The 57671-nt window shown below is 67.7% G+C and carries 42 protein-coding genes and 1 pseudogene (1 of these 43 running past the window's edge); 17 read left to right on the top strand and 26 right to left on the bottom strand.

Annotation, left to right across the window (positions count from 1 at the left end; translation table 11 throughout):
• From AB4Z32_RS22920 to AB4Z32_RS22905, 4 genes are all read left to right on the top strand, one after another.
• Window positions 1-984, top strand: partial view of an ABC transporter permease gene (locus AB4Z32_RS22920; RefSeq protein ID WP_442124178.1) — the 3' portion only. 249 nt of this gene lie to the left of the window's left edge; only the last 984 of its 1233 coding nucleotides appear in the window; the start codon falls outside the window, past its left edge; the stop codon is at window positions 982-984.
• Window positions 985-1012: 28 nt separating this feature from the next.
• Window positions 1013-2356, top strand: a complete 1344-nt coding sequence (locus AB4Z32_RS22915) for a sigma-54-dependent transcriptional regulator (protein ID WP_442124177.1) — start codon at window positions 1013-1015, stop codon at window positions 2354-2356.
• A 7-nt stretch (window positions 2357-2363) separates the two neighbouring features.
• Window positions 2364-3725 carry a sensor histidine kinase gene (locus tag AB4Z32_RS22910; RefSeq protein ID WP_442124176.1) on the top strand — a complete coding sequence of 454 codons (1362 nt, stop codon included), beginning with the start codon at window positions 2364-2366 and terminating at the stop codon, window positions 3723-3725.
• Window positions 3726-3863: 138 nt separating this feature from the next.
• Window positions 3864-4631 (top strand): spermidine synthase, encoded by a 768-nt coding sequence (locus AB4Z32_RS22905; protein ID WP_442124175.1) that lies wholly within the window; start codon window positions 3864-3866, stop codon window positions 4629-4631.
• Here the strand turns inward: AB4Z32_RS22905 and AB4Z32_RS22900 are convergent.
• Window positions 4591-5583, bottom strand: coding sequence for a M48 family metalloprotease (locus tag AB4Z32_RS22900; protein WP_442124174.1), 993 nt, complete (start codon window positions 5581-5583; stop codon window positions 4591-4593). The two genes, AB4Z32_RS22905 and AB4Z32_RS22900, sit on opposite strands and share 41 nt — an antisense overlap.
• Before the next feature lie 187 nt (window positions 5584-5770).
• On the opposite strand from AB4Z32_RS22900, the gene AB4Z32_RS22895 reads away from it, so the two are divergent.
• Window positions 5771-8224 carry a TonB-dependent receptor plug domain-containing protein gene (locus AB4Z32_RS22895; RefSeq protein WP_442124173.1) on the top strand — a complete coding sequence of 818 codons (2454 nt, stop codon included), beginning with the start codon at window positions 5771-5773 and terminating at the stop codon, window positions 8222-8224.
• Here AB4Z32_RS22895 and AB4Z32_RS22890 read toward each other — a convergent pair whose 3' ends face one another.
• The 10 genes from AB4Z32_RS22890 to AB4Z32_RS22845 all read right to left on the bottom strand — a co-directional run bounded on the left by AB4Z32_RS22890 (window position 8225) and on the right by AB4Z32_RS22845 (window position 21339).
• Window positions 8225-9790 carry a hypothetical protein gene (locus AB4Z32_RS22890; protein ID WP_442124172.1) on the bottom strand — a complete coding sequence of 522 codons (1566 nt, stop codon included), beginning with the start codon at window positions 9788-9790 and terminating at the stop codon, window positions 8225-8227.
• On the bottom strand, window positions 9787-11796 hold the full coding sequence (locus AB4Z32_RS22885; protein ID WP_442124171.1) for a DUF4175 family protein: 2010 nt from the start codon (window positions 11794-11796) through the stop codon (window positions 9787-9789). Before AB4Z32_RS22885 ends, AB4Z32_RS22890 begins: the two co-directional genes overlap by 4 nt.
• Window positions 11780-12763, bottom strand: coding sequence for a BatA domain-containing protein (locus AB4Z32_RS22880; RefSeq protein ID WP_442124170.1), 984 nt, complete (start codon window positions 12761-12763; stop codon window positions 11780-11782). The genes AB4Z32_RS22885 and AB4Z32_RS22880 overlap by 17 nt, the downstream gene beginning before the upstream one ends.
• A complete protein-coding gene (locus AB4Z32_RS22875) occupies window positions 12760-13665 on the bottom strand; it encodes a DUF58 domain-containing protein (RefSeq protein ID WP_442124169.1) in 906 nt (301 codons plus the stop codon). Before AB4Z32_RS22875 ends, AB4Z32_RS22880 begins: the two co-directional genes overlap by 4 nt.
• Window positions 13666-14661 carry an AAA family ATPase gene (locus AB4Z32_RS22870; RefSeq protein WP_442124168.1) on the bottom strand — a complete coding sequence of 332 codons (996 nt, stop codon included), beginning with the start codon at window positions 14659-14661 and terminating at the stop codon, window positions 13666-13668.
• A gap of 3 nt (window positions 14662-14664) precedes the next feature.
• The gene (locus tag AB4Z32_RS22865; RefSeq protein ID WP_442124167.1) at window positions 14665-15285 is read right to left on the bottom strand and encodes a DUF4159 domain-containing protein; all 621 of its coding nucleotides are present in this window, start codon (window positions 15283-15285) and stop codon (window positions 14665-14667) included.
• 5 nt (window positions 15286-15290) lie between these two features.
• Entirely contained in the window at window positions 15291-16628 is a 1338-nt protein-coding gene (locus tag AB4Z32_RS22860) for a TldD/PmbA family protein (protein WP_442124166.1), read from the bottom strand.
• A 12-nt stretch (window positions 16629-16640) separates the two neighbouring features.
• Entirely contained in the window at window positions 16641-18278 is a 1638-nt protein-coding gene (locus tag AB4Z32_RS22855) for a TldD/PmbA family protein (protein WP_442124165.1), read from the bottom strand.
• A 68-nt stretch (window positions 18279-18346) separates the two neighbouring features.
• Complete coding sequence (locus AB4Z32_RS22850; RefSeq protein WP_442124164.1) at window positions 18347-19684, bottom strand: TldD/PmbA family protein; 1338 nt, start codon at window positions 19682-19684, stop codon at window positions 18347-18349.
• Between the two features lie 17 nt (window positions 19685-19701).
• The gene (locus AB4Z32_RS22845) at window positions 19702-21339 is read right to left on the bottom strand and encodes a TldD/PmbA family protein (RefSeq protein WP_442124163.1); all 1638 of its coding nucleotides are present in this window, start codon (window positions 21337-21339) and stop codon (window positions 19702-19704) included.
• Window positions 21340-21666: 327 nt separating this feature from the next.
• Between AB4Z32_RS22845 and AB4Z32_RS22840 the strand changes: the two genes are divergently transcribed.
• From AB4Z32_RS22840 to AB4Z32_RS22830, 3 genes are all read left to right on the top strand, one after another.
• Window positions 21667-22443 carry a class I SAM-dependent methyltransferase gene (locus AB4Z32_RS22840; protein WP_442124162.1) on the top strand — a complete coding sequence of 259 codons (777 nt, stop codon included), beginning with the start codon at window positions 21667-21669 and terminating at the stop codon, window positions 22441-22443.
• An 87-nt stretch (window positions 22444-22530) separates the two neighbouring features.
• A complete protein-coding gene (locus tag AB4Z32_RS22835) occupies window positions 22531-24078 on the top strand; it encodes a trypsin-like peptidase domain-containing protein (RefSeq protein WP_442124161.1) in 1548 nt (515 codons plus the stop codon).
• 2 nt (window positions 24079-24080) lie between these two features.
• Window positions 24081-25010 (top strand): hypothetical protein, encoded by a 930-nt coding sequence (locus AB4Z32_RS22830; RefSeq protein ID WP_442124160.1) that lies wholly within the window; start codon window positions 24081-24083, stop codon window positions 25008-25010.
• Window positions 25011-25013: 3 nt separating this feature from the next.
• Here AB4Z32_RS22830 and AB4Z32_RS22825 read toward each other — a convergent pair whose 3' ends face one another.
• Complete coding sequence (locus AB4Z32_RS22825; protein WP_442124159.1) at window positions 25014-26630, bottom strand: serine hydrolase; 1617 nt, start codon at window positions 26628-26630, stop codon at window positions 25014-25016.
• A gap of 148 nt (window positions 26631-26778) precedes the next feature.
• Here AB4Z32_RS22825 and AB4Z32_RS22820 point away from each other — a divergent pair, with 148 nt between their 5' ends.
• Window positions 26779-27354 carry a TMEM165/GDT1 family protein gene (locus AB4Z32_RS22820; protein ID WP_442124158.1) on the top strand — a complete coding sequence of 192 codons (576 nt, stop codon included), beginning with the start codon at window positions 26779-26781 and terminating at the stop codon, window positions 27352-27354.
• On the opposite strand, the gene AB4Z32_RS22815 is transcribed toward AB4Z32_RS22820, so the two are convergent.
• The 3 genes and pseudogenes from AB4Z32_RS22815 to ilvB all read right to left on the bottom strand — a co-directional run bounded on the left by AB4Z32_RS22815 (window position 27351) and on the right by ilvB (window position 32004).
• On the bottom strand, window positions 27351-29015 hold the full coding sequence (locus AB4Z32_RS22815) for a CehA/McbA family metallohydrolase (RefSeq protein WP_442124157.1): 1665 nt from the start codon (window positions 29013-29015) through the stop codon (window positions 27351-27353). The genes AB4Z32_RS22820 and AB4Z32_RS22815 overlap by 4 nt on opposite strands.
• Before the next feature lie 245 nt (window positions 29016-29260).
• A pseudogene (gene ilvA / locus AB4Z32_RS22810) lies at window positions 29261-30256 on the bottom strand (threonine ammonia-lyase, biosynthetic); the annotation flags it as partial.
• The gene (gene ilvB, locus AB4Z32_RS22805) at window positions 30253-32004 is read right to left on the bottom strand and encodes a biosynthetic-type acetolactate synthase large subunit (protein ID WP_442124156.1); all 1752 of its coding nucleotides are present in this window, start codon (window positions 32002-32004) and stop codon (window positions 30253-30255) included. The gene ilvB and the pseudogene ilvA, both read right to left, overlap by 4 nt.
• A 75-nt stretch (window positions 32005-32079) precedes the next feature.
• Between ilvB and AB4Z32_RS22800 the strand changes: the two genes are divergently transcribed.
• Window positions 32080-32565: an Lrp/AsnC family transcriptional regulator gene (locus tag AB4Z32_RS22800; RefSeq protein ID WP_442124155.1), complete on the top strand. Its 486-nt coding sequence runs from the start codon at window positions 32080-32082 to the stop codon at window positions 32563-32565.
• Between the two features lie 3 nt (window positions 32566-32568).
• On the opposite strand, the gene AB4Z32_RS22795 is transcribed toward AB4Z32_RS22800, so the two are convergent.
• Together AB4Z32_RS22795 and AB4Z32_RS22790 are read right to left on the bottom strand one after the other, a co-directional pair.
• Complete coding sequence (locus AB4Z32_RS22795; RefSeq protein ID WP_442124154.1) at window positions 32569-33462, bottom strand: outer envelope protein; 894 nt, start codon at window positions 33460-33462, stop codon at window positions 32569-32571.
• Between the two features lie 110 nt (window positions 33463-33572).
• Entirely contained in the window at window positions 33573-35663 is a 2091-nt protein-coding gene (locus AB4Z32_RS22790) for an aminotransferase class V-fold PLP-dependent enzyme (RefSeq protein ID WP_442124153.1), read from the bottom strand.
• A 162-nt stretch (window positions 35664-35825) separates the two neighbouring features.
• On the opposite strand from AB4Z32_RS22790, the gene AB4Z32_RS22785 reads away from it, so the two are divergent.
• The 3 genes from AB4Z32_RS22785 to AB4Z32_RS22775 all read left to right on the top strand — a co-directional run bounded on the left by AB4Z32_RS22785 (window position 35826) and on the right by AB4Z32_RS22775 (window position 39398).
• On the top strand, window positions 35826-36311 hold the full coding sequence (locus tag AB4Z32_RS22785; protein WP_442124152.1) for an Lrp/AsnC family transcriptional regulator: 486 nt from the start codon (window positions 35826-35828) through the stop codon (window positions 36309-36311).
• 50 nt (window positions 36312-36361) lie between these two features.
• On the top strand, window positions 36362-37501 hold the full coding sequence (locus tag AB4Z32_RS22780; protein ID WP_442124151.1) for a branched-chain amino acid ABC transporter substrate-binding protein: 1140 nt from the start codon (window positions 36362-36364) through the stop codon (window positions 37499-37501).
• A gap of 85 nt (window positions 37502-37586) precedes the next feature.
• Complete coding sequence (locus AB4Z32_RS22775; protein ID WP_442124150.1) at window positions 37587-39398, top strand: DUF885 domain-containing protein; 1812 nt, start codon at window positions 37587-37589, stop codon at window positions 39396-39398.
• A gap of 147 nt (window positions 39399-39545) precedes the next feature.
• Here the strand turns inward: AB4Z32_RS22775 and AB4Z32_RS22770 are convergent, their stop codons facing one another.
• Entirely contained in the window at window positions 39546-41246 is a 1701-nt protein-coding gene (locus AB4Z32_RS22770) for a PQQ-dependent sugar dehydrogenase (protein ID WP_442124149.1), read from the bottom strand.
• A 72-nt stretch (window positions 41247-41318) separates the two neighbouring features.
• Between AB4Z32_RS22770 and AB4Z32_RS22765 the strand changes: the two genes are divergently transcribed.
• On the top strand, window positions 41319-41852 hold the full coding sequence (locus AB4Z32_RS22765; protein ID WP_442124148.1) for a hypothetical protein: 534 nt from the start codon (window positions 41319-41321) through the stop codon (window positions 41850-41852).
• Window positions 41853-41858: 6 nt separating this feature from the next.
• Here AB4Z32_RS22765 and AB4Z32_RS22760 read toward each other — a convergent pair whose 3' ends face one another.
• The 4 genes from AB4Z32_RS22760 to AB4Z32_RS22745 form a co-directional block, all read right to left on the bottom strand.
• Window positions 41859-43547 (bottom strand): M14 family zinc carboxypeptidase, encoded by a 1689-nt coding sequence (locus tag AB4Z32_RS22760; protein WP_442124147.1) that lies wholly within the window; start codon window positions 43545-43547, stop codon window positions 41859-41861.
• Window positions 43548-43609: 62 nt separating this feature from the next.
• The gene (locus AB4Z32_RS22755; protein ID WP_442124146.1) at window positions 43610-45127 is read right to left on the bottom strand and encodes a HAMP domain-containing sensor histidine kinase; all 1518 of its coding nucleotides are present in this window, start codon (window positions 45125-45127) and stop codon (window positions 43610-43612) included.
• Window positions 45124-46014: a hypothetical protein gene (locus AB4Z32_RS22750; protein ID WP_442124145.1), complete on the bottom strand. Its 891-nt coding sequence runs from the start codon at window positions 46012-46014 to the stop codon at window positions 45124-45126. The genes AB4Z32_RS22755 and AB4Z32_RS22750 overlap by 4 nt, the downstream gene beginning before the upstream one ends.
• 128 nt (window positions 46015-46142) lie before the next feature.
• Complete coding sequence (locus AB4Z32_RS22745; RefSeq protein ID WP_442124144.1) at window positions 46143-46793, bottom strand: response regulator; 651 nt, start codon at window positions 46791-46793, stop codon at window positions 46143-46145.
• A 195-nt stretch (window positions 46794-46988) separates the two neighbouring features.
• Between AB4Z32_RS22745 and AB4Z32_RS22740 the strand changes: the two genes are divergently transcribed.
• The 3 genes from AB4Z32_RS22740 (at window position 46989) to AB4Z32_RS22730 (ending at window position 51787) form a co-directional block, all read left to right on the top strand.
• A complete protein-coding gene (locus AB4Z32_RS22740) occupies window positions 46989-47669 on the top strand; it encodes an energy transducer TonB (RefSeq protein ID WP_442124143.1) in 681 nt (226 codons plus the stop codon).
• Between the two features lie 76 nt (window positions 47670-47745).
• On the top strand, window positions 47746-50097 hold the full coding sequence (locus tag AB4Z32_RS22735) for a M28 family peptidase (protein ID WP_442124142.1): 2352 nt from the start codon (window positions 47746-47748) through the stop codon (window positions 50095-50097).
• Window positions 50098-50149: 52 nt separating this feature from the next.
• Window positions 50150-51787 carry a M28 family peptidase gene (locus AB4Z32_RS22730; RefSeq protein WP_442124141.1) on the top strand — a complete coding sequence of 546 codons (1638 nt, stop codon included), beginning with the start codon at window positions 50150-50152 and terminating at the stop codon, window positions 51785-51787.
• An 88-nt stretch (window positions 51788-51875) separates the two neighbouring features.
• On the opposite strand, the gene AB4Z32_RS22725 is transcribed toward AB4Z32_RS22730, so the two are convergent.
• From AB4Z32_RS22725 to AB4Z32_RS22710, 4 genes are all read right to left on the bottom strand, one after another.
• Window positions 51876-52892 carry a hypothetical protein gene (locus tag AB4Z32_RS22725; RefSeq protein WP_442124140.1) on the bottom strand — a complete coding sequence of 339 codons (1017 nt, stop codon included), beginning with the start codon at window positions 52890-52892 and terminating at the stop codon, window positions 51876-51878.
• 69 nt (window positions 52893-52961) lie between these two features.
• On the bottom strand, window positions 52962-55604 hold the full coding sequence (locus AB4Z32_RS22720) for an ATP-binding protein (protein WP_442124139.1): 2643 nt from the start codon (window positions 55602-55604) through the stop codon (window positions 52962-52964).
• A 187-nt stretch (window positions 55605-55791) separates the two neighbouring features.
• A complete protein-coding gene (gene sodC, locus AB4Z32_RS22715) occupies window positions 55792-56382 on the bottom strand; it encodes a superoxide dismutase [Cu-Zn] SodC (RefSeq protein ID WP_442124138.1) in 591 nt (196 codons plus the stop codon).
• A gap of 138 nt (window positions 56383-56520) precedes the next feature.
• A protein-coding gene (locus tag AB4Z32_RS22710; protein WP_442124137.1) for an IS3 family transposase occupies window positions 56521-57602 on the bottom strand; the annotation gives its coding sequence in 2 pieces (ribosomal slippage) (window positions 56521-57353 and window positions 57353-57602; 1083 coding nt in all).
• Between the last annotated feature and the right edge of the window lie 69 nt (window positions 57603-57671).

Here is a 57671-nt window from a genome sequence, read left to right as displayed (position 1 = left end):
CTGCGCGCGGTGCCGGGCGTGGCGTCGGTGGCGAACGTGTCGCAGATGCCGCTGTCGCGCAGCGGCAGCAACAACAGCGTCGCGGTCGACCGCAAGCAGACCCGCCAGACCACCTCCACCTCGGTGTTCGTCTCGGGCGACTCGGTGATCGACACCTTCGGCCTGAAGCTGGTCGAAGGCCGCGACTTCCTGCCGCAGGAACTGGTCGACGTCAACCAGAACGAGAGCAACCAGTACCCGCATCAGGTGATCATCACCAAGCCGCTGGCCGAGAAGCTGTGGCCGGGCGCGCCGGCGGTCGGCAAGACCATGTACTTCGGCACCGGCGAAGACGCCCAGGGCGTGCAGGTGGTCGGCGTGGTCGAACGCCTGCAGGCCGCCCACGTCAACCTGGAAGAGCGCTCCGAGTATTCGACCTTGGTGCCGGCGCGCGTGTACGGCAGTCCGGGCAACCTGTACGCGATCCGCGCCGAGGCCGGCCAGCGCGACCGCGTGATGAAGGAAGCCGAGGCGGCGCTGCGCAAGTCCTCGGCCAGCCCGATGATCCTGCGCCTGAAGACCGTCGACCAGGACCGCACCGACCTGTACCGCGCCGACGCCGCCCTGTCCTGGATGCTGGTCACCGTCAGCGTGCTGCTGCTCCTGATCACCTGCTCCGGCATCGTCGGCATGGCCAGCCTGTGGGTCACCCAGCGCCGCAAGCAGATCGGCGTGCGCCGCGCGCTGGGCGCGAGGAAAATGGACATCCTGCGCTACTTCATCACCGAGAATTTCATGATCACCAGCGCCGGCGTGTTCGGCGGCGTGGCCCTGGGCCTGGGCCTGAACCATCTGCTGGTGAGCAAACTGGAGATGGCGCGCCTGCCGGGCGGCTACCTGATCGGCGGTGCGCTGGTGTTCTGGGCGCTGGGCGTGCTGGCGGCCTACGGACCGGCGTGGCGCGCGGCCAGCATTTCCCCGGCCACCGCCACCCGCAGCGTCTGAACACGATGGTATGCTAGCGCTCATGCCTATGCCTACCGTTCTGATCATTGACGACAACGCCGCCGTCGGCGTCGCCCTCGACGTGCTGTTCTCGCTGCACGACATCGCGGCGCTGCACGCGGCGTCCCCGGAGGAAGGGCTGGCGGTGCTGGCGCGCCAGCCGGTCGACCTGGTGATCCAGGACATGAACTTCACGGCCGACACCACCTCGGGCGAGGAAGGCGTGGCGCTGTTCCGCGAGATCCGCAAGCGCCATCCGGACCTGCCGGTGATCCTGCTGACGGCATGGACCCACCTGGACGCCGCGGTCGACCTGGTCAAGGCCGGCGCGGCCGATTACCTGTCCAAGCCCTGGAACGACGACCGCCTGCTGGCGACGGTAAGCAACCTGATCGAGCTGGGCCAGGCCAACCGGGCCCTCAACCAGCGCCTGCTGCGCGAACGCCGCGCGCGCCGCGAGCTGGAACAGAACTACGATTTGCGCGGACTGGTGTGGGGCGATCCGGCCCTTGAGCGCGTGCTGAGCCTGGCCTGCCAGGTGGCGCGCGCCGACGTGCCGATCCTGATCACGGGGCCGAACGGCACCGGCAAGGAACGCATCGCCGAGATCATCCAGGCCAACTCCCTGGTCCGCAACGGCCCCTTCGTGGTGCTCAACTGCGGCGCCCTGCCCTCCGAACTGATCGAGGCCGAACTGTTCGGCGCCGACGCCGGCGCCTACACCGGCGCCTCGAAAGCGCGGGAAGGAAAATTCGAGGCGGCCGACGGCGGCACCCTGTTCCTCGACGAGATCGGCAACCTGCCGCTGGCCGGGCAGATGAAACTGCTGCGCGTGCTGGAGACCGGGCGCTTCGAACGTCTCGGCTCGAACCGCGAACGCCAGGTCAGGGTGCGCGTGGTCAGCGCCACCAATGCGGACCTGCAGAGCATGATCCGTCTAGGGACCTTCCGCGAAGACCTGTTCTACCGCCTGAACGTGATCGAGCTGAAGCTGCCGCCGCTGGCCAGCCGCCCCGGCGACATCCTGCCGCTGGCGCAGTCCTTCCTCCCGCTCGGCAAGACCCTGCATCCGAGCGCCGAAGCCGCGCTGATGGCGCATGCCTGGCCGGGCAATGTGCGCGAGCTGAAGAACGTGATGGCACGTGCCAGCCTGCTGGCCAATGGCGACGTCATCAAGCCCGCCGAACTCGGCCTGCCGGGCCCCTCTGGTGCCGCCGGCAACAGTGCGGATGCGGAGCCGGACCGCGACGCCATCGTGCAGGCGCTGGCGCGCGCGGGCGGCGTGATCGCCCAGGCCGCCGCCGACCTCGGACTGTCGCGCCAGGCCCTGTACCGGCGCATGGAGCGGCTGGGCATCGCGCGCGCCGCATGAACGTCACATGAGTTCAGGCAAGCGCTTCAGGCTCTCGCTCGCCACGCGCTGGTCGGCCCTGGTCGGCACGCTGCTGGCGGTCGGGATCCTGATCGCGCTGGCCCTCGACCACCTGCTGCCCGGCCAGCCGCTGGCCGTGCTCGGGATCTGCCTGGTGTGCGTGGTGCCGATCGCCCTGATCACCATCCGCTCGCAGATCCAGCCCATCCTGTCGCTGTTCCGCGCCCTCGAAGGCACGGTGGCGAGCTACCGCGACGGCGACTTTTCCTTCAGCCTGCACTGGGGCCAGAACGACGAACTGGCCGACCTGATCAGCGCCCACAATGCCCTCGGCGAGGTGCTGCGCGAACAGCGCCTCGACCTCGTGCAGCGCGAGCTGCTGCTCGATACCATGGTGCAGAACACCCCGGTGGCCATGCTGCTGGTGACCGAGCTGGCCAACCGCGGCGAGCAGGCCGGGCTCACCGTCGTCTACGCCAACCTGGCCGCGCGCCAGCTGCTGTCCGGCGGACGCAAGCTCGAAGGACATGCGCTGAACGAGGTGCTGCAGCAGGCGGCACCGGCCCTGATCGAAGCCCTGGGGCGCGGCGGCGACGGCCTGTTCACCGCCGGCGAAGGCGAGGACGAGGAGGTCTATCACCTTGCGCGCCGCAATTTCAGCCTGAACGGCCGCAAGCACGAACTGCTGCTGCTGCGCCAGCTGACCACCGAGCTGCGCCGGCAGGAAGTGCAGACCTGGAAGAAGGTCATCCGCGTCATCAGCCATGAACTGAACAATTCCCTGGCCCCGCTGGCCTCGCTCGCGAACTCGGGCGCGGAGCTGGTGCGGCGCGGCCAGACCGAGCGCCTGCCGCAGATCCTCGAGACGATCGGCGAGCGCACGCGCCACCTGGAAAGCTTCATCCTCGGCTACGCCCGCTTCGCCAAGCTGCCGACGCCGCGCATCGAGGCCGTGCCCTGGGACGCGCTGGTGGCGCGCCTGGCCGGCCAGGTCAAGTTCCGCGTGATCGGCGAACTGCCGCCCGAACCGGCCCGGATCGACACCGCGCAAATGGAGCAGGCCCTGCTCAACCTGCTCAAGAACGCCCACGAATCGGGCTCCTGGCCGGACCACGTGGAACTGCAAATCCGCCGCGTCCAGGACGTGATCCGCATCGACGTACTCGACCGCGGTAGCGGCATGAACGACGCCGTGCTGACCAACGCCCTGGTGCCCTTCTACTCCACCAAGCGCAGCGGCACCGGCCTGGGCCTGGCGCTGGCCCGCGAAATCGCCGAAGCCCACGGCGGCCGCATCACGCTCGCCAACCGCGAAGGCGGCGGGCTGGCCGTCACCATGATCCTTCCGGTCGGTCCGGGCCCTGCCTGAAATTCGGGGTCAGAGCACATTTCCCCAGCGCCCCGGCGCGATTTGCGAACAGTTCGGCAAAACATGCGCGACGATCCTGCCATGTTCGCCTCAACTGCTAAAATAAATGTGTTCTGACCCCGAATTTTGAAAGTCTTCATGCCTGCTCAGGATCCCCGTTTTTCCCAGCCCGGCCATCCGCCCGCCACCATCACCGAATTCGAAGGCGTCCGTTCCCTTCACCTGGGTACCTCCTGGGTGCAGGGCGCGATGCGGCTCAATCGGCCGGATGCGATCGAACTCGAATACGTGCAGATGATGATGATGTGGATGCTGTTCGTGCAGCAGCCGCGCCGCATCGCGCAGCTGGGCCTGGGCAGCGCCGCGCTCACCAAGTTCTGCTACCAGAAATTCCCGGCGGCGCGGGTGGCTGCCGCCGAACTGAATCCGAACGTGATCGCGATCTGCCGCGACTATTTCGGCCTGCCGCCGAACGACGCCCGCCTGGACGTGCGCGAGATGGACGCCCTCGATTTCGTGATGGACCCGGCCAGCCACGGCACCCTCGACGTGCTGCAGGTCGACCTGTACGACGAAGAGGCGCGCGGCCCGGTGCTCGATACCCCCGAGTTCTACCAGGCCTGCGCCGACTGCCTGGTTGACGGCGGCGTGATGACCGCCAACGTGTTCGGCGACTTCATCAACTATGACAAGAACCTGCAGGCAATGGAGCTGGCCTTCGACGCCGTGGTCTGGCTGCCCGAGGTTCACGACGCCAACATCGTCGTCATCGCCTTCAAGGACGCGCCGCAGATCGATTTCGCGGTCCTGTACGAACGCGCGGCCGACATCAAGCGGCGCTACAACCTGCCGGCCAGGGACTGGGTCAACGGTCTGAAGGAGTGGATGCGGGATCGCCAGGACTGACGCTGCTCTGCTCGACACTGCTCAGCATGGCCCGTATCGCGGCGGCCTCCTGCGCTTTCCGCTGGTAGTCCTTGTAGGCCGGGATCGCCACCGCCGCCATCACGGCGATCATGACGATGGGGACGATCGCCGCGGCGCCGCCGCCGATGCCGGTACGCGGCACGAACAGGGCCAGCAGGCCCGCCAGCTTGCTGCGCGGCGGCTGGCGCAACTCGTGCCCGGCCGCCAGCGCACGCACCGCCGCCATGCGCTTGACCAGCCAGGGATAGTCGCCGACCAGCTCGTGGAAGGACATCCAGAAACCTTCGGTCTGGCCGGCCTGGTCGACGTAGGCGCGGCGGTTCATCATCCGCGCGCGCTTGCCGCCGGCGGCCAGCACGGCCAGGCCATGCTCGGCATTCTGCGGATTGTCGCAGGCGGCCAGGCCATGGCGGTCGCAGGTGTATTCGCGGGCGCGTGAATAGGCCGGGCCGATCAGCGGCAGCGCCGAGGCCGGCATCAGGATCGTCGCCCAGTGCAGGTGCTTGCGCTTGATGTGGCCGATCTCGTGGCCGATATAGAAATTCAGCGCGTCCGGATTGTCCGCCAGGCCGTCGACCACGTCCGAGTACAGCACAAGAAAATGGCGGCCGAGGAAGCGGGTGGCGAAGGCGTTGAGCATGCCGCCCATCTGCATCAGGTAGGCCTGCGGCTCCTCGTCCAGGCCCAGCTTGCGGCAGCAGGCCGAGATCTGCTGCTTCAGGTCTGGAAATTGTTCTTCGGTGATGCGTACCCCATTGCCCTTGATGTAGGAAATCAGGGCGGACTGCGCGACGCAATAGAAAAGGAAGCCGAACAGCAGATAGACCAGCGCCAGTCCGAAGGTAATGAGCAGAAGCACGCCCCAGACCAGCAGGGACCAGACCAGCATCAGGCGAAACAGCCGCTCTTCGTTACGATATACCAGGTTCATGATTGCCCACCCTTCTTGTCGTTAAGAAAGAGGCACATTCAAGGCCAGTTTTCGCCCCGGCGATATGAGCTTGTTGTACCTTTCTCACGGTTCTGCCACAGGACAGACATGGAGTTGCGCACGATCAACGGCGCTCCGCATTCCCCCAAGCAAGATGAGCTGTCAACCAGACTCATCAGAGGGGAATATGACCAAGCAACGCCATCGCAGTTTGCTCGCCTCCGCCATCCTGGCCGCCATCCCTCCCGCCGGGGCCCAGCAAGCCTCCGCAAGCGGGGACGCCACCGCCACCGTGGTCGTGATCGGCTCGCGCACCAATGCCAAGAGCGCGCTCGACACCGCGGTCCCGGTCGGCCTGATCGACCAGAAGGACCTGCAGTCGGCCGGCACGCCGGAGCTTGGCAAGGTGCTGCAGGAGCTGGACCCCTCGTTCAACTTCACCACCACCTTCATCAGCGACGGCACCGACATCATCCGGCCCGCCACCCTGCGCGGCCTGGGCCCGGACCAGTTGCTGGTGCTGGTCAACGGCAAGCGGCGACACCAGCAGGCCCTGGTCAACGTCCAGCAGACCATCGGCCGCGGCTCGGCCGGCACCGACATCAATGCGATCCCGCTGTCGGCGATCCAGCGCATCGAGGTGCTGCGCGACGGTGCCGCCGCCCAGTACGGCTCGGACGCGATCGCCGGCGTGATCAATATCGTGCTCAAGCAGGGCCCGGGCGGCCAGCTGAGCGTTGCCGGCGGCACCACCTCGAAAGGCGACGGCGACACCATCGGCGTCGGCGAAAGCCACGGCTGGGCGCTGGGGTCCTCGGGCGGCTACCTGAACCTTGCCGTCGAGAGCCGGCGCCGCGGCGAGACCAATCGCGCCGGTCTGGACACCCTGCGCGTGAATCCGCCGCGCGTGACCCAGCGCATCGGCGATTCGCTGGCCAGGGATGCCTATCTGTGGACCAATGCCATGCTGCCGGTCGGTAGCAGCGACGGCGAACTGTATGCCTTCGGCGGCGTCTCGCGCCGCACTGGCGACGCCGCCGGCTTCTTCCGGCCGAAGGAAGATGGACGCAACGTCCCCGCGGTCTACCCGAACGGCTTCCTGCCGAACATCCTGACCAGGGTCAGCGACGCCTCGCTGGCGGTCGGCTTCCGCCGCGGCCTCGGCGCCGGCTGGAACCTCGACGCCAGCGTCAACCACGGCCGCAGCGAGCTCGCCTTCCACGAACGGAACTCGATCAACGTCAGCTACTGGTACGAACCGAAATGCAGCTGCGCCGACTTCAACGAGTCGCCGCTCGAAGCCGATACCGGCAAGCTGCGCTTCACCCAGACTACCGTCAACCTCGACCTGCGCGGCCCGCTGACCTTGGCGGGCATGGCGCTGCAGCTGGCCGCCGGCCTCGAATACCGGCGCGACGGCTACCAGATCGTGGCCGGCGATCCGGTGTCCTACCAGTACGGCCGCACCAACAACCCGGCGATCCGCATCCTCGACCAGACCGGCCATCTGGCGGCGGCCGGCATCCAGGGCTTCCCCGGCTATACCCCGGCGACCGAAGTGAACGAGGCGCGCCACAACAGCGCGATCTACCTCGATGCCGAACACAGGTTCGCGCTGCCGCTCACGCTGGCGGCCGCGCTGCGCCATGAGCGGTATTCCGACTTCGGCGGCACCACCACCGGCAAGCTGGCGCTGCGCTACGATCCGAGCCGCCAGCTCGGCCTGCGCGCCAGCGTCTCGACCGGCTTCCGTGCGCCCGGCGTGCAGCAGAAGTTCTACAGCTCGGTCTCGACCAACCTGAACGGCGCCGGCGTGCTGACCGAGACCCTCACCGCGCGCGAGGGCAGTCCGGTGACTCGCGCGCTGGGCATCGCGCCGCTGAAGGAAGAAACCTCGCGCAGCGCCAGCGCCGGCCTGGTGCTGCGCCCCGCTCCCGGCTTCTCGTTCACCGCCGACGCCTGGCGCACCCGCATCGCCGACCGCATTGTCTTCTCCAGCACCATCTCGCCCGAGAGCGGCCCCTGCCGGACTGCCTCCGCCTGCCCGATCAAGGCGGTGCTGGATCCGCTGCGCGTCGGCCAGGCCCAGTTCTTCACGAATGCGATCGGCACGACCACGCGCGGCCTCGACCTGATCGCCGAGCGCACCCTGCGCGGATTCGCCGACGGCACCCTGGTGCTGTCCGGCCAGCTCGGCTTCAATCGTACCTCCGTCGACTCGCGCAAGTCCTCGTCGAAGGTATTGACCGGCACCCAGTTGTTCGACGACGCCCAGGTCACGCTGATCGAACGCGGCCAGCCGCGCCGGCACCACGTGGTGGTGGCCGACTTCACGAGCGGACCGTGGAACCTGAACGCGCGCGCCAACTACTACGGCGAAGTGGCCGGCCAGGGCTTCACCGCACCCTATGTGCAGACCTGGGACGCGAAATGGCTGCTGGACCTGAGCGGGCGCTACGCCTTCAGCAAGGCCCTGGCCCTGAGCGTCGGTGTGAACAATGTGTTCGACACCTACCCGAGCCGCTGGGACCCGGTCAAGGCCGCCCCCTTCCCTCAGATGGGTTTCACCTATTGCTGGGAGACCTGCCCGTTCGGGATCAACGGGCGCTCGCTGTACGCCAGGGCCGACTACAACTTCTGATCAGCGCCGTTCGCGCCACCACAGGCCCAGCATGGCCAGCGCGAACACCAGGCCGAAAGGCCAGGCCGGCAGCGTGCGCAATGGCTTGCCTGTCGACTGCGCGCCCGTTGCCGGCGCCGGCGTACGGGCCGCATAGCGCGCGGTGGCCTCGCGGCGCTGGGCGCGCTGCCACAGCGTCCAGTCGCGCTCCGCGTACACATACACCGCGTTCTCCAGCGCGCGGCCGCCCTGCGCCTGCGCCGTCATGCCCAGCCAGCCGGGCTGCTTCGGCCACACCGCCACGCAGGCGGCGTCGACGCGCTCCAGGCGGCGCTGCCAGGGCAGCGTGAGCGCCAGCGCCGGAAAGTCCAGCGACGCCGACTTCGCCAGGGCCTCGCCCCGTGCGCACACTTCCAGGCGCCGCTCCGGCAGCGGCAGCTCGCCCGGGTCCAGCCAGGCCAGGTCATCGTCACGCCGCACGCGCAGGCGGTCGAGCACGTCCTGCCACCACAGCGCCAGCGCGCGCGGCTCCTCGATCGCGTGACGGTGCCAGCCGCCCACGCCCAGCCAGGCGATACGGCCCTTGTGCCAGTCGCGGGTCCAGAGGCCGTCCTCGCCCTGCCACTCGGCGGCGCGCCCAATGGCCGGATTCAGGCCGCCCGAGGTCATCGGCAAACGGGCGCCGATGCTGCGGTCGGCCGGCTGCGGCGCCAGGCGCAGGCCGATGCCGCGCGACCAGACGCCGGCGTCGTTCGCATTCGCACCCAGCACCAGCAGCGGCGCGCCCTCGGCAACCCGCGCCAGCAAGGCCGCGCGGCCGGCTTCTCCGGCGCGTTCGAACCAGGCGGCGTCGACGATCTCGAGATCGGGCGCCTTCATCCCGGTGCGCGCGCTTTCGCTGCGGCGCAGGTTCTTGCCCAGCTCGACCTGCCAGTCGATCACGGCATTGCTGGCGGCCAGCAGGTCGTCCAGGGTGCGCAGGTCGAAGGATGGCGCGCCGAAACGTCCGCGCACCTGCAGCGGCGCCGGCTCCGTCACGGTGACCGGCACCGGTCCCTGGTCGACCGTCTTGCCGTTCGCATCCAGCAGACGCGCGCTCAGGACCAGGCGCTCGGCCAGCGGCGGCAGCCACTGCACGGACAGCACGCCCTCGCCCTTGCTCTCGGCCAGCACCTCGCCGTTCTCGGCCAGCAGCTGCAGCCGGCCCGGTCCCTGCCAGGAGCGCTCCAGGCGCAGCGTGAAGATGCGGCCCAGCGCGATCGTGCGCGGGAAGTCGAGGCGGACGGTGGGCGTGGCCGGCACGCTCCAGGCGAGCGGCCGCGCCGGCAGGTCTTCCCATTCGGCGGCGCGCAGGCCGTCGCCTTCCAGCTTCAGGCTGCGCACGCCCTCCAGCGAGGCCGGCGGCTCGGACGCGGACAAGGCCAGCGTGCTGCCCGCCTCGCCGGGCAGCGCGAAGCTGCCGACCGTGGCGGCCAGCGCGACACCTGCCACGGCGGCCAGTACGGCATCGATCCAGCGTCGCCGTGCGGCGTAAATGAAGGCGCCGGCCAGCCCGAGCACGAGAGCGGCAATGCTCATCCAGTTCATCGCACACCTCCCCGCGCGGCGCGCTCGAACGGCGTCTCGACCTTCGGCGTGGCCTGCAGCCTTACCTTCGCCTCATGCACGGCGCCGCGCAGCCAGGCGCGCAGCACCGGGCGGCAGGCCAGGCAGCCGTCGGCCACGTCCTGGATCGCGCGCTGGGCGGCCAGGCGCTGCTCGTCGGCGGCGATGCGCTCGCGCACCCAGTCGTGGGCGGTGCGGGTCCACAGGCTTGGGAGCGGACCGTCGCCGGCCAGCGCCCGCACCAGCTCGCGCAGCTCGGCCGGCACGCCATCGGGCGCCCCCGACTGTTCGCGTTTGCTGCTGGCGGCGCCCGCCATGTCGCCCGTCATGCGCTTGTCCTCCTTGATCGGCGGCGGCGCGAACGCCGTCTTGTGCAGGTAGATGCGTTCGGACTGCTGCAATTCCTTGATCGCGTCGAGCGCCTTGTGTTCCGGCGGCAGCGCCGTCTTCGGGGTGATGGCGCGCAGCGCGTTCTCGGCATCCCACATCGCGGACAGCGCGCGCCGCAGGATCTTCTTGGTCGCCTCGTCGAACAGAGTCGCGTTCTCGGCCTGGTCGTGGGCGTGGCCGAACTCGTGCAGCACGTCCTGCGGCTTGCCATGGCCGCTGCCGTGCTCACTGCCGTGATCATCGTCGTGATCGTCCTTGCCGAACAGGGTCGACTCCTCGCCCAGGAACTGGCCGTAGCGGCGCCGCAGCGCGCCCTGGTCGGCGGCGATGGTCTCGCTGCGCTCGCGCACGGTGGCGGCGTCGATTTTCTTGACGCGCATGTCGGCAATCAGCTGTTCGGTGTCGATGATGATCTGGCGCTGGCTGCGCAGGCTCTCCGGCTTGACCATCACCGGCAGCGCCGAGACGTCCTGGTCCTCGTCCTGCGGCGGCGCCGGCAGGCGCAGCGTGTAGGTCGGCGACTGCACGGTATGCGGCCTGGCCGCGTTGTCGGTGGCGCGGACGAAAAAGTAGAGCTCGTCGCCGGGTTCCATGCCAAGTTCGCTCAGGGCCCAGTGCTTGCTCCAGTCGCGCCGGCGGGGATCGGGCCCTGGCGGAATCGGCAGCTCGCGGTCGCTGAAGCGGATGTTTTCGCCGCTGCCGCGCGCCAGGGTCAGGTGCAGGGTGGCCTGCTTCACCTGGTAGTCGTCGCGCACCGATACCGCCATCGCCGCCTGGCTGGCGTCGCGCGCCAGTTCCTTGATGATCTCGTTCGGCTGGGTCACCACGATTTCCGGCGCCTGGTCCGGCAGCACCTTCAGCGTGTAGCGGGCGCCGCGCCAGCGCCAGAAGATGGATTCGGTGGCGGTCCAGCGCGCGCATTCCGCCCCCAGCTGCAGGGCCTGGCCATCGCTCAGCTCGATGGTCTCGAGCACGCCGGCCGCGGGCTGCTTCAGGCACCACTCGACCACGGTCTGTTCCGGCGCCTGCAGGTCGCGCGGGGCCGAGCTCGATGTCTCCACGCCCGTGTAGCGCGGCGGCGTGAGTTTCACGATCAAGGCGGCGGCGGCCGGCGCGGCGGCGCCGGCTTGCGCACCCGGCAGACCGGCGGCGGCAGGTTGGACGCCTTGCGGCAGGAAGCTTGCACCCCAGGCCAGTGCCGCCAGCGCCAGGCTGCCAGCCAGCCAGGGCAAGCCGAACGATACGTGCTCGCGCACGATGGCGCGGATGCGCGCAGCCGTCAGGCTGGCCTCGATGCGGCCCAGCAGGCGCTGGCGCTGCAGTTGCGCCACCGGCGAATCGGCATGCAGCAGCAGCGCGGCGCTGTCTTCCATTTCCGGCAGCGCGCCGTCCAGCCAGGCGACCCAGCCGTGGGCAACGCGGCGCTGCAGCCGCAGGCCATCCCAGGCGCAGAACGCCGACCAGGCCAGCAGGCCGGGGCCGGAGCGCAGCAGCAGCCAGGGCAGCGCACCCGCGATCCACAGGCCGGCGCGGCGCAGCAGGGCGGCGCGCCAGATCGGACCGATCAGGCGCGCGAAGATGTCAGCGCCGGCGGACATGGGTCACCATCCTCTCCAGGGCGAACAGGACCAGCAGCGCCGCGGCCAGCATGTCGCGCAGGGCGCCGCCGGCCGGGCCGGCCGGCGCGCGCGCATCGACGGCGGGCGCCTGGGCCGGGGCGGTGTACGACCGGACGCCGACATGCAGGCGCTGCCAGGTCTCGAACATGGTGCGCGCGGCGGCGGCGTCCCGCGGCGGCAGCCAGGCCGCGCTCCACAGGCGCCCGCGCCGGCTGTCCAGGTAATGCAGGCCGTCGGCCTGCGGCGCCTTGTCCAGTTCGGGGAAGGCTGCGGTGTCCGCCACCCACCACAGCGGCGCGCGCAAGCCGGCCGGCGGCGGCTCCGGCAAGTCCCAGATCACCAGTCCGGTTCCGGGGCCTGCCTGCTCGTCGATCACGTAGCGCTGCGCGCTGCCGAGCGCACCGAACAGCGTGCGCCATTCGTCCGCGCGGCGGCTGTACACGGCCACGTGCCGTTCGAGCGGCGCCACCGGCGTGGCCTGGGAACGCACCGTGAGCGGGTGGCGCAGGCGCGGCAGCGCGGCCGGCATCGCCACGTCGCCGACCAGCAGCAGGCGCGCCTGCGGCTTGAATTCGCGCTCGTGCTCGTGCAGCCAGCGGTAACCCTCGCGTCCGGGCAAGTCGATGCGGCGCGCATCCGCCAGGCCTGCCGCGCGCGCCTGCCGGTCGACGAAGGCCGGATCGGCGCCGGGCACCACCAGCACGCTGTCGCCGCGCCAGGGCAGCACGGGGTCGGCCAGCAGCGCAATCAAGGCCAGCAGCAACAGGCAGCGCAGGATCAGGAGCAGCACCTCTTCCCAGCGCCACACGCGCAGTTGCACCGGCTTCGAGACCGGCAGGAAGCGCGCCGTCGCCAGCGGCAGCGCACGCGTCTGTTCGCGCTTCTGCCGGTGCCACAGGATCGGCAGCAGCAGTACCGGCAGCGCCCACCACCAGAGGCTGTTCATGCGCGTCCTCCCCGCGCATTCAGCTTAGCCTGCAGCCATGCGCGCAAGACCTCGCCCGGCGCGCGCTCGATCGGCGCCGCCACATAGGGGATGTCGTGCGAGCGGCACTGCTGGGCGACCATGGCGAAGTGGTCGTCGCGCCGGCGCGCATAGCCGTCCCGTACCTCGGATCCGAAGCGGAACAGCTTGCCGTCCCCTTCCGGGTCGCGCCAGGCCTGGCGGGTATCGAAGCTTGCCGCGATCTCGGCCTCGGTCTGCAGGCACAGCGCCCGCACATCGTGGCGCATGCTGCGCAGGCGGACCATCGCCTCCGACAGCGGCGAAGGCCATTCCAGGAAATCGCCGGCCACGCAGACCACGCTGGGCGAGCGCGCGAAATGCAGGCTGGCGCGCAGCACTTCGCTGCCGGGCAGCCTGCCGGCGGCATCCGTGCGCTCCAGCTGGGACAGCACGCGCTGCAGCTGGCGCGGCCCGCGCGCGGCCGGGGTGAAGTGGGCGCGCTCGCCCTGGCAGACGACCAGGCCGAACGCATCGCCCTGGCGCTGCGCGATCGCGCCCACGCAGCCCAGCAGCAGGCGTGCATAGCCCAGCTTATCCAGTCCCTCGATGCTGCGGCTCGGCTCCAGCATCGAGGCGGTGGCGTCCAGCACCAGCCAGACGGCGACGTGGCTGTCGCGCTCGGCCTCGCGCACATAATACCGGTCGACGCGCGCCATCAGCTTCCAGTCGACGCGGCGCCACTCGTCCCCCGGCGCATAGGCCCGGTACTCGGAGAACTCGACGCCGGCGCCGCGCTCGCGCCCGGCGTGGATGCCGTGCCCGAGCCCCGCCAGCACGTGACGGATCGCGAGATCGAGCTTGCCCGTGTGCGCCGCCAGCGCGGCGCTCGCCAATCCAGCCACTTAGTCGATCCGTACTTCGTTGGGCAGCGCCGCCAGCACGTCGGCGATCAGGATGCCGTCCGCTTCCGCCTCGAAATTGCGCAGCACGCGGTGGGCCAGCACCGGCAGCAGCATGGCCCCGATGTCTTCGCGGGTGACCGCCAGGCGGCCGTGCATCAAGGCGCGCGCCTTCGATGCCAGTACCAGCGCCTGGCCGGCGCGCGGACCGGCACCCCAGCCGATGTGCTTGCGGATCGCCTCGACCGGCGACTCCGCCGGACGGGTCGCGCGCACCAGCCGGGTCGCGTAGCGCAGCATGGGATCGGCGATTTCGATGTCGCGCACCAGTTGCTGCAGACGCAGCAGGGTTTCCAGCGTCATCGCGGGCTCGGCGTCGCGCAGGCCGGCGTGCGTTGTGGCGCCGACCATCGCGATCTCCTCAATCTCGGTCGGGTAGCCGACGTCGATGCGCAACAGGAAGCGGTCGAGCTGGGCTTCCGGCAGCGGATAGGTGCCGGCCTGCTCGATCGGGTTCTGGGTCGCCAGCACGAAGAAGGGTTTCGGCAGCTTGTGCGTCTGGCCGGCGAAGGTGACGGAGCGTTCCTGCATCGCTTCCAGCAGGGCCGACTGGGTCTTCGGCGGTGCGCGGTTGATCTCGTCGGCCAGCAGCACCTGGGTGAACACGGGTCCCTGCTGGAAACGGAACACGCGCTGGCGCGTGGCCTGGTCTTCTTCGAGGATCTCGGTGCCGACGATATCCGACGGCATCAGGTCGGGCGTGAACTGCACGCGCCGGAACTGCATGTCGGTGGCCTGGGCCAGCGATTTGACGAGCAGGGTCTTGCCGAGGCCCGGCACGCCCTCGACCAGCGCGTGGCCGCCGGCCAGCAGGCAGGTCACCAGCAGCTCGATCACGTCCTTCTGGCCGATGATCACCTGCCCCATGCTCCGTTTCAGGTCGTCGACTTTCGCGACCAGATCCGCGATCTCGTTCTCAGTCCATGCAGCTTCAGCCACTTGCTATGCTCCCAACGCGTATTGAATGATATTGACCGCAAAGCGGGTGTTGTCGACCGCCAGCCAGCGCTTGTTGCGGAAGTCGTAGTCCCACTCGCAGCCGTAGTCCTTGTTCGAATACAGCACGCCGATGCGGCCATTGACCTCGATGGCGCGCAGGTATTCGTGGACCAGGTCGTCGCCCCAGCCGTTCAGTTCCACCGCGGTGTTCGGCGGGCCGTCGAACTTGAAGAAGCTGGAATACAAGCGGTGCGTATTCGGGATCTTCTTCAGGGCCTTCGGGCCGAACATCTTCGCCAGTTCCGCTTCGAAGGACTTGGCGAACAGGCCATCGATGTCGTGGTTGCAGTCGTCCACGAAGACGAAACCGCCTCCCTTCACGTAGCGCTCGAAGTTGCGGCGCTCGGCGGGCGTGAACTGCACCAGCTTGTGCCCGGCCAGGTAGCAGAACGGCGCCTGCAACATCTTCGGGTCCGACAGGGCGATCACGCGCTCGGCCGGATCCACCCGCAGGGTCGTGTATTCGACCAGCGAGTTGAGCACGTTGCTAGGCATGCGGATGTCCACGTCCCAGTCGCCCGACTCGTACATCAGGCGCGTGAAGTAGAAGTCGTAATTGGCCACGAAACCTAAACCGCGTCGGACAGGGAGCTGAAGTTGAAGTCCCGCAGCCGCATCGGCGGGATCACCATCTGGTACGACACCTCTTCACCGCCGACGATCACCGGCTTGCCCAGCTCCTCGACGTTGTTGAGCATGGCGACCGGGCTTTCGTTGAAGCGGAAGTTCTTGATCGGGTACTTGATCCTGCCGTTCTCGACGTAGAAGGTGCCGTCGCGCGTCAGGCCGGTCAGCAGCAGCGATTGCGGATCGACCATGCGGATGTACCAGGTGCGGGTGACCACCACGCCCTTCTTCGTGCTGGCGATCAGCTCCTCGAGCGACTTGCCGCCGCCGGCCATGATCATGTTGCCGGCGCGCGCGGTCGGCGCCTGGCCCTGTTTCTGGGCCCAGTAGCGCGAGTATTCGAGATTGGCGACCTTGCCGTCCTTGATCAGGTCGCGGCGCTGGCGCGCCAGCATCGAGCCGCTGTCCCAGGGGCTGACCGGCACGTCCTGGTCCCAGGGGTCGGACCAGACGTTGACCTGTTCGTCGAACAGCTTTTCGCCCAGGCGGTTGCCGCCGCCCTTCTTCGCCAGGAAGCTGCGGCCCTCGTCGGCCTGGCGCGCACCGAAGCCGCCGAACATGCGACCCACCAGCTCGGAAGCCGCGGCCGGCTCCAGGATCACGGTGTAGCGGCCCGGCTCCAGCGCCCTGGCGTCGACCGAACGCAGGGCCTTTTCCATGGCGACGTCGACCGCCTCGCGCGCATCGAAGCGTTTGGCGTCGCTGGCCGTTCGGGTCACCCAGCCGGAACCGCGGCCATCCTCGGTGCGCGCGGTGCAGGTGAAGCCGAGGCGGGTGAATTCGCGGTGCCCGAACAGGCCTTTCGAATTGGCGATGGTCTCGATGCCGGTGGTATCGAGGAAGAAGCCGGCGGTGACCAGCTTGTTCTTGCGGCCCGCCAGGATCGCGTGCGAGGCCACCTCTGCGCGGTAGTCCGGATCGATTGCGGCGGTCGGCGCGAAGTATTCGCCGCTCGCCTTGAAGGCCTGCTTGTCCGGCAGCGGCATGTATTCCGGATTCTCGGGCGCCAGGCGCGCGGTGTCCTCGGCGCGGCGCACGGCCTGCTCGAGCGACTTGGCGTCGAATTCGTTGACGGATGCGGTGCCCTGGCGCTTGCCGAAGGCGACGGTGACGGTCAAGCGCTGGTCTTCGTTCAGGCCGGCCGTGGAGACGCTGTTGCGCGCGAAGCGGATATTGCCCTGGCGGCTGCCGTTGATGGCGACGCTGCATTCGTCGGCCTTCGAGAAGGACAGCACACGGTCGCAGATGCGCTTGGCCTCATCCTGGTTCAGGTGTTTCATGTCCGTCCCTTCTTATCCGATCTTGCGACCGGTGTTGATCACTTTGACGCCGTTGAAACGGGTCGTCGATGCGCCGTGCGAGACCGCGCTGACCTGGCTCGGCTGGCCCTTGCCGTCGAAGAAGGAGCCGCTCATGCGCCAGTCGCGCTCGTCGCAGATGGCGCTGCAGGCGTTCCAGAATTCCTGGGTGTTCGACTGGTAGGCCACGTCTTCCAGCATGGGGCCGATCTTGCCGTCCTTGATCTCGTAGTAGAGCTGGCCGCCGAACTGGAAGTTGTAGCGCTGCTGGTCGATCGAATAGGAACCGCGGCCGAGGATGTAGATGCCCTTCTTGACGTCCTTGACCATCTCGTCCGGCGTGAGGCGTTCTTTGCCCGGCGCCAGCGAGACGTTCGGCATGCGCTGGAACTGCACCTTGCTCCAGCTGTCGGCGTAGGAGCAGCCGTGCGACTCCTTTTCGCCGATGATGTGGGCCTGGTCGCGCGTGGCCTGGTAGTTCACCAGGATGCCGTCCTTGATGATGTCCCAGCGCTTCGGCTGCACGCCCTCGTCGTCGTAGCCGACCGCGCCCAGCGAGCCCGGCGTGCTCTTGTCGGCGAAGAAGTTGACCTTGTCCGCGCCGAACTTGAATTTGCGGGTCTCCCACTTGTCCAGCGTGCAGAAGCTGGTGCCGGCGTAGTTGGCCTCGTAGCCCAGCACGCGGTCCAGCTCCGTCGGGTGACCGACCGACTCGTGGATGGTCAGGAACAGGTTTTCCGGCGCGATCACGAGGTCGTACTTGCCCGGCTCGACGCTCTTCGCGCTCAGCTTCTCGCGCGCCTGGCGGCCGGCGTTGCGCGCTTCCTCGACGATGTCGTAGCCGCCCTTGTACAGGGTGGTGACGCCGCCCGCGGCCTGCAGCTTGTGCTCGGGACGCACGTCGAAGTATTCGTAACCCATGCCGACCGGCGGCGCCAGCCCGGCGCGCGAACGGAATTTGCCGGTCGCCTTGTCGACCGCGGTGGCGGTCAGCGGCGCCCACAGGCGGTGGATGTCCTGGTCGATCCAGGAGCCGTCGGTGGAAGCGAAGTACTTCTGCTGGTTCACCTGGAACAGGTTGGCGGTCATGAAGCTGGCGCCGGCGTCCAGGCCGGCCTTGTTGGCGGCGATCAGCATCTCGGCCTTTTCCTTGACCGGCACGGTGCGCCAGTCCTTCCTGATCGGCGTGGCCCAGGCCACCTCGCCCACTCCCTTCACGGGCGCCAGCCGCACCGGCTCAAGCTGCAGCCTGGCGTTGGCCTTCGCGATCGCCACCGCCTGGCGCGCGGCGTTGGCGACGGCGTCCGGATTCATCGCATTGGTGGCGGCGAAACCGTAGGCGCCGTCGGCGATCACGCGCACGCCGACGCCGCTCGACTCGGTATTCGTCACGCTCTGCACCGTCAGGTCGCGGGTATTGATGAACTGGTTCAGGTAGCGCCCGATGCGCACGTCGCAATAGCTGGCGCCGGCGCGGGTGGCCGCGTTCAGGGCGGCGTCGGCAAGCGCCTTCTTGAGGCTGAGGGGCATGCTGCTTTGCAGCTCTTCGGCGGCGATGGCGTTGCCGAAGACGGGGACCAGCATCGCGCCGGCGGTGCCGGCGGCCAGGGTGAGGAAGGTACGGCGTTCCATTGAATCTCCAAAAATACCCGTCATTCCCGCGAAAGCGGGAATGACGTTTTGAGGCCGCAGGCCTTGCTTTACACCGCGTCCGACAACGAAGTGAAGTTGAAATCCCTGACCTTCATCGGCGGAATCGCCATCTGGAACGGCGCTTCGTCGCCGCCGATGATCACCGGCTTGCCGATCTCCTCGATGTTGTTCAGCATGGTCACCGGGCTCTCGTTGAAGCGGAAGTTCTTGATCGGGTACTTGATCTTGCCGTTCTCGATGTAGAAGGTGCCGTCGCGGGTCAGGCCGGTCAGCAGCACGGACTGCGGGTCGACCATGCGGATGTACCAGGTGCGGGTCACCAGGATGCCCTTCTTGGTGCTGGCGATCAGGTCCAGGGTCGACTTGTCGGTGCCAGCCATGATGATGTTGCCCGGCGTCGCGGTCGGCTTCACGCCCTTCTTCTTGGCCCAGTACTGCGAATAGTTCAGGGCGTTGACCTTGCCGTCCTTGATGATATCCATGCGCTCGCGCGCGATCAGGTTCTGGGTGTCCCAGGGCAGCACCGGCACGTCCGGATTCCACGGGTCGGCCCAGATGTTGACCTGGCTGTCGAACAGCTTGTCGCCCAGGCGCGAGGCGCCGCCCTTCTTCGACAGGAAGCTGCGGCCTTCGTCGGTCTGGCGGGCGTCGAAGCCGGACAGCATGAAGCCGATCAGGTCGGAGGTCGCGGCCGGCTCCAGGATCACGGTGTAGCGGCCCGGCTCCAGCGCCTTGGCGTCGACCGAGCGCAGCGCCTTCTCGATCGCCACGTCGGCCGCTTCGCGCGGATCGAAGCGGGCGGCGTCGGTGGCGGTGCGCTTGACCCAGCCCGAACCGCGGCCGTCTTCGGTGCGCACGGTGCAGGTGAAGTCCAGGCCGGTCTCGTCCTGGTGGCCGTAGACGCCGTTCGAGTTGCCGACCGAAGTGAACGACGTGCTGTCGGTGAAGAAGCCGGCGGCCACCAGTTTATTCTTGCGGCAGGCTTCGATCGCATAGGCGGCGGCCTGGGCGCGGTATTCCGGATCGATGGCGGCGGTCTTCTTGTTGAAGGTCTCGGAGGCGCGGTAGTTCTGCTTGGCCACGGCCGGCATGAATTCCGGATTCTCCGGCGCCAGGCGCGCCAGGTCTTCGGCGCGGCGCACGGCCTTTTCCAGCGACTTGTCGTCGAACTCGTTGATGGTGGCGACGCCCTGGCGCTTGCCGAAGGCGACCTGCACGGCGATATTGGTGTCTTCCGCCAGGCCGGCGGTGGAGACGGCGTTGCGCGCGAAACGGATATTGCCCTGGCGGCTGCCGTTCACGGTGACGCTGCATTCGTCGGCCTTGGACAGCGACAGCACGCGGTCGCAGATGCGTTTGGTTTGTTCCTGGGTCAGGATGGTCATGTGGTGTGCTCCCTGCCTTAGCCGATCTTGCGGGCGGTGTTGATGACGTTGATGCCGTTGAAGCGCGCGGTGCTGGCGCCGTGCGAGACGATGGAGATCTGCGGAGGCTGGCCCTTGCCGTCGAAGAAGGAGCCGCCCATGCGCCAGTCGCGCTCGTCGCACAGCGCGCTGCAGGCATTCCAGAATTCCTGGGTATTCGACTGGTAGGCCACGTCTTCCAGCATCTGGCCGATCTTGCCGTTGTTGATCTCGTAGAACAGCTGGCCGCCGAACTGGAAGTTGTAGCGCTGCTGGTCGATCGAGAACGAACCGTCGCCGACGATGTAGATGCCCTTCTTGATGTCCTTGACCATCTCGTCCGGGCTCAATCTCTTCTTGCCCGCCTGGAGCGAGACGTTCGGCATGCGCTGGAACTGCACGTTGCTCCAGCTGTCGGCGTAGGAGCAGCCGTGCGATTCCTTCTCGCCGATGATGTGGGCCTGGTCGCGCGTGGCCTGGTAGTTCACCAGGATGCCGTCCTTGATGATGCCCCAGCGCTTGCACTTGACGCCTTCGTCGTCGTAGCCGACCGCGCCCAGCGAGCCCGGGGTGACCTTGTCGGCCACGATGTTCACCAGCGGCGAACCGTAGTTGAATTTCTTCGTTTCCCACTTGTCGAGGGTGGCGAAGCTGGTGCCGGCGTAGTTGGCCTCGTAGCCCAGCACGCGGTCGAGTTCCGTCGGGTGGCCGACCGATTCGTGGATCGTCAGCCACAGGTGTTCTGGCGACAGCACCAGGTCGTACTTGCCCGGGGTGACGCTCTTGGCGGTCAGCTTGCGCTTGGCGTCGCGGCCGGCGGCGCGGGCGTCCTCGACGATGTCATAGGATGTCGTGTACAGGGTGGCGACGCCGCCGGCGGCCTTGATCTTGTCTTCCTTGCGCGCGGCCAGGTATTCGTAGCCCATGCCGACCGGCGCCGACAGGCCCTGGCGCGAGCGGAACTTGCCGGTCCCCTTGTCGACCGCGGTGGCGGTCAGCGGCGCCCACATGCGCTGGATGTCCTGGTCGATGTAGGAGCCGTCGGTGGACGCGAAGTACTTCTGCTGGTTCACCTGGAACAGCATCGAGTTCATGAAGGTCGCGCCGCCGTCCATGCCGGCCTTGTTGGCGGCGATCAGCAGTTCGGCCTTCTCCTTGACCGGCACCGTGCGCCAGTCCTTTTGTACCGGCGTCGCCCACGAGACCTCGCCCACGCCCTTCACCGGTGCCAGCTGCACCGGTTCAAGCTGCAGCTTGGCGTTGGCCTTGGCGATCGCCACCGCCTGGCGCGCCGCGCCGGCCACGCCGTCCGGGCTCATGTCGTTGGTGGCGGCGAAGCCATAGGCGCCGTTGCAGACCACGCGCACGCCGATGCCGGCCGACTCGGTGTTGACCACGTTCTCGACGTTCAGGTCGCGAGTGATCACGTACTGGTTGAGGTAGCGGCCGATGCGCACGTCGCAGTAGCTGGCGCCGGCCTTGGTGGCGGCGTTCAGCGCGGTGTCGGCCAGCAGCTTCTTGGCCGCGACCGGCATCGGATTGAGCAGCTCTTCGGCGGCGATCGCGCGGCCGAATACGGGCACCAGCATCGTGCCGAAAGCCAGGCCGCTGATGTTGAGGAAGGTACGGCGTTCCATGACGTCTCCTGAGGTGGACAGTGGTCCGGCGGGCGGACCGCTCTTGTTGTGCTGCGCTTTACTTCTTCTCTTTATCTGCTGAACCATAGCAGCAAGTAAAGTTCTTGAATAGGCAATCTTTATGCCAGGTGCCTGGGTTCCTGCTTGCCAGCGCGGCCAGGGCGGACGGTGTCCGCGCGGGCCGCGTCCGCCCTGTGTCCGGCAGGTGTCCGGTCGGACAGGTTTAATACATACGCAATCTTTACTTGACGACAACTAGGGCCTGCCCGATGATCGGCGGAGGGCACGGCATGGCGCCGCTACCCCACCGACATTGGAGACCGAGACATGAAACGATTCATCCTGGCCGCCGTACTGGCAGGCTTGGCCGGCACGGCGCTGGCCGCCAACCAGGCCGACGACGCCCAACTGCGCGCGGCCATCGCCGGCAGCCACCGCTCAAGCGCCAACGTGGCGCGCGACACCTGGCGCCATCCTTACGAAACGCTGACTTTCTTCGGCATCAAGCCAACCATGACGGTGGTCGAATTGCTGCCGGAAGGCGGCTGGTACACCGAGATCCTGGCGCCCTACCTGCGCCAGGACGGCAAGCTGATCGGCGCCGGCCTCATATCCAGGACGCTGCTGGAGTCCAACCCGGCGGTGTATGACAAGGTCGTGCGGGGCGCCTTCAATCCACCAAAGGCCATCTACAACTTCGCCCCGCCAAACAGCGTCGACATGGTGCTCACCTTCCGCAACGTGCACAACTTCGTCGAACTGGGCGACGACAAGGTCAAGGAAATGTTCAAGGCGCTGTACACCAGCCTGAAGCCGGGCGGCGTGCTGGGCGTGACCGACCACCGCCTGCCGGAATCCATGCCGCAGGATGCCAAGGCCACGAGCGGCTACATCCATGAGTCGTATGTGATCAGGATGGCCGAAAGCGCCGGCTTCAAGCTGGCTGGGAAATCCGAGATCAACGCCAACCCGAAGGACAAGGCCGACCACAAGGGCGGCGTGTGGGCCCTGCCGCCGACCCTGGCCAACCGCGACGAGGACCGCACCAAATACCAGGCCATCGGCGAAAGCGACCGCATGACCCTCAAGTTCGTCAAACCGTAAATGTCACGCCGTGGTGAGTATTTGTGAACTTTCACGCTTCGCCACGGTGTATATTCGCTCAGCAATCTTTCCGATTCAAAGAGACGCATGACACTTTTCCGACTCGCTGCCGCCGCAGCGCTTGCCGCCGCCTGTGCGATGGTCCAGACCCAGGTCCAGGCCCAGGACCTCGATGCGAAGGCCGCACCGACCAAATCCGCCATTCCGTCTCGCGTCGAAAACTCGGTCGTCAAGATCTTCTCGACCTTGCGCCGCCCCGACCCGTATAAACCCTGGACCAAGGCCACGCCGCAGGACGTCACCGGCTCGGGCGTGATCATCGAGGGCAAGCGGATTCTCACGAATGCCCATGTGGTCGGCTACGCCAGCCAGGTCGAGATCCAGGCCAGCCAGGACGGCGACAAGGTCGCCGCCACGGTGGTGGCGGTGGCGCGCGGGATGGACCTGGCCCTGCTCAAGCTCGACGACGAGTCCTACTTCAACAAGCATCCGGCGCTGCCGCGCGCCAGCGTGCTGCCGGACGTGCGCGAACAAGTGTTCGCCTACGGCTATCCGGTCGGCGGCAACTCGCTGTCGATCACCAAGGGCATCGTCTCGCGCGTCGAATTCGTCCCCTACGGCTTCGGCAACGCCGGCCTGCGGGTGCAGATCGACGCCCCGATCAATCCCGGCAACAGCGGCGGCCCGGTGATCGCCGGCGACAAGATGATCGGCCTGGCCTTCTCCGGCGTGGCCGGCGCCAACAACATCGGCTACGTGATCCCGAACGAGGAGATCGAGCTGTTCCTGAGCGACGTCGCCGACGGCCGCTACGACGGCAAGCCGCTGCTGCTCGACAGCGTGCAGACGCTGGAGAATCCGGTGCTGCGCCAGTACCTCAAGCTCGACAGGTCGGTCGAGGGCGCGGTCGTGCACCGTCCCGCGCGCAGCGACGCCGCCTATCCGCTGAAGGAATGGGACGTCATCACCCGCATCGGCGAGCACCCGGTCGACAACCAGGGCATGGTCAAGCTGGGTCCCAACCTGCGGGTGCGCTTCCAGTACCGCGTGCAGCAGGTGGCGAAGGACGGCAAGGTGCCGCTGACCATCGTCCGCGACGGCAAGACCATGCAGGTGCAGGTGCCGGTTGGCGGCGCGCGCCAGCTCCTGATCCCGGACCTGGCCGGCGGCTACCCGTCCTACTTCGTGTACGGCCCGATCGTGTTCACGCGCGCCACCGCCGAGTACCTGTCCTTCATCACCGCCAACGCGGCCGCGCTGAACGGCTTCAGTTTCAACGCCAGCCCGCTGGTCACGCGCCGCGGCGATTCGCCCGACGCCCAGCACGAGGAACTGGTGGTGATCAGCTCCCCCTTCTTCCCGCACAAGCTGGTGGCCGGCTACAGCAACCGCATGGGCGCGGTGGTCGAGTCGGTAAACGGCGTGCCGGTGCGCAGCCTGCGCCACCTGGTGGCCCTGCTGCGCGACCTGAAGGACGACATGGTGGTGCTGCGCTTCGACCAGCGCGAGGGCGAGACCATGGTCCTGCCGCGCAAGGAGATGGTGGCCGCCACCGAGGGCATCCTGTCCGACAACGGCATCCGTTCCCAGGGATCGGCCGACATGATGGATATCTGGAACGGCAAGAAGATCTGAGCATGCGAGCGTCCTTCCTGCAGCGGATGGCCTGGCTGGGCCTGGCGCCGGCGACCGGACTGGCGCTGGCGGCATCGCCGCAGGCGGCGGCCGACGCCGCTCCCGGCGTGACGCCGGCGAGGCTGGCGGCGCTGGCCTTCCCGGGCTGGAGCGACAACCCGGCGGGACGGGTCGTGACCGTCAGCCTGCCGCGCCTGCCCGGCATGTCCCGCAAGGCCGGCCACGGCGGCTGGACCGCGGGAACGAACCGGGTAGTCGCCGAACCGCGGCTGCTGCTGCGTACCGATGCCTCGCACCTGACCTTGATTGCCGGCCTGGTGCCGTCGGAAGAAGGCAGCACGCCCGCGGTCAACCATACGACGCCGATGGCGCTGGCCGCCTACCAGTTCGAGCAGAGCGGCGGCCAGTGGAAGGTCGTGGGCCGCCAGGGCGTGTTCGCGCTGCGCGGCTTCTTCGGCGGGGCCAATGTGCGCGCGGTGCCGCTGTCCGGCCAGCGCCAGGGCATCGCAGTGGAATACGGCAGCTGCTGGCAGGGCTATTGCGGCACCTGGATGTCGCTGTACGAACTGGACAAGGGCACGGTGCACCACGAAGCGGTGGTCGAGATGGCGCTGTCGGGCATCAACGTCGACAGTACCGGCGACTGCATGCGCCGCCTGCAGCCGCTGATCAAGGCGCACCCGCAGGACACCCACCCGGACGACGACCGCACCCCGCCCGACGGCCACGACTGCTATGCCATCGAAAGCGACTGGAGCATCGAGCCCTCGCGCGAGCAGCCGGGCGACCTCGTGATCCGCTACCAGGGCGCGATCAGCCGCGCCGAATCCCACGCCGCGCCACCCAGCGCCATCGACCAGCGCCAGGTACTGCGCTACAGCGATGGGAAGTATCGGGCGATTTCGGGGTTCAATCCGGTGCCGCCGATCTGATCCTTACTTCTTCACCGGCGTAAAGTTCAAATCCTGGAAGTCATAGCTGAAGTCGGTCTCGGTGGAAATCGGCTGCATCTTCATGCGCTCGATGCTGCCGTCCGGGTTCAGCGCGAAGGTCACGTAGGCATCGGCGTTGAAGTTGCGCTCCTTCCAGCGCACGATGAAGGTGTCGTGCTGGAAGTGCTCCATTTCCCCGCTCAGGTCCGGCGTGCGCGTCAGCGACAGGATCTGTTTTCCGCCGACGTGCTTGATGGTGGCGATGCCGTACCACGGGTCCTGGTAGTCGCCGTCGTAGGCGGTGCGCGGCAGCGACGGCTGGGATTTCGCGGCGCGGGCGGCGCTGTTCTTGGCCAGGCGCGCCTTTTCCTTGGCGTGCATCTCGTCCTCGACGGCGGCGACGGCGCCGATCCAGTCGGTCTTGTCGTCGCGGTCCACGAGGCGGCCCAGCAGCTGCCACTGCAGCGCGTTCAGCGAGCCGCCGCTTTCGGCATTGGTGAGGATGGCGATGCCCAGCTTCTCTTCCGGCACCAGAACCACCTTCGAATAGAAGCCCTGCAGCGCGCCGCTGTGCATGGCCAGCAGCCTGCCGTGGTAGTCGCGCAGCTGGAAGCCGAGGCCGTAGGCCGCGAAGTTCGGCTTGGTACCGGCCAGCTTGGGATTCGGCTCGCTGATGCGCATCGGGGTCTGCGCGGTCCACAGTTCGCGCGCCTGCTTGGCGCTGTACAGGCGTGTTTCCTTGCCGTCGGCGCCGGTGCCCAGCTTGCCCTGCGCCAGCAGCACGTTCATCCAGCGCGCGATGTCTTCGGCGTTGGTGTTGATGCCGACCGCGCCGACCGCGTTCGGTACCGGCATCGCCTTCACGGCGGCGATCTTGTCGTTGATCTTGCTGTGCGCGTTGGCGACGTTCGGGTTGCCTTCGTTCTCGAGCAGGCTGGTGGTCGTGGTGGCCATGCCGACCGGGGTCAGGATGCGCTCGCGGATGGTCTCGCCCCAGCTCTTGCCGGACTTCGCCGCGATGATCTTGCCGGCCACGATGTACAGCAGGTTGTCGTAGGCATAGCTGCTGCGGAAGCTGGTCGCCGGCGGAATGAAGCGCAGCTTGTGGATGATCTCGTCGGTCGAGAAGCCGGTGGTCGGCCACCACAGCAGGTCGCCGGCGCCCAGGCCCAGGCCGCTGCGGTGGGTCAGCAGGTCGCGCACCGTCATCTCGTGGGTGACGTAGGCATCGTACATCTGGAAGTCAGGCAGGTGCTTGGTGACCGGATCGTCCCAGGCCAGCTTGCCCTCGTCGACCAGCATCGCCAGCGCCGCGGCCGTGAAGGCTTTCGAATTCGAGGCGACTTCGAACAGGGTCTTGCCGTCGACTTTTTCCGGGGCGCCCAGCTTGCGCACGCCGAAGCCGCGCGCGGCCAGCACCTGGCCGTCCTTCACGATGGCGATGGCGATGCCCGGCACGTCGAACTGCTTCATGACACGCTCGACGTCGGCGTCGAGATGGTTCAGCTGGAGCGGCGCCGTGCTGCTGGCGGCGGGCACGGAAGCCGGGACGGTGGCGGGAACTTGCGCCAGGGCGGCGCCGGAGAATGCGATCAGGAGGGCTGCTGCGATGCGGTTCATGGAGTGCACTTGTGGGATTCCTTGGCGTGATGGTCGGAAGCTGAATTCAGGCGCGAGCAGGATAGCACTTCGGAACCCGTCCCGATAGGTAGGCGCCGCCCGCCTCTGCTATGATCGCCCCTTTGCCTTTCCCCGCCCTGTCGCTTCAATGGACGCCTTCCTCGTTTCCACCGGCATCGTCGCCCTCGCCGAAATCGGCGACAAGACCCAGTTGCTGGCCTTCCTGCTGGCCGCGCGCTTCCGCCGTCCGCTGCCCATCGTCTTCGGCATCTTCGCCGCCACCATCGCCAACCACGCCTTTGCCGCCGCGGTCGGCGCGCTGGTCAGCAAGCTGCTCGGTCCCGAAGTGATGCGCTGGGTTCTGGGCCTGGCCTTCATCGGCATGGCGGCCTGGATCATGGTCCCGGACGACATCGACGAGAACGAGACGACGCCGGCGCGCTTGGGCGTCTTCCTCACCACCGTGCTGGCCTTCTTCCTGGCCGAGATGGGCGACAAGACCCAGGTGGCGACGGTGGCGCTGGCCGCGCGCTATCCCTCCGCGGTGGCGGTGGTGGCCGGCACCACCCTGGGCATGATGCTGGCGAACGTGCCGGCCGTGTACTTCGGCGACCGCATCGCCGGCCGCGTGCCGCTGAAGCTCGTGCACGGCATCGCGGCCCTGATCTTCGTGGTGCTGGGCCTGGCGACCCTGTTCGGCCTCGGCAAGAACCTGGGCTTCTAGTCGCCCGCCTGGTTGACCCAGACCGGCGCCGACCACAAGACCTTGCCGTCGTCCTGGGTCAGCTTCGCATAGTAGAAATGCGGCCCCGGCGACGGCGTCAGCGTGACGCTCGCCTGCCCCGCCAGCTGGCTCACGTTGCCGTTCCGGCCCGGCACCCCTTCCATGATCGCCACCGTGGCCGCACGCCGGCCGGCATCGTTCGCGAACTGCACCGACAGCCGGAGCGGTCCGCGGTTGTCGATGCGCTCGCCCATCAGGTGGCCGTTGGCGGTAAATACGATCTGCGATGCCTTGTCCATGGTCGCGAACACGCGCCGCGCCCTGAGGGCGTCGATGAAGCTGTCGCGGGTCAGCGGCACGCCGTTCGGGACCAGCACCGCGGTGCGGTTGGTGTATGAGCTGCCCCAGTTGGCGCAGTGGTTGTCCTGGTTGCTGCTGAAGGCCACGTGGTAGCCCGCTTCCAGCAGCTTGTTGCAGGCCGCCTCGAAATTGCTGCGGCGGGTCTCGCCCTCCTTGTCGCTGGTGGAGAAGGCCGAGGTGTTCATCACTTCGCACAGCGCCATCGCCTCGTCGCCGTCCGCCGTCCAGGCCAGCGGCACGCCGCCGACCTTGAACTGGTCCTTCAGCGCCGGGTGGTTGAACTGGCCGATCCAGCCCTGCTTTCGCATCAGCGTGTACAGCGCGCCGTAGTCGCTGCGGCTGCTGAGCGTGTCGGCCAGCAGCTCGCCCTTGCCGTTCTTTTCCCAGCCCAGCAGCTCGTCGCTGTTGAAGATGTTCAGGTGGCCGCCGTTGCTGATCACGCCCCACTCCATGCCGTACAGGGCCAGGAAGTCCGGATGCTGCTCGTTGAACGCGCGCGCCATCCCGAGGCCGGACTGGTACAGCGCCCTGGCCGCGGCCGGATCGGCATCAAGCTTGGTGCCGTCCGAGCCGTCGTACATGTGGTTGTGCTCGGAGACCATCAGCATGTCCAGGCCATGCTCGCGGGCGTAGGGAAAGGCGGTATCCGGACCGAAGGGCGCGGTCTGCGGGTCCTGGGCACCCTTGCAGTTATCGAGGGCGGCGCCGCCGTCGCTGTGGCTGGTCTGGCTGTGCAGGTTGCCGTAATAGACCGTGAACGGCAGCGCACCCGCCGCCGGCGCCGCCTGCAGCACCTTGCGCCGGCCCGGCATGGGAGAAAAAGCCGGCAGCGCGGGCGCCGGCGGGTTGCCGACGGCGATGTCCCAGGACTGCTCGACCGCTTCATCCCCGGCCGTCGCGTGCAGGCGCACCCGGTACACGCCGGGCGCAGGCAGTCCCTTCGCCAATTTACCCTGCCAACGCACCGGCACGTCGACCGGCCGCCCGGTCAGGTTCGCCTGCCCCTGCCAGCGCGCCACTTCGCGGCCGTTCGGCGCCATCAACTCGAGGCGCCAGTGCACGCTGCGGCGGCCCTGCAGGCCAGGGTAATCGAAGGACAGGCGGAAGGTGCGTGATTCGGCGCCGCGGGCCTCGCCGCGATAGGGCGCGTCCAGGGTCGCCTCGAATTCCTGGTGCTCGTGCGGCGCCGGTGCAATGCGCTGCGCCGGAGCGGCAGCGGCCGCAAGGTGGAAGAAGCTGGCCGCTGCGAAGACGAGGCAGCGGGACCAGGCCAGGGAAGGGATAAGGGATGAGGTTATCATGATGCAATTTTTGCAATTGCATCACTCCTTCACCTTGATCCTCGGATCATAACGATATAAAATTGTTATTAACTAATTGACAAAAATAAAGTCAGCTGGAATATCTGGTTTGCAATGCTTTCACGTCATTGCCGCGAAAACGGGAATGAGGGCTCAACAGCCAACAGGCCGTACTTGGTTCTTCGACTGATCTACCAGCTTGTTCTTCGCAATCCACGGCATCATCGGGCGCAGCTTGTTGCCCACCCGTTCGATCCGCGCTCGGCCACGTAGCCCAGGCGGTCGAAGTCGATGTTGGCGCCGCCGGCGACCGCCACCAGGGTCTGGTCCCGGACCGGCGCGCCAGCCAGCGCGGCACGTTCCACATAGGCCTGCAGCCCGGCCACCGCCAGGGCGCCCGCCGGCTCGAGCACGCTGCGCGTCTCCTGGAACACCTCCTTGATGGCCGCGCAGACCTCGTCGGTACCGACCAGGACGATCTCGTCCACGACCTGCCTGGCGATGCGGAAAGTCTCTTCGCCGACGAGCCGGACGGCGGTCCCGTCGGAGAACAGTCCGACTTCCGGCAGCGCGATGCGCTCGCCCGCCGCCAGGCTGCGCGCCATCGCATCGGAATCGACGGTCTGCACGCCGACGATCCTGATGTCCGGCCGGCAGGCCTTGACGTAGGCGCCGATGCCGGCGACCAGCCCGCCGCCGCCGATGGCGACGAAGATCGCATGGATCGGGTCCCGGTGCTGGTGCAGGATTTCCATGCCGACTGTCCCCTGGCCGGCGATCACATCCGGATCATCGAAAGGATGGACGAAGACGAGCCCCTGCTCTTTTTCAAGCGCGGCCGCGTGGTCGTGGGCATCGGTATAGGAGGTCCCGTGCAGGACGATGTCGACGCAGGGACCGCCGCGCCTTGCCACCGCATCGATCTTGATCCTCGGCGTGGTGGTCGGCATCACGATCAGCGCCCGGCAACCCAGCCGGGCCGCCGCCAGCGCCACACCCTGGGCATGATTGCCGGCGGATGCGCAGATCACGCCGCGCCGGCGCTGCGCCGGCGACAGCCTGGCCATCTTGTTGTAGGCCCCGCGCAGCTTGAAGCTGAAGACGCTCTGCATGTCTTCGCGCTTGAGGCAGATACGGTTGCCCAGGCGCTGGGAGAGCGAGGGCAGCATGTCCAGCGGCGTCACGCCCGCGACCTCATACACTTGCGCGCCCAGGATGCGCTTCAGGTAGCCGGCCGTCATCGGCCGCTTTCGTAGGTCCGGTCTTTCGACAGCATGACTTCGTGGTGTCCGCGGCCAGCCGGAATCATGGGGAAGCAGTTCTCGGCCTGTTCGACCACCACGTCGAGCAGGAAAGGACCTTCCGACGACATGCACTCGGCGATCGCGTCGTCGAGCTCGTCCGCCCTGGCGACCCGGCGCGCCTGCCATCCGAAGGCGCGCGCCAGCGCCGGGAAATCCGGCAGGGCCTCCGCATAGCTGTGGCTATAGCGGGCGCCGTGATGCAGTTCCTGCCATTGCCGGACCATGCCCATGCAGCCGTTATTCGACAGCACGACCTTGATCGGACAGCGATGCTGCACGGCGGTGGCGAGTTCCTGGATGTTCATCAGGATCGAGGCGTCGCCGCTCACGCACACGACCGTCTTTTCCGGATGCGCGATCTGGGCGCCGATCGCGGCCGGGATGCCGAAGCCCATCGTCCCCGCGCCGCCCGAGGTCAGCCAGCGCCGCGGCCCATCGAAGGGAAGGTATTGCGCCGCCCACATCTGGTGCTGGCCGACGTCCGTGGAGACGATGGCGTCCCGTCCGTCCAGCGCGCCGGCCAGGGTCTTCATCAATTGCTGGGGGACGATCGTCGGCGACGTGGCGGCAAAGCCGAGACAGTCCACGTCCCGCCATGCCTGGATGCGCTGCCACCACGCGTCCGTGGACGCGACCTCGGCCTGCATGGCGGCGAGCTCGCGCTCCAGGGCCGCCAGGACCGCGTGGCAATCGCCCACCAGACCGACGTCGGCGCGCACGATCTTGCCGATCGATGCCGGATCGATGTCGATGTGGACGATGCGCGCGTCAGGACAGAATTGATCGAGCTTGCCGGTGACCCGGTCGTCGAAGCGCGCCCCCACGCAGACCACCAGGTCGGCCTCGTGCATCGCCAGGTTGGCTTCCAGGGTGCCGTGCATGCCGAGCATGCCCAGCCACCGCGGATCCGATGCCGGAAAGGCGCCGAGTCCCATCAGGGTCAGCGTGCACGGCGCGTTTTTCATGCGCACGAGGTCTGCAAACGTGGCGCAGGCCGCGCTGCCGGAAGCGGTCAAGCCTCCGCCGCCGTAAAAGACGGGACGGCGCGAACCGGCGATCAGCCTGGCCGCCTGTTCCAGCAGCGCACCCGGAATGTCCGGCACCAGGGACTGCGGGACGGACGGCGGGCTTGCGGCCAGCGAGCGCGGCGCGGACACGGCGACTGGCTGCAGCTGGACATCCTTCGGCACGTCGACCAGCACCGGCCCCGGGCGGCCCCGGGTCGCCTGCCGGACCGCGGCGCCGACCATGTCCACGATCTCGTCCGCGCTGCGGACCTGGGCATTCCATTTGGTGACGGTGCGCGAGATGCCGAGCGCATCGCACTCCTGGAAGGCGTTCGTGCCGATCAGGTTCGTGGCGACCTGGCCGCTGATGCACAGGACCGGCACCGAGTCGCACAGGGCGTCGAGCAGGCCGGAGGTGGTGTTGGCCATGCCGGGTCCCGAGGTGACGAACACGACGCCAAGGCGGCCGGTCGACCTCGCATAGCCCTCGGCGGCATGCACCGCCGCCTGCTCGTGCCTGACGAGCACATGGCGCAGCCGCGGTTCGAGGTACAAGGCATCGTAGAGGGGAAGCACGGCGCCGCCGGGATAGCCGAAAACGGTATCGACGCCGGCGTCGATCAGGCAACGCAGCAGCAGCTGCGCGCCGGTCAGGGTGGGGTCCGAAGGAGTTCTCATCCTTAAATTTTATCGACGCAGCCCCTGAAAGTGCTTCATAATTTCCATCATATTCGAGAAAATATGGAAAAATTTATGGAAACGAGCGACTACAACGGAAAATCTTTCGACCAGCAGGATCAAGCGATCCTGCGCATCCTTCTCGAGGACTCACGCACGCCGCTGCAGGAGATCGGCAAGGCGGTGGGGCTGTCGACCACCTCCTGCTGGAACCGCATCAAGCGCATGACCGACTCCGGCGCCATCCAGGCTTATACGGTGAAGGTGGACCTGGCCCAGATCGGCTACCAGGACACGGTGATCGTGCAGGTGACCCTGGGCAGTCACAGCCAGGAGACCTTGAATGAGTTTGCGCAGGCGCTGGAATCCATCCCCGAAGTCCTGGAAGCCTTCCTGATTTCGGGCGACTACGATTACTTCATCCGGATCGCGGTCAAGGACACGCGCGACTATGAAAGGCTGCTGAGGGAGCAGCTGTACAAGATACCGGGTATCCGCCACAGCAAATCGAGCTTCGTGCTGCGGACGCTGAAGAAGGCGGATACCCCGTTGACGCGCTGAGGATCAGAAGTGGTATTCGGCGCGCACCATCGGCGTGCTGGCGCGCTGGCCGCGGTTGCCGGTGGTGGCCGCGGTGTTGCCGAACTTGTTGTTCCAGAACTGGTATTCGAGGCCGACGCGGAAGCGGTTCTTCGGCTGGCCGAAGCGGCTGCCGAGGTCGTACATCAGCTGCATGTCGAGATTGGTCTCGGCGCCGGTCCCGTTGCCGACCTCGTCGCGGCCCTTGGCGGCGATGTAGTTCAGGTAGCCTTCGAAGGACCAACCCGGCATCCAGCTCTCCGGCACCGGGATGCCCCAGCTGGCCGAGAACATCGGGTGGTAGTCGTAGGTGTAGCGGCTGCGGACTTCCGAGATCGGCGGGAAGGCGCCGCTCGGCGCATTGCTCTCGCGGAGCAGCAGGATGCCGGTACTGAGGAAGCCCGGCACGTCCCACATCAGGGTCGGGCCGGCCACCAGCATGCGCTTGCGCGAGTTGTAGCCGACGTCGTTCTTGGTGTTCCAGTCGAAGCCCAGCACCAGGCCCAGTCCCTTTACCGGGCCGTAGGCGATCGGTGCGCCGCGCAGGGCGCCGATGTCGAGCGTGTGGCGGTAGACGATATAGGCTTCCTGCGCGCCATCCCGCTGGTTCAACGAACCAGGGTCGTTGCTGTCGGACTGCAGCAGGTCGAGGTTGAAGTAGTTCGAGCCGTACTTGTAGCCGCTGGCGTGGGTCAGCGCGAAGATGTTCTTCTTGATGTCGGAGGGGTTGAAGGGCTCGCGGAAGCGCTGGCCATAGCGCCAGCTGATCGCCGTGTCGCTCCAGTCGGCTGCGGCGGCCGGCGGCGCCACGCTGGCCGCCAGGACGGCAACCGCGGCAACTGTGGCGGCCAGGGACGCGGCACTCGTACGTTCACTCATTGTTTTTCTCTGTCGGATGGGTTATCGGCAAGCCGGGTTGACGCTAGTGTAGCCGGAAGCCGCCCCTGCCGGCAGGGGCCTGTGGCGCGCGCGCCGCAGAGTCAACGAAACTATGCCTCCGATCCGGCCAGGGCCAGGCCGCCGCTCAGGCTCCAGGCCTCGGCATGGCCCAGGCGCTGCAGGCACAGCGCCGCCCGCGCGCTGCGGTTGCCGCTGCGGCAGACGAACACCAGCGGGCGCCGCGGCGCCGCCAGCAGCTGGCCCAGGTGTTCGGCCAGGCGCGACATCGGCAGCGCCTGCGCCGCGCGGCCCTGCAGGCGCATGCCGCCGGCTTCCAGCTCGCAGGCTTCGCGCACGTCCACCAGCAGCGCATCCTCGTGGCTGCGCAGGAAGGCGTCCAGCTGCTGCGGCGCCAGCTGGCGCAACTCGCCGGCAGCCGACCCGGCATGCGCCGCCTCCAGCATGGTGCAGGGTGCGCCGCCGACATCGGCGCCGTGGCACAGCACCGTGGCGCCATCGATCAGTCGCGCCAGCTCCCGCGCATCGGCACCGTCCATCGCGATCCCGCCGACGAAGGCCAGGCGCACCGCCGCCGCCTCGAGCCGACCTTCCTGCGCCCGGCCCAGCAGATAGGCGGCGCCGCGCCCGTCCCGGTCCGCCAGGCGCACCAGCACTTCGTCGCCCAGCGCGAGCGCCGGCGCGGCGCTGCCGTCGGCCAGGGTCACCACGCCGCCTTCGCGCGGCCAGCCGAGGGCGCCCGGCTCGCCGGCATCCAGGCCGAGGCCTGCGCGCAGCACGGCGCGGGCGTCGCCGTCCGCGCCGCCATCCGTCCCCAGCACGGCCAGGGTGCGCAGGTGGCTAGCGCGGATCTGGGCCGCGATCCGCGCCGCCATGCCGGCCGGCGGATCGATCGCCACGCAGGCTCCGGCTTCCAGGTTGAACAGGATCCAGCCGTGACGTCCCTCGCAGCTCACCTGCAGCAGGCCGCGGCGCTCGCCGCTGAGACTCGACGACGCCAGTGCCGGACGCCGCGCCGCCTGGCCGCAGCGGCGGATCCGCGCGCAGGCTTCGTCGATGAATTCCTCGGTCGCCAGCGGTCCGAAGGACAGGCGCACGGCGCCGCTGGTGCGCCACGCCGGCAGGCCCATCGCTTCCAGCACATAGCTGGGCGCGGCCTTCGCCGCCGAACAGGCGGAACCGGCGCTGACGCGCATGCCGGCGGCGTCGAACAGGTCGAGCAGTTCCTTGCTCGCCATGTCCGGCACCGCGAAGTTCAGGGTGGTCGGCAGCGCCAGTTCGAAGGGCGTGTTGAACACGATGCCCGGAAAGGCATCAACCAGGCTGGCCGCGACCCGGTCGCGCATCGCCGCCAGTTCGGCGTGGCCGCGGAAGGTGCCGCCCTCCTCCAGTGCTTCCAGCACGGCGCCGAGCGCCGCGATGCCGGCCATGTTCTCGGTGCCCGAGCGCTGGCCCGCTTCCTGGCCGCCGCCGATGATCAGCGGCGTGTAGGGCGTGCCCTCCTTCACGTACAGCATGCCGATGCCCTTCGGCGCATACAGCTTGTGGCCCGAAAAGGGCGCGTAGTCGATGCGGCTGTTGGCAAGATCCAGCGGCAGCTTGCCGAGGGCCTGCACGCAGTCGACCATCCAGAACGCGCGCGGCGCACGCTCGGCCAGCACGGCGGCGATACGCTCGAGGTCGGAGACGGTGCCGGTCTCGTTGTTGGCGGCCATGGTGCAGACCATCGCCGCGCGCGGCGCCAGTTCGCGCAGCAGGTCCAGGCGGTGGCGGCCGGCGCCGTCGACCGGCAGCGCGCACAGGGTCAGCCTGGTACCGAGCAGGCGGTTCCAGTGCACCAGGCTTTCGGACACCGCCTTGTGCTCGGTGGCGCCGTAGATCAGCAGATCACCACAGTCCTCGCCCGCCGCACGCCGTTCGCGGATCGCGCACAGCGCCGACAGCACCGCGGTCTGGATGCCTTCGGTGGCGCCGCTGGTGAACAGCACGCGGCCGGCGCCGGCGCCCAGCACGCGGCGCGCACGCGCACGCGCGGCGTCGAGGATGACCTTGGCGCGGAGGCCGGTCGCATGGCTGCTGCTCGGATTGCCGAAGCAGGCCTGCATCGTCTCCAGCGCGGCGCTGGCGGCGGCCGGCAGCACGGGCGAAGTGGCGTTGGCGTCGAGGTAAATATCGTGGCTCATGAATAACAACCGAAAAAATTGCTAAAAACAAAAAATAATATGCACACAACGTGCCATAGTTGAGTAATATGTTACGGACTGACGCAGAATAAGATGTACTAAAATTCCTTTGTTTTCGCTGAAAAGAAGAACTGGCATTCTCATTCTTACTGCATAAGAGAAATGAACTCACTCGACAAATACGATTGTGCGATTCTGGCCGCCCTGCAGGCGGACGCCACCCTGTCGATTTCCGGTTTGAGCGAGAAAGTCGGGCTGTCCAGCACCCCCTGCTGGAAGCGCGTCAAGCGCCTCGAAGAAGAGGGCTATATCGAGAGCCGCGTCAGCATCGTCAACCGCAACAAGGTCGGCTTGCCGGTCACGGTCTTCGTCAGCGTGCGCGCCAAGGAGCACGACGAAAAGTGGCTGGAGCGCTTCGCCTCGGCCGTGATCGCGCTGCCCGAGGTGCTCGAATTCCACCGCATGAGCGGCGACGTCGACTACCTGCTGAAGGTGGTCACCACCGACATCGAAGGCTACGACCGCTTCTACAAGAAGCTGATCAAGACCGCCCAGCTGGCCGGCGTGTCCTCGGCCTTCTCGATGGAGCAGATCAAGTGCACCACCGCGCTGCCGCTGGAACTGATTTCGCACGGTCTCGCTGCCTGAACTGAATCATGCGATGATGGCGCCCGTTGGAACATAACGGAGACTAGGTAATGCCATCGAAATTCAAGATTGCGCCGCTGGCGCTGGCCGCCGGCATGATGACGCTCGGCGCCGCCGCCGCCGCCCAGGACCAGCTGGTGCGCATCGGCGTGAGCGGGCCGCTGTCGGGCGCCAATGCCTTCGCCGGCAAGGACAACGAAAACGGCGTGCGGCTCGCGGTCGAGGAACTCAACGCACAGAAGATCAAGGCGGGCGGCAAGACGCTACGCTTCGAGCTGATGTCCGAGGACGACCAGGGCGACCCCAAGGCCGGCGTGAACGTGGCCCAGAAATTCGCCGACGCCGGCGTCAAGTTCGTGCTCGGCCCCTACAACTCGGGCGTCGCGATTCCCGCCTCGCGCGTCTACAACGATGCCGGCATCCTGATGTCGACGGTCGGCACCAACCCGAAGATCACGCAGTCGCGCTACCCGAACGTGTTCCGCATCGTCGCCAGCGACAACCAGGTCGGCGGCTCGATGGCGGCCTACGCGGCGAAGGAACTGAAAATCAAGACCGTCGGCGTGATCGACGACCGCACCGCCTTCGGCCAGGGCATTGCCGACGAATTCGCCAAGCAGGCGCGCGCTTCCGGCCTGGCCGTGGCCGGCCGCGAGTTCACCAATGAAAAGGCGAGCGACTTCTCTGCCATCCTGACCGCCTTCCGCGCCAGGAAGGTCGACGCGATCTTCTTCGGCGGCTATGCCCCCCAGGGAGCGCCGATGGCGCGCCAGATGAAGCAGCTCGGCATGGGCGGCGTCCGCCTGCTCGGCGGCGACACCCTGTGCAGCCCGGAGATGGCCAAGCTGGGCGGCGACGCCGTCGGCGAGAACGTGCTGTGCGCCCAGGCCGGCGCCATGCTGGACAAGCAGCCCGGCGGCCCGGCCTTCAAGCAGCGCTTCAAGCAGCGCTTCCAGCGCGACCCGGACGTCTACGCGCCGGCCTTCTACGACCAGACCATGTTCATCGCCCAGGCCATCAAGAACGCCAACACGGTCGACGCGGCCGCGGTGAGCAAGCTTCTCCATACCATGAGCTACCAGGGCGTGGCCGGCACCTACGGCTATGACCCGAGCGGCAACCTGAAAAAGACGGCCGTCACCGTCTACACCTTCAAGAACGGCGCCCTGGCCCCCCTGGCCACTTATTAAGAAGACCCCGTAAAGACTGGGCCGCGGGCGGCGACAAGCGTATCCTTGTCGCCGCCTTCGTTTTTATTCCGCACACAAACCGCACATGAAACAGATCCTGAAGCTGGGCGCGATCGCTTGCGCCGCCATGCTCGCCTGCGCTCCCGCCGGCGCGCTCGAGCCGAAACCCATCGCCGCCAAGACGGCCGCCGCCAGCGCCGGCGCCGAATCCCAGCGCCTGAACAAGCTGGCCGACGACTACTGGGATGCCGAAGCGCGCTTCGACCCCATCATGGCCGGCGAGGCCGGCGACAACCGCTTCGCCGACCAGATCGGCATGTCGATCGCGCCGCAGAACCGAGCCCGCCAGTTCGCCCTGTACAAGGACTACCTGAAACGCCTGCACGCGATCCGCCGCGACGCCCTGCCCCAGCGCGACCAGACCAGCTACGACATCCTCGACTACGAGCTGAAGACCGCGCTGCGCCTGGAGCCCTTTCCCGAGCACCTGCTGCCGCTGAACCAGATGGACAACGTCCCGGTCGAGCTGGCGAACTACGCGAGCGGCCAGGGCGCACAGCCGCTCAACACGGTGAAGGACTACCAGGCCTACCTGAGCCGCCTGAACCAGCTCGGCCCCTGGATCGACCAGGCCATCGCCAATATGCGCGAGGGGATGAAGCGCGGCGTCACGGCGCAGAAGGCGGTGATGGTCTCGACCCTGCCGCAGATCCGGCACCTGGTGGCGGCAAAGGCCGAGGACAGCATCTATGCCTCGCCGGTCAAGCACTTCCCGGCCGGCTTTTCAAGCGCCGACAAGGCGAAACTGACGGCCGCCTACCACGACACGATCGGCGCCAGGGTCAACCCGGCCGTGAAACGCCTGGCAGACTTCCTGGAGCACGACTACCTGCCGGCCTGCCGCACCAGCACCGGCTACGACGCCCTGCCGCAAGGGAAGGACTGGTACCTGGCGCGCGTCGCCAGCCAGACCACCACCGACCTGACCCCGGAGCAGATCCACCAGACCGGCCTGAAGGAAGTCGCCCGCATCCAGCAGGAATACGCCCGCATCGGCCCGCAGATGGGCTACACCGGTCCGGCATCCGGCCTGCCGACCTGGGTCTCGGAACAGCCGAAGTACACGCCCTTCAAGACCGAGGGCGAGATCATCGAGGTCTACCGCAAGCTGAACACCGAGCTGAATCGCAAGCTGCCGAAGCTGTTCTCGCTGCGGCCGAAGACCCCGCTCGACATCCGCCTGGAGCCGGAACTGACGCGCGCCACGGCCTCGGACCACTACACCCCGCCGGCGGCGGACGGCTCGCGTCCGGGCGTGTTCTGGACCGTGGTGAACGACCCGGCCAAATACAGCGGCCCCGGCATGGTCACGCTGTTCCTGCACGAAGGCCAGCCGGGCCACCACTTCCACATCGCCCTGATGCAGGAGCTGAACCTGCCGAACTTCCGCACCTTCGGCGGCAACAATGCCTTCACCGAAGGCTGGGCGCTGTACGCCGAGACCCTCGGCACCGAGATGGGCCTGTACGGCAAGCCGGAAGACTGGTTCGGCCACCTGAACGACGAAATGCTGCGCGCGGTGCGCCTGGTGGTCGACACCGGCATGCACGCCAAGGGCTGGAGCCGCGAGCAGTCGATCAAGTACATGCGCGAGACCCTGGGCTATCCGGAAGCGCTGGCACGCAGCGAGACCGAGCGCTACATGGCCTGGCCGGCACAGGCGCTGGGCTACAAGATCGGCGCCCTGAAGATCCAGGAACTGCGCGCCCGCGCCGAGAAGGCGCTGGGACCGAAGTTCAGCCTGCCGAAGTTCCACGAGATCGTGCTGGGCGAGGGTACGCTGCCGCTGGCGCTGCTGGAGAAGAAGGTGGATCGGTGGATTGCGGAATCCAAGTAAACATATGAACTGTCGTTCCCGCGCAGGCGGGAACCCAAGTTTGCATGCGTATCGATAGCTCGTACAGAACTTGGGTCCCCGCCTTCGCGGGGACGACGGTATTTAAGATCGCGGGAACGACGGTTTGAACGTCGCGGGTCGACGCGATTATTTTTCCGGCGCCACGCGCCACACCACGCTGCCCGCATCGTCCACCACCAGCAGCGCCCCATCCTGCGCCACCGTCACCGCCGCCGGGCGGCCCCAGACGTCGCGGTCGCTCAGCACCATGCCGGTCATGAAGTCCTGGTACTGGCCGGTCGGCACGCCGTTCTTCATCATCACGCGGACCACCTTGTAGCCGGTGCGGATGCCGCGGTTCCACGAGCCGTGCAGGGCCACGAAGATGTCGCCCTCGTACTCTTTCGGGAAGGCGTGCCTGGCGCCCGCCGGAGCCTGGTAGACCACCATGCCCAGCGGCGCCGAGTGGGCCTGGATCAGGGTGTCGGGAATCGTCACCTTGTCCTTCAGGTCGGGGCGGATGCCCTTCAGGCGCGGGTCTTCGTGGGCGCCCAGGTAGTACCACGGCCAGCCGTAGAATCCACCCTGCTTCACGCGCGTCACGTAATCCGGTGGCAGGTTGTCGCCCAGTTCGTCGCGCTCGTTCACGCTGCAGTACAGGTCGCCCGTCTGCGGGTGCACCAGCATGCCCACGCAGTTGCGCAGGCCGTTGGCGAAGGAACGGCGGTTCTTGCCGTCGGGGTCGAAGGCCAGCACCGCGGCGCGGTCGGTTTCTTCTCCCCAGGCGGCGCCCAGGCCGTGCTTCGCTTCCCACTGGGCCAGCGCCTCGGGCGGCTTGGGTCCGATGCTCGAGGCGATGTTGGTGGCCGAACCGACCGACAGCAGCATCGTTTTATCGTCCTTCGAAAAAGCCAGCGTGCGGGTGATGTGGCCACCGCCGGTATCGGCGATCTTTTCGACCACGGTTTCCGGCTCGCCCTTCGCCTTCAGGTCGCCGGCCGAATACGGGTAGCGCACCACCGAATTGACGTTGGCGACGTACAGGTATTTCGGGTTCGGACCGGACGGCCACAGCGCCAGGCCGTAGGGTCGCGACAGGCCGCCGGCGAACACGCTCACGGTCTCCACCTTCTCGCCGCCGCTGCCGGGGCGCAGGATGCTGACCTGGCCCTTGCTCGCCTCGGAGACGATGATGTCGCCGTTCGGCGCGCGCAGCGCCAGGCGCGCCTTGCCGGTGTCGCCGGCGAACACGGACACCTTGAATCCCTGCGGCACGGCCGGCATCGCACCGCTCGGCCGCGCGGCGACCTTCGGGCCGTTGCCGGCGCTCTCGCTGGCGAAGGGCGCCGCCAGCTTGTCGGCGGTGACGTGGTGCAGGTCGCCCGGCTTGTCGTCAAGCCAGCCGCCGGCGCCATCGCTCACCTTGCCGTCCGCCGCTTTCGAGGCCGCCGCCGGTGCCGCCGCCTTGCCGCTTTGCGCGGCCAGGTAGCCGATCACGGCGGCGCGCGCCTTCGCATCGGGGATCCCGATCGGCATCGCGGTACCCGGCACGTCCCTGGTCGGATCGCGCATGAAGACGTCGAGCTCCTCGCGGGTCCAGGTCTTGCCGGCGGCACCGGCCCTGGACAGCGCGTCGGTATAGTTATAGCCGGGCACCGCGCCCGCCTTGCGGCCGACCACGTTGTACAGGCCGGGACCGGCGCGCGAACCCAGCTTGGGATCGACCGTGTGGCAGCTGGCGCAGTTGCGCTCGAAGTAGGTCTGGCCAGCCGAGGGCGCAGCTTCCGCGGCCCCTGCGGCCAGCCAGGCCAGCGCGGCGACCCGGGCCGCGAGGATGGTGCGATGCATGTTCTTCTCCTTGTTGAATCCGCCAAATAATAGGCGCAATATTGCCAGAACAATCAATAAAAGGAGGCTCGGATGGAAGGAAAACTGCTGGCGTGTGCGCTGCTGGGCGTGACCATGCTGGCGGCCCTGCCGGCCGCGGCCCGGGAAACCGCGCAGGCGCCGGAGCAGGAAGCCTTGCGGCAGCGGCAGGCCGCCCGGATGGCGGACGGCTTCGCCCACCTGCACGGCTTCGGCGAGGGCGTGGCCGCGGCGCTGGCGGCTTCCTCGTCCGCCCAACGCACCAGGCGCGTCGAGGGCTTCAACGGCAAGCTCACGCGCAAGACCTACCGCCAGCCCGGCATCGAACTGACGACCGAGTCGGGCGGCGGCAATACGTTTCCGGGCTCGCTGGCGATCTCGCGCGCGGGCTATCCGCTGCCGCTGGGACTGCACATCGGCGATCGGCGCGGCGCGGTCGAGGACGTCCTCGGCGCGTCGGCCAGCGGCGGCGACACCCTGGTCCTGAAGCGCACAGAAGGTGAAGGCTGCGCCGATCCCATCACCCTCACCTTCCGCGACAAGGTGCTCGCCCGGGTCGACTGGACCTGGGAGAGCTGCCAGGACTGAGCCGCTTCAGTCGATCATGAACACTGGATAACGGCGCCACTCCGGCTCACGGTAGCGCGCGCAGTGGGCGAAGATGAAATCCAGCACCGCATACTGGTCGGACAGCTTTTGCGGATTCAGTTCTTTCCACTCCGCGAACCTGGCGGCCAGCTCCGGCTCGTCGCGCAGCAGCTTCTCGGCTTCGTCCTCGAACACATAGTCCGAATAGGCTTCCTTCTTCTCCAGCACGCTGTTGAAGAAGCCCCAGCGGAAGAAGCTGTCGTGGCCCAGAGGCTCCAGCATCTCGACCGCGTAGCGCGCATTGTCCTGGTCCAGCGGCACGATGTAGTCGCCGGCACGGACGGTGACGGTGGCGCAGCGGCGCTCGAGCTGCACGTCGTCGTGGAACATGTGGCCTTCGTAGGCATGCGGGCGCGAGCTGACCGACTTGATGTGGTAGCAGGCCAGTTCCTGCTCGCGCTCGGCCTCGACGCGCTCCATGCGCACGCCGTTCCACTGCAGGCGTTCGATCACTTCGCGCCACTGCTGCGGCACCACGTAGGCGCGCGGCGCCCACACGACGACGTCGGCAGGGAAGCGGTTGAAGTAAGGGATGTCCTTCTCATACGGCGCGCTGCGGTCGTACCACAGGCGCTGGTAGTCGCCCAGCACGCTCTGCTTGTACTTCGCGGCGTAGCCCTTGAAGCGGAAGCTGGACGGATTGGCCTCGTCCATCGCCCAGTGGATCGGCCACTCGCGGCGGGTGCGGCCCTCATCCTTGGCGGCGCGGCGCAGCTGCACGATTTTGTCGCCATTCGCGACGGTGAAGCCGAGCGCCGTCTCCACCAGCGCGCGCATCGAGTGATAGCGGTCGGCGAAGGGCTTCAGCATGTGGGTCTCGGGCATGAAGCCGATCGTGTGGTGCAGGGCCGCGTAGCCGGTCGAGAAGCGCGGCGTCTCCAGGAAGTCGGCGATGCCGTCGTCCGGGCTGTCCTTGACCGGGTTCACGTAGGGGCAGGTCGGCCAGCCGCGCCTGTCCATCTCGGCGAACATCGCCGGCAGCATGGTCTCGCGCAGGAAGTCGCCCAGCTCCCCGCCCAGCTTGTCGGCCTGGGTCTGGATCAGGGTCATGGTGTAGCTGTAGTCGGCGCCGTTCGAGGTGTGGGTGTCGACCATCACGTCCGGATCCCAGGCCGTGAAGAACTCGTTGAACGCGCGCGCGGTGAGGGTGTCGCATTTCACGAAGTCGCGGTTCAGGTCGAGGTGGCGGCTGTTGCCGCGGAAGCCGAAGGACTCGGGGCCGTCCTGGTTCACGCGCGAGGTATCGTTGCGGTTGAAGGCACCGTCGACGTTGTACAGCGGGATGAAGATGAACACCGTGCGGCCGAGCGCGGCCAGGCGTTCCGGCTCCTGGCAGAAGTCGCGCACCAGGGCCATGCAGGCGTCGACGCCTTCCGGCTCGCCCGGGTGGATGCCGTTATTGTTGAAGAACACCGGACGCTTGTCGCGCTTGATCTCGAAGCGGTCGAACACGCCGTCGGCGGACACCACGCCGGCATGGATCGGCACGCCCGCATCCGAGGTGCCGATCTGGCTGAAGCGCAGCACGCGCGGGTAGCGCTTGGCGAGCTCCTCGTACCAGGCGATGCAGTCGGCCCAGGTGGTGGTCTGGTTCTGGTTGCCCTTCTCGAAAGGCGTCTTCAATTCATTGGACATGGTCGTGGCTGCTGGTGATGGTGATGGTGATGGTGATGGTGATGGTGATGATGCGAAGACCGCTAATGTACCTCAGTTGCGCCGCCGGCCGCCTCGTGCAGCGGCAGGGTGATGGCCAGCGTGGTGCCGCGCCCTGGCCGGGACCGCACCTGTATCCTGCCGCCGACGGCAAACACGCGCTCGCGCATGCCGATGATGCCGATGCCTTCCGAGGACAGGGCCGGATCGAAGCCTTCGCCGTCGTCGCCGACCTCGATGTGCAGGGCATCGTCGGCATCCGATAGCACCAGGCTGACGTGGGCGGCCGAGGCATTCGCGTGCTTCATGATGTTCGACAGCGCCTCCTGCACGATGCGGTAGGCGGAGATCGCCAGCTCGTTGTTCAGGCGCGAGAAGTCGCCCTCGGTATGGAATTCGAAATCGATGCCCGAGCTGGACCGGTAATGGCTGACCATCTCCTCGACCGCGCCGTGCAGGCCCAGCATGTCCAGCACTTCCGGACGCAGGCGCCGCACCAGGCGCCGGCCGTTGGCGTACAGGTCCAGCGCCAGCCTGGTGATGGCCTGTGCCTTGGCGCCGATCTGCTCGACTTCCGGTCCAGGCACGGCCTTGCTTGCCAACTGCTGGATGGTCTGCGATTCCAGCCGCACCGCGATCAGGGAGGCGTTCAGTTCGTCGTGGATCTCGACCGCGATGCTCTTGCGTTCGTCCTCGATGATGTTGTTGACCTTCTGGATCAGCTTGCGCTTGTCGGCGTCGGCGCGCAGGGCCTCGTTGCGCGATTCCAGCAGGTCGCGGGTGCGCTCGGCCACCTTGTTCTCGAGGTCCTGCTTGGAACGGTCGAGCGCCACCGACATTTCGCCGATCGAGGCCTGCAGCTCGCCGACCTCGCCGCCGGTGGTGACCGGCAGCTCGACCCGGTAGTCGCCGCCGCGGATCGCGCGCAGCACGGCGATCGCCTCCTGCAGCGGCACCGTCAGGCTGCGCGCCAGGAAATAAGCGAGTAAGCCGCTCGCGACCAGGGCCAGCGCCGCCATCGCCAGTTCGATGCGGAAGCGCCGCAGCTGCTTGGCCATCATGCTGGTCGGCGACATCGTCACCCTCACCCGCCCCACCACCTCGGTGGTCAGGGTCGGCGGGCGGGTGTCGCTGGAGGCGGAGACGTGCGGCGTGCCGTTGTCCGAGAACAGGTTGAGCCACACCACCTGCTTGCGGATCGGCGCCTCGAAGGAATGCGGCTCGGCCTGGATCGGATGTTCGGAGACCACGCTGACGGCATTGCGGCCATTGGTGTCGACCACGTCGATGCGGTAGACGCTGCGGTCCGACTGCACCAGGCCGTTGATGGTCAGGCGCAGGTCGGACAGGTTGCCGGAGATGACGTTGTATTCGCTGGTCTCGGCCAGCGCGCGCGCCAGGATGCGTCCGCGCTCGGCCAGCTCCTCGTCGACCTGGGCGCGGTGCGAATACCAGGAATACCAGACGAAGGAAGAGAACAGCAGCGCCACCGGCAGCATGGTGATGAAGGCCATGCGCAGGCCGATGCTCCAGCCGCGCCAGAAGGACAGGTAGCGCATCATGGGCGGCGCGGCGGCGCCGGCCTGGAGAAGCCGCGCACCTCGTCGCTGACCGTGAGGTCGAGCGAACGCGCCACGCCTTCGTTGACGATGGTGCGGAAGTAGCGCGGGAACTGCGGCGGCGCCAGCTCGCCGCCGGCCACATAGGCGCTAGCGAGCTCGGCCACCTGGGCGTCGATGTCCTCGATCTCGGAATAGGTGGTGGCCAGCGCGCCGGCCTTCACCATGTCGCTCGAAAAGCCGATCACGCCCTGCTTGTGGCGGTAGGTCGAGAGCAGGATGTTGCGGATGCTCTCGGTGCTGTAGACGGTGCTGTCGGGCAGGGCCAGCAGCACGTCGGTCTGGGCGATCTGGTTCAGCAGGCGGTTGATGTCCTCGCCGCCGGCGTCCAGCACCGTCACTCTATCCGCTTCCAGCGCGGGGCGCATGAAACTGGTGTCGGCGCCGAGGATGGCGGCCACCCGTACCGGCCTACGGTACAGCAGCGCGGCCAGGCGCAGCTGGTCGGCAGGCGAGGGTTCGGCATAGACGGCGGTGCTGGCGACCGGCTGCGCCCCGCCCTGCGCGGCCTTGGCCATGATGGCGCGGTACACCTGGCTCGAGGTGAAGGCCGAGATCACCACGCAATCGCAGCGCTTCGACGCCACCTCGCGCAGGGCCGCCGGACCGATCGCCACGTACAGCATGCGGCGGCGCTGGGCCAGCTCGGTGCGGAAGGTGGAGAAGATCGGGACCAGGCGTTTGTACAGGTCTTCGGTGATGCGCTGGGTGATGGCGCTGTCGTCGGCGGTGACGAACTGGAAGCGGAAGCCCTGGGCGGGTTCGTGGGTGGGTTTGGCGGCTTGGGCGGTGAGGCTGAGCGCTGCGAGGATACTGGCTACGAAAATCAACTTGGAGCCTCGCACGGCGAGGCGCCTTCGCGGGGACGACGAAGTGCGGGCTGCGGTCGCCCCGGTGGCCTGCTGCCTTAAAACGTCGTCCCCGCACAGGCGGGGACCCAAGTTCCTCAGCATATCCCTTACGGCTCGATCAAACCATGCTTCACCGCCAGCTTGGTGATATAAGCCTGCCGATGCACCCCCAGCTTCTCCTTCACCGACTGGCTGATATTGCTGATGGTCTTGGTCGACAGGTTCAATCGCTCGGCGATCTCGTTGTTGGTCAGTCCCTCGGCCATCAGCTTGAAGATCTCCAGGCTGCGCTCGTCCAGCATCGACTGCGGCGAGACGTCGCCGCGCACCGCCAGGCTGGCCAGGCGCTCGGCGATCTGCGGCAGGAAGTACAGCTTGCCGGCGTGGGCTTGGCGCACGGCCTCGGCCAGGTCGGCCGGGTCGCAGTCCTTGGTGACGAAGGCGTGCGCGCCGAGGCGGTAGGTTTCCTTGATCAGGCTGTCCTGATCGAACTGGCTGAGGAACACGATCTTCGCCTGCGGATCGGCCTTCAGGATGTTCTGGGCGGCGTCCATACCGGTCAGCTCGGTGCCGAAGCGGATGTCCAGCACCGCCACGTCGGGCTTCTGCTCGGCGTACATCGCCTCCGCCTCGCTGGGCGACTTGGCCTGGCCCACCACTTCCATCCCCTGCGCGCCAAGCGACATGGCGAAACCGGTCATCACGATCGGGTGGTCGTCCGCCAGCATCACGCGGATCGGCTTTTGCTCTTTCTGCATCGTCTTACCATTCTCTGGCATGTGAATGGTGTGATTATTCCACACAAGGACAGCAAGGCCAACGAAGGAAATTGATGAAACGAATGGAAGAAAATTTGCCAATAATTCGCTTTACACATTGCTATGACATAGCATATATTAATTCCACAGCTTAGCCAAACCGCTTCATGTCCGATAACAACAAGGAGGATGGCCATGCATTTCTCTTACTCGAACCATGCGAATGGCAGCAAGGCCAGCAAGTTCGCGCTGGTTGCCGGCCTGCACGTGGCGCTCGGCGCCCTGATCGTCCATAGCCTGGGCACCCGGCATACGCTCTCGATCCTGCCCGAGCAGGTATTGGTGATGCTCGAACCGGAGCGCCTCGAACCGCCTCCCACGCCGCCCGAGCCGCCGCAGCCCACGCAGCAGCTGGCGCCGCCGGAAGTCGTGATCCCGAAGCTCGAGGTCGACGTCGCCCCACCGCCCGATCCGGCGCCGGTGACGGCCACCACCGAGGCCGAGCCCTCGCCGCATCCGTTCACGCCGCCCGCGACCGCCTCCGAAGCGCCGCCCGCCGCCAACGCGAACGCGAACGCGAATGCGAACAGTGGCCAGATGCGCACCGCCGTATTCGCCGACGCCAACAGCTGCGCCCTGCCCGATTACCCGGCCAGCGCGGCCCGCAACGGCGACACCGGCACCACCACGCTGGCCCTGCTGGTCGGTACGGACGGCCGCGTGAGCTCGGCGCGCATCCAGCAATCGAGCGGCTCGCGGGTGCTGGACCGCGCCGCCCTCAATGCGCTCAGCCTGTGCAAGTTCAAGCCGGCCACCAATAACGGTGCGCCGGAAGCCGGCTGGGCCCAGATGGCCTATGTCTGGAAGCTGGACTGAGCCCGAAGCATCAAGCGTCCCTTCGCCCGCCCCCTCTCCTCGAAGCCTGGCGGGCTTTTTTTCGCCTGGAGAAGCAATGTCATCCCGTGAATCCGTCCTGCCCGCCGCCGGGGCCCAGGGCCTGGCCGCCGCATGCCTGCTCGGCGCGCTGCTGGCCTGGCTCGCACTGGCTCCGCGTCACCTGCCGGCGCCGCCCACCGCCGTCACGGCGTCCGCGATGCCCGGGTTTTCCGCCATCCGCGCCCAGACCCACGTGCGCGAACTGGCGGCGACGCCGCGTCCGGTCGGCAGCCAGGCCAACCAGCAGGCGCGCGAGTACCTGCTGGCCCGCCTGCGCGCACTCGACCTGGAGCCGGAAGTGCAGACGGAGACGGTGCAGACCTCCTCCTCCGACCTGACCGCCAACGTGCGCGTGACCATGGCCGAGGTCCACAACGTGATCGTCAGGAAGCCGGGCGTGCTGTCCGGCCATGCCGGCAGGCCGGCGGTGCTGGCGGTCGCCCACTACGATTCCGGCAGCGACTCCCTGGGGGCGGCCGACGGCGCCGCCTCCAGCGCCGCGCTGCTGGAAACCCTGCGCGTGCTGCAGGCCGGGCCCGCGCTCGACAACGACCTGCTGGTCGTCTTCACCGACGGCGATGCCGGCCAGGCCCTCGGCACGCGCGGCTTCGTGCAGTCGCATCCCTGGGCGCGCCGCGCCAGGGTCGTGCTGCGCTTCGATAATCCCGGCAACCGCGGCGCCCTGCAGCTGATCGGCGCCGACCGCGCCGACTCTTCGACGCTCGGCGATTGGGCGGCGGTGGCGCCGGATCCCCAGGGCTCCTCCTTCATGGGCGAGCTGTACGCCACGCTGCCGCATCACGAGGGCGCGGCCCTGCTGGCCGGTCCCGATCCCGATCACGGGCCGGCGGTCCTGCACTTCGCCACCACCGCCGGACCGCTGGGCGGGGGCGCCTGGGACATCGCCGAACGCCTCGACCGCGCCAGCCTGCGGCACGAGGGCGACACCATGCTGGCCCTGCTGCGCCACTTCGGCGCCGCCACGCTGCCGGAACCCGGCGCGCGCGGCCAGGTCTTCTTCGCCCTGCCCGGCCTCGGCATCCTGCACTACGGCTATTCCCTGGTGTGGCCGCTGACCTTGCTGGCCTGCCTGCTGTGCATAGCCGCCTGCCGCACCGGCATCCGGCGCCAGAACATCGACGTCACCGACATCGTGCAGGGCGTCTTCGGCATGCTCGCGATGGGGGCGCTGGCCACCTTCGCCGCCTGGCTGTGCCGCGAAGCCCTGCCCGGCCTCGCGGAGCGCTACGATGCCGGCCTGCTGGCCGACGGCGCGGGCCTGGCCGCCACCGTGCGCTGGCAACTGCTGGCCTTCACGCTGGTCCCGCTGACCGTCTTCATCGCGCTGCAGCGCAGGCTGCAGGCGCGGATCGGCGCCGCCGCCGCGCTGCTGGGGGCGATGTGCCTGCTGGCCACGGCGCTGGCCGTCGTCAGCTGGTTCGCGCCGGGCGCCAGCTATGTGCTGGCCTGGCCGCTGCTGGCGTCGCAGGCGGCGTATCTGGTGCTGAACAGCCGCCGCACCCGCGCGTGGACGGCGCCGCAGCGGCTGGCCGCCATGTTAGTGGCCGCGGTGCCGGCCGCGCTGCTGATCCTGCCGGCGGCGCGCGACAGCCTGCTGTTCCTGTCGCCGGCCTGGCTGCTGCTGCCCTGTGCCCTGGTGTGCTGCCTGCCGGCCCTGTGCGGCCCGCTGCTGGCCGGCGTCGGCGCGCGCCTGGTGGTGCGCCCTTTGCTGCTGGGCGTGTGCGCCTGCCTGCTGCTGGCCCACCGCGGCAGCACGCTGCGGCCGGAGCTGCCGCAGCCGAACCGGCTGCTGTATTTCAAGGACACCCCGAGCTGGCAATCCTTCTGGCTGTATCCGCCGGTGCCGCTCGATGCCTGGACCCGCAAGTTCTTCCCCAACAGCCTGCACCCCGACCAGCTGCCCTATCTGTTCCCGCCCGGTTCGCCCTCGGTATGGTATGCGGCGGCCAAGCGCGACGACAGCATCGCCTACCCGGACCTGCTGATCGAAAAGGACGTGCGCGGCGGCCCGGTGCGCCACGTGGAAATCCGGCTGCGCTCGAAGAACCGGGCGCCGGCGCTGATGCTGCGCATCGTCGGCGCCGACAGCCTCAAGACCAGCGTCAACGGCCGCGTGCTCACGGCCAGCCGCTACCGCGGATGGCGGCTCGACCTGCACGGCATGCAGGACCGCGAGCTGCACTTCGCCTTCGACCTGGTCGGCGATCCCTTCTTCCTGGTGTATGTCCAGGAACGCATGCCGGGCCTGCCGGAACGCGACCTGCCGCCGCGTCCCGCCGGCATGCTTCCGCGCCTGCTGCCGCAAACCGCCACCACGGTCTCGTCCGACGTGCTCCTGTTCCGCTAGAATGGCCGGGCTTCTGCTTTGTAAATCCGATCCATTCTCGCACCAGGAATCCATGCACAAGATCGTCCGCCCGACCCTCGCCGCCAGCCTGGCGCTGGCCTTTGCAGCCCACGCGGCCAGCCCCGCGAAACCCGCCGGCGCCAACCATGGCGCCACCGTCCAGGAAGCCCCGCTGCGCGCCCATCTGGCCTTCCTGTCCTCGGACGCCCTGGAAGGCCGCGGCACCGGCCAGCGCGGCGGCGAGCTGGCCGTCACCTACCTGGAGACCCAGGCGATGGCCGTCGGCCTGCTGCCGGCCAACCAGGGCAGCTACCGCCAGAGCGTCAGGATCGCCGGCGTGAAGGCCCACCCGCAGGAAAGTTCGGTGGCCCTGGTCGCGGGCGGCAAGCCGCTGCCGCTGGCCTTCGCGAAGGACTGGGTGTGGGCGCCCGGCGATGCGAAACCGGTGCACGACATGGACGCCGAACTGGTCTTCGTCGGCTACGGCATCAGTGCGCCGGAAGAAGGCGGCTGGGACGACTACAAGGGCCTCGACGTGAAGGGCAAGGTGCTGGTCATGATGGTCAACGACCCGGCGCCGACCGGCGCGGAACCGGACCGCTTCAATGGCAAGGGCCTGACCTACTACGGCCGCTGGACCTATAAATTCGAGGAAGCCGCGCGCCGCGGCGCCGCCGGCGTCCTGCTGATCCACACCGATGCCTCGGCCTCCTACGGCTGGAGCGTGGTGCAGAACAGCTGGACCGCCGAGCGCTTCCAGCTGGCCGACGCCGATCTCGGCACTGGCCTGCAAGGCTGGATGACGGAGGCCAGCGCGCGCGCCCTGTTCGGCGCCGCCGGCCAGGACCTCGACAAGCTGCGTGCCGCCGCCGAAGACAAGTCCTTCAAGCCGGTCGTGCTGAACGCCCGCGTGCAGGGACAGGCCAAGGCCGCGGTGCGTACCCTGGAACAGTTCAACGTGGCCGGCATCGTGCCGGGCACCGATCCGAAGCTGAAGGACGAACTGGTGATCTACAGCGCGCACTGGGACCACCTGGGCAAGCAGGGCGACACTGGCGACACCATCTTCAACGGTGCCGTCGACAACGCCTCGGGCAGCGCCGGCCTGCTGGCGATGGCCCAGGAGGCGGTGCGCCATCCGGCCAAACGCAGCCAGATGTTCCTGTGGGTGGCGGCCGAAGAACAGGGCCTGCTGGGCAGCGCGGCCTATGCGGCGCGCCCGCTCTGGCCCCTGGACAAGACCGCCGCGGCGCTGAACCTGGACAGCCTGAACTTCGTCGCCATGGCCAAGGACATCGGCGTGCAGGGCAGCGAACGCAGCAGCCTGGGGCTGCTTGCGGCCGGCACCGCCAGGGCGATGAACCTGAAGGTGGCGGAGGCGCGTCCGGACCTGGGCGGCGGCTACTTCCGCAGCGACCACTTCAGCTTCGCCAAGGCCGGCGTGCCAGCGTTCTCGGTGGGCGGCGGCCACGACTGGGTGAAGGACAAGGAGGCCAACGACGCCAAGCGCAAGGCCTACGGCCCGCGCTACCACCAGGCCAACGACGAATACGATCCTAACTGGGATCTGTCCGGCATGGTGCAGCAGGCGCAGTACACGCTGAACCTGGGCCGCGCGGTGGCGGACGCGCCCGCGATGCCGACCTGGAAGCCGGGCGACCAGTTCGCGAAAGCCCGCGCCGCCAACTGAGCCTCCCGCAACAATGACATCCCGCGCAGCCCGGAAAGGCTGCGCGGGATTACCGTCCTTGTTTGCAAGCTGTCTGTCGAGAGCGGGGTTACATGCGGGAGATCGCCGGCCGCAGCTGCTCCAGGAGGCCGGCCTCGGACGAGCAGCCGAATTTTTCATAGACCGCCTTCACGCAGTCGCGCAGCACGGCGTCGCTGACTTCCATATTCGCGCGCGCCGATTCGCGCCCACCGCCGACGCCCATCCAGAACGCCACCTCGGCCTGCTGCGGCGACAGCTCCACCGAGCCGATCGCGCGCCAGATCCGCAGCGGCAGCGGCACCACGAACTTCATGAAGATGCCGACCGTGCGGCTGGCGGCGCCGGCATCGCCGCCCGTGTGCAGGGCCGCGGCGCCACCCACGCTCATCCACTGGGCGCGCGCCTCGAGGATGCCGCCGGCCATCGCCAGGGTCGCCAGCGGCAGCAGCCAGGGATAGCGGTCGCCGTGCACCACCGATTCCACCAGGCGCATGCAGAACGGCGGCACGGTGCGGCGGTCGAAGCGCTGGCGCTCCTGCGCGGCCAGCTGGTCCAGCAAGCCGCCGGCCGAGTCGCTCAGATACAGGATCTGGCCGTCGCCGGTGGCCAGCAGCATGGCTTCGTCCTCGACCACGGCGGCGCCGCCCGCGCCCAGTTCCGGCGCATTGCGCAGCGCATGCTCGAAATAGCCGGCGACACGCCGCAGGTCTTCCTCGTCATGGTGGTCGAAGGCAGGCCCCTCGGCGCGCCACAGGACGATCTCGCCGCGCCTGCGCCCGCCGCCCTGCAGCGGCGCCTCCAGCACATGGACGGGCGGCGCGGACGGCGCATCGAAGCCGACATGGTCGCCGTAAAAATAGCCCCGCGGCGGCGGCAGCACCTGGGCGAAGGCGGCATCGTCCCGGCCGGCGTCGGGCGCCGGCTGCGCGGGCAGTTGCGGAAGCAGCGTCAGGTGGGCGGAGGAATTCGGGATGAGCTCGCGCACCAGCCCGAAGGCGTCCGGGACGATCGTCATCAGGTCGAGACCCGCGTGGCACAGGATGCGCAGGCGGGCCCACTGACGGCTGTTCTTTTTGCGGGACATCACCGAATACTGAGCGGTTGGAAATTAATTGTCAATATGCCACGCCCCCGCGAAGGCGGGAATGACGGATCAAGAAGTTGCGGGAGCGACGGCAGGTGCGTGCGCCAGGATCTGCGCCAGCTTGGCGATATCGACCGGCTTGACCAGGTGGTGGTCGAAGCCGGCCTGGCGCGAGAGTTCGCGGTCGCGCTCCTGGCCGTAGCCGGTCAGCGCCACGAACACCGCGCCGGCGTGGCCGGGCCGGCGGCGCAGGCGGCGCGCCAGTTCGTAGCCGGTCATGTCGGGCAGGCCGATGTCGAGGATGAAGACTTCGGTGCCTTCCACTTCGGGCGCGCGCAAGGTGGTCGAGGCGTCCTCGTAGACCTGCACGTTGTGACCGTGGGCGCGCAGCAGCACCGCCAGCGAATGGCCGGCGTCCAGGTTGTCGTCGACGATGGTGACCGAGAGCGGCCGGGTCTCGCCGGCGATGCCACCCGCGCGCGGCGTCTCGCCCGCCTGCGCCTGCGCGAGGGGCAGCGTGACCGTCATCGTGGTGCCGCGCTGGGGACCGTCGCTGCTGGCGGTCACCGCGCCGTTGTGCATGCGTACGATGCTCTTCACCAGCGCCAGTCCGATGCCGAGACCGCCCTGCGAGCGGTCGGGCGCGCGGTCGGCCTGGGTGAACAGGTCGAAGATGTGGGGCAGCAGCTGGGCGTCGATGCCGCTGCCGTTGTCGCGCACGATCACCTCGGCCGAGGCCCCGGTGCCGGTGACGGCCAGCGTGATCCGGCCGCCGGCCGGCGTGTACTTGGCCGAGTTGTTGAGCAGGTTGACCAGCACCTGGATCAGGCGGGTGCGGTCGCCCTCGACCGGCACCTGCTCGGGCGGCAGGTCGACCGTCAGCGCATGGCCGCGCTCCTCGATGTGCGGGCGCGCCTGTTCGACGGCGGCCATCGCCACCTTGTTCAGGTCGAGCACTTCGTTCTCCAGCTTGACCAGGCCGCGGGTCACGCGCGAGACGTCCAGCAGGTCGTCGACCAGCTCCTTCATGTGGCGCACCTGGCGCGAGATGATGTTGCTGGCCTTCAGGCGCAGGCCCTCGTTCGCTTCCGGCAGGCGCAGCAGCTGGGCCGCGTTGGAGATCGGCGCCAGCGGATTGCGCAGTTCGTGCGCCAGCATCGCCAGGAACTCGTCCTTCATCTTGTTGTGGCGCTCGGCCTCGGCGCGCGCGGCGCGCTCGCTGGCCAGCAGGCTTTCACGCTCCAGGGCCGCCTTCTGCGCCATGTCGTAGAGGCGCGCATTGTCGATCGCGATCGCGGCCTGGCCGGCGAAGGTGCCGATCAGCTCCTCGGTGCGCGCGCTGAACATGCCCGGGGTCGAGTGGCCGAAGAACAGCCCGCCGATCACCTCGCCCGAGCGCGAAACCACCGACGCCGCCAGGTAGCTGCGCACCGGCAGGTGGCCGGGCGGCATGCCGTGGTGCGGTCCCATCGAACCGTAGCGCGGATCCTTCGTGATGTCGTCGCTGCGGATCGGCGCACTGCCGTAGAAGGTCGGGCCGAACACCTTGGTGGGACGCGGATGGCCGAAGTCCTGGAAGGCCTCGCGCGGCGCCCCGCTCAGGGTGTAGAGCAGATAGGCGTCGCCGTTGCCGTCGGTGCCGTTATGGAAGAAGGCGCCGAATTCGGCGCCGGTCAGCTGGGTGGCGGCGTCGGTGATCGCCTGCATCAGCGTTTCGAGGTCGAGGGTCGAGGCCAGCTGCCCGGTGGCGTCCTTCATCAGCGCCAGCAGGCGGCTCTCTTCGCGCAGCGCCTGCTCGGTACGGATGCGGCGCAAGGCATCCGCGATCCGGTGGGCGCTGTCGCCGATCAGCTCGACGTCGGCGGTTTCCCAGCTCTGTGCGGTGGGCGCGTGCAGCGCCAGCACGGCTTGCAGGCGCCCCTCCTCCATCAGCGGCACCATCAGGCCGGCGGCGATGCCTTGCGCCAGCCAGGCACCGCCGCCGGAAATGTCCGGCTCGGCGGCGACGTCCGGCACGCACACGATCTCGCCGCGCAGCAGCTGGGCCTCGCGCCCGAACGCGAGCAGCCCGAGCGGCACCGCGCGCCCCGGCTCGCCGTCCGGCGCGCCGTCGCGCCACTGCTCGCGGATCACCGCCGCCTGCGCCGCATGGTCGACCGTCGCGAAGATCGTCACCGTGCCGGCCGCGTGGCCGCTCACCTGGCGGGCGGCGGCCTGCAGCAGCGGACCGGTTTCGGTTTCGCGGCGCAGGATGTCGGCCAGCGCCAGCTGGAAGGCATGGCGGCGCTCGGCCCGCACGCCGCCGGTGGTTTCGACGAAGGCGGCCAGCACGCCGCCGACCCGGCCGGCATCGTCGTAGACCGGGCTGTACGAATAGTGGAACCAGCAGGTTTCGGGATAGCCGAAACGGGTGACCGTCAGGGCCAGCTTGTCGGAGCCGATCGACTCCCCGCGCCAGGCGCGTCCCCAGCGCTCGGCCATCACCGGCCAGATATCGGCCCAGGTGACGCGCGCGTCTTCGCCCAGGGCCGTATCCTGCTTGTTGCCGAGGGAGGGCAGATAGGCGTCGTTGAAGAACTGGATCTGGCTTTCGCCCCAGGCCAGGCACATCGGCAGCCGGCAGTCCAGCAGGGTGCGCACCGCCAGTTTGAGGCTGAAAGGCCAGGAAGCGACCGGACCGACGGGTGTGTCTTCCCAGGGATGGCGCCGCATCCGCAGCTCCATCTCACTTACGTTCGGTGGCGACGTATCGCCGGATGCGGCAGGGTCGAAAGGCCAGGACATAGGTATTCGTCAGCAAATCCGAGCCGGAGGGTCGGCTCGCCGGCTCATCATAGCAGGCATTGTTAAATCAATGCATGCAAGTAATGAACAATTTTTACATTGCCTGGCCGGACACTCACTGGATGACACCGCAGGCGATGCGCGCGCCCCCGCCGCCCAGCGGCTGCGGCTTGTCGGCGTAGTTGTCGCCGCCCGCGTGGATCATCAGCGCCTTGCCCTTCACGTCGGCCAGCCTGGTGAGATGCGGCGCCGTCACCGCCAGGGTGGCGCGGCCGTCTCCCCCCACCACCAGCGGCGGCAGGTCGCCCAGGTGGCCGTTGCCGGTGGGGCCGAGGTGCTGCTTGCTGCCGTGCGGGTCGTAATGTCCGCCGGCGGCGCCCGCCGCCACCTTCTTCCCGTCCTTTTCGTTGACGCCGCAGCTGCCGTTTTCGTGCACGTGATAGCCGTGCGGGCCGGCAGGCAGGTCGGTCAGCGCCGGAGTGAACACCAGGCCGTTCGGCGATTCGGTGATCGTCACCGTGCCGATCATCTTGCCGGTGCCGCCGGCGGTTACCAGCGTCATCGGGGCTTGCAGCTTGTCGCCGGAGGACGCCGGCGTTGGCGCGGTCGCCGGCACGGAGGTCTGTGCGCTGGCGCTGCCGATGGCGGCTGCGGCTGCGGCGAGGATGCAGGCCAGCAGGGCGGTCCTGGTATTCGTGTTCTTCATTACCGTCTCCTTTCAGTGCTTCGGGTGGCAGGGTGAAATGCGGAGATAGTGTATGTCATCGCTACTCCCGGGGGCGGACGGGAGTGACCTTGACCTGATCGGCTAATTTGTAGCCACGGCGATTGTTAGCCTTCGATTTCAAGCAGCCTGTATTTGGCGCCGCTCACGCCCGACTGCGGCCGGTGTGCGGTTGCCAAGTGCAGAGTGCGGGCGCTCATTGTTATAGAAGTGCCGCCATTTCTCAATGATTAGCTTGGCCTCCTGCCGGCTGACAAACCATTCCCGGTTCAGGCATTCATCGCGCAACTTGCCGTTGAAGCTCTCAACGAAGCCGTTCTGCCATGGACTACCTGGCTTGATGTAGGCCGGCCCGATATTCTGGTCGCGCAGCCATTTCATGACGGCCGTGGCGGTGAATTCGGCGCCGTTGTCCGAGCGGATGAAGGCCGGCTTGCCATAGATTCGCATCAGCCTGGACAGCGTCAGGATGACGTCCTGGCTACGCAGCGATTTGCCGACTTCGATGGCCAGACATTCGCGCGTATTCTCGTCTAGGACGCATAGCATCTTGAGCGGCCCACCGTTGGCCAGCTGGTCATGCACGAAGTCATACGTCCACACGCCGTTCGGCGCGGTCGAGCCGGGAATACGGATGTCGCTGCCACATCGGCGTTTCCTGGGCCGGCGCTTCGGCAGATTCAACCCCAGCCTGCTCCACAGCCGCCATACACGGCTCACTTTCGTGTCTGTCATCACGGCGATACGTCGATAGCCAAAACGCGGATAGCGGCTCGACGCCTCGATCAACTGCGCTCCCAGCACCTGATCCTTGCCGGGCTGCTTGAGCTCGTAATTCGTCACGCGCCGACTTACCCCGGCAAACCGGCAGGCAGCGCGTTCGGATAAACCTTTACTCTTCAGGATATCAAGCGCTTGCCGCCTGGCTGCCGGGGTTACCATTTTTTTCCGGCGATCTCCTTCAATCCTTCGATCGCCAGCAGCTGCTCGGCCAGGAGTTTCTTCAGCTTGGCGTTCTCGGCTTCCAGATCCTTCAGTCGGCGCGCTTCCGGCACTGTCATGCCGTTGTACTTGTTCCGCCACCGGAAAAACGTCTGCTCGGTGATGTTGTGCTTCCTGCAGAGATCTCGGATGACTACACCATCGGCCGCGGCCTGGCGCAGGATCCCAATGATCTGCTCTTCGGTAAAACGTTTCTTCATCTAGCCTCCATGTATAAAAATAACATGAAGACTAACTTTCTGATTGGCTACAAGATTCCGATCAGGTCA

Origin of the sequence: Massilia sp. 2TAF26 (assembly GCF_052115005.1) — a bacterium.
Taxonomy (GTDB): Bacteria; Pseudomonadota; Gammaproteobacteria; order Burkholderiales; family Burkholderiaceae_D; genus Telluria.
Note: the sequence above shows the minus strand (reverse complement) of the source record. Positions and strands in the feature narration are given on the sequence as shown.

Bases quoted from the DNA above. Each gene is read 5' to 3' on its own strand.
- AB4Z32_RS22740 (WP_442124143.1), top strand. From the start codon at position 46,989: ATGCATTTCTCTTACTCGAACCATGCGAATGGCAGCAAGGCCAGCAAG.
- AB4Z32_RS22905 (WP_442124175.1), top strand. From the start codon at position 3,864: ATGCCTGCTCAGGATCCCCGTTTTTCCCAGCCCGGCCATCCGCCCGCC.
- AB4Z32_RS22830 (WP_442124160.1), top strand. From the start codon at position 24,081: ATGCGAGCGTCCTTCCTGCAGCGGATGGCCTGGCTGGGCCTGGCGCCG.
- AB4Z32_RS22910 (WP_442124176.1), top strand. From the start codon at position 2,364: ATGAGTTCAGGCAAGCGCTTCAGGCTCTCGCTCGCCACGCGCTGGTCG.
- AB4Z32_RS22890 (WP_442124172.1), bottom strand. From the start codon at position 9,790: ATGAACTGGATGAGCATTGCCGCTCTCGTGCTCGGGCTGGCCGGCGCC.
- AB4Z32_RS22885 (WP_442124171.1), bottom strand. From the start codon at position 11,796: ATGTCCGCCGGCGCTGACATCTTCGCGCGCCTGATCGGTCCGATCTGG.
- AB4Z32_RS22730 (WP_442124141.1), top strand. From the start codon at position 50,150: ATGCACAAGATCGTCCGCCCGACCCTCGCCGCCAGCCTGGCGCTGGCC.
- AB4Z32_RS22815 (WP_442124157.1), bottom strand. From the start codon at position 29,015: ATGATAACCTCATCCCTTATCCCTTCCCTGGCCTGGTCCCGCTGCCTC.
- AB4Z32_RS22765 (WP_442124148.1), top strand. From the start codon at position 41,319: ATGGAAGGAAAACTGCTGGCGTGTGCGCTGCTGGGCGTGACCATGCTG.
- AB4Z32_RS22845 (WP_442124163.1), bottom strand. From the start codon at position 21,339: ATGGAACGCCGTACCTTCCTCAACATCAGCGGCCTGGCTTTCGGCACG.
- AB4Z32_RS22795 (WP_442124154.1), bottom strand. From the start codon at position 33,462: ATGAGTGAACGTACGAGTGCCGCGTCCCTGGCCGCCACAGTTGCCGCG.
- AB4Z32_RS22785 (WP_442124152.1), top strand. From the start codon at position 35,826: ATGAACTCACTCGACAAATACGATTGTGCGATTCTGGCCGCCCTGCAG.
- AB4Z32_RS22770 (WP_442124149.1), bottom strand. From the start codon at position 41,246: ATGCATCGCACCATCCTCGCGGCCCGGGTCGCCGCGCTGGCCTGGCTG.
- AB4Z32_RS22900 (WP_442124174.1), bottom strand. From the start codon at position 5,583: ATGAACCTGGTATATCGTAACGAAGAGCGGCTGTTTCGCCTGATGCTG.
- AB4Z32_RS22780 (WP_442124151.1), top strand. From the start codon at position 36,362: ATGCCATCGAAATTCAAGATTGCGCCGCTGGCGCTGGCCGCCGGCATG.
- AB4Z32_RS22745 (WP_442124144.1), bottom strand. From the start codon at position 46,793: ATGCAGAAAGAGCAAAAGCCGATCCGCGTGATGCTGGCGGACGACCAC.
- AB4Z32_RS22790 (WP_442124153.1), bottom strand. From the start codon at position 35,663: ATGAGCCACGATATTTACCTCGACGCCAACGCCACTTCGCCCGTGCTG.
- AB4Z32_RS22880 (WP_442124170.1), bottom strand. From the start codon at position 12,763: ATGAACAGCCTCTGGTGGTGGGCGCTGCCGGTACTGCTGCTGCCGATC.
- AB4Z32_RS22825 (WP_442124159.1), bottom strand. From the start codon at position 26,630: ATGAACCGCATCGCAGCAGCCCTCCTGATCGCATTCTCCGGCGCCGCC.
- AB4Z32_RS22835 (WP_442124161.1), top strand. From the start codon at position 22,531: ATGACACTTTTCCGACTCGCTGCCGCCGCAGCGCTTGCCGCCGCCTGT.
- AB4Z32_RS22840 (WP_442124162.1), top strand. From the start codon at position 21,667: ATGAAACGATTCATCCTGGCCGCCGTACTGGCAGGCTTGGCCGGCACG.
- ilvB (WP_442124156.1), bottom strand. From the start codon at position 32,004: ATGAGAACTCCTTCGGACCCCACCCTGACCGGCGCGCAGCTGCTGCTG.
- sodC (WP_442124138.1), bottom strand. From the start codon at position 56,382: ATGAAGAACACGAATACCAGGACCGCCCTGCTGGCCTGCATCCTCGCC.
- AB4Z32_RS22820 (WP_442124158.1), top strand. From the start codon at position 26,779: ATGGACGCCTTCCTCGTTTCCACCGGCATCGTCGCCCTCGCCGAAATC.
- AB4Z32_RS22760 (WP_442124147.1), bottom strand. From the start codon at position 43,547: ATGTCCAATGAATTGAAGACGCCTTTCGAGAAGGGCAACCAGAACCAG.
- AB4Z32_RS22735 (WP_442124142.1), top strand. From the start codon at position 47,746: ATGTCATCCCGTGAATCCGTCCTGCCCGCCGCCGGGGCCCAGGGCCTG.
- AB4Z32_RS22850 (WP_442124164.1), bottom strand. From the start codon at position 19,684: ATGACCATCCTGACCCAGGAACAAACCAAACGCATCTGCGACCGCGTG.
- AB4Z32_RS22725 (WP_442124140.1), bottom strand. From the start codon at position 52,892: ATGTCCCGCAAAAAGAACAGCCGTCAGTGGGCCCGCCTGCGCATCCTG.
- AB4Z32_RS22860 (WP_442124166.1), bottom strand. From the start codon at position 16,628: ATGAAACACCTGAACCAGGATGAGGCCAAGCGCATCTGCGACCGTGTG.
- AB4Z32_RS22775 (WP_442124150.1), top strand. From the start codon at position 37,587: ATGAAACAGATCCTGAAGCTGGGCGCGATCGCTTGCGCCGCCATGCTC.
- AB4Z32_RS22915 (WP_442124177.1), top strand. From the start codon at position 1,013: ATGCCTACCGTTCTGATCATTGACGACAACGCCGCCGTCGGCGTCGCC.
- AB4Z32_RS22720 (WP_442124139.1), bottom strand. From the start codon at position 55,604: ATGCGGCGCCATCCCTGGGAAGACACACCCGTCGGTCCGGTCGCTTCC.
- AB4Z32_RS22895 (WP_442124173.1), top strand. From the start codon at position 5,771: ATGACCAAGCAACGCCATCGCAGTTTGCTCGCCTCCGCCATCCTGGCC.
- AB4Z32_RS22755 (WP_442124146.1), bottom strand. From the start codon at position 45,127: ATGATGCGCTACCTGTCCTTCTGGCGCGGCTGGAGCATCGGCCTGCGC.
- AB4Z32_RS22855 (WP_442124165.1), bottom strand. From the start codon at position 18,278: ATGGAACGCCGTACCTTCCTCACCCTGGCCGCCGGCACCGCCGGCGCG.
- AB4Z32_RS22800 (WP_442124155.1), top strand. From the start codon at position 32,080: ATGGAAACGAGCGACTACAACGGAAAATCTTTCGACCAGCAGGATCAA.